Origin of the sequence: uncultured Microbulbifer sp. (assembly GCF_947498635.1) — a bacterium.
GTDB lineage: Bacteria > Pseudomonadota > Gammaproteobacteria > Pseudomonadales > Cellvibrionaceae > Microbulbifer > Microbulbifer echini.
The window spans coordinates 1-48,383 of the sequence record NZ_CANMKV010000033.1; the positions used below are offsets into that span (position 1 = coordinate 1).

42 protein-coding genes and 1 pseudogene are annotated in these 48,383 nt (G+C 52.0%); 16 read left to right on the forward strand and 27 right to left on the reverse strand.

Annotated elements, in window-relative coordinates; genetic code table 11:
* Nucleotides 1–226: 226 nt before the first annotated feature.
* The 3 genes from Q1A69_RS15355 to Q1A69_RS15365 form a co-directional block, all read right to left on the reverse strand.
* Nucleotides 227–895 carry a DNA-3-methyladenine glycosylase I gene (locus Q1A69_RS15355; protein ID WP_299587174.1) on the reverse strand — a complete coding sequence of 223 codons (669 nt, stop codon included), beginning with the start codon at nt 893–895 and terminating at the stop codon, nt 227–229.
* Nucleotides 896–1,282: 387 nt separating this feature from the next.
* A complete protein-coding gene (locus Q1A69_RS15360; RefSeq protein WP_299587176.1) occupies nt 1,283–1,558 on the reverse strand; it encodes a hypothetical protein in 276 nt (91 codons plus the stop codon).
* Between the two features lie 212 nt (nt 1,559–1,770).
* Entirely contained in the window at nt 1,771–3,147 is a 1,377-nt protein-coding gene (locus tag Q1A69_RS15365) for an SLC13 family permease (protein WP_299587178.1), read from the reverse strand.
* 362 nt (nt 3,148–3,509) lie between these two features.
* Between Q1A69_RS15365 and Q1A69_RS15370 the strand changes: the two genes are divergently transcribed.
* From Q1A69_RS15370 to Q1A69_RS15380, 3 genes are all read left to right on the forward strand, one after another.
* Complete coding sequence (locus Q1A69_RS15370) at nt 3,510–4,184, forward strand: outer membrane beta-barrel protein (protein WP_299587180.1); 675 nt, start codon at nt 3,510–3,512, stop codon at nt 4,182–4,184.
* A 183-nt stretch (nt 4,185–4,367) separates the two neighbouring features.
* Entirely contained in the window at nt 4,368–4,967 is a 600-nt protein-coding gene (locus Q1A69_RS15375) for an SLATT domain-containing protein (protein WP_299587183.1), read from the forward strand.
* Nucleotides 4,968–4,989: 22 nt separating this feature from the next.
* Complete coding sequence (locus Q1A69_RS15380) at nt 4,990–5,499, forward strand: TrmH family RNA methyltransferase (RefSeq protein ID WP_299587203.1); 510 nt, start codon at nt 4,990–4,992, stop codon at nt 5,497–5,499.
* Nucleotides 5,500–5,568: 69 nt separating this feature from the next.
* Here Q1A69_RS15380 and Q1A69_RS15385 read toward each other — a convergent pair whose 3' ends face one another.
* The 3 genes from Q1A69_RS15385 to purL all read right to left on the reverse strand — a co-directional run bounded on the left by Q1A69_RS15385 (nt 5,569) and on the right by purL (nt 11,269).
* The gene (locus tag Q1A69_RS15385) at nt 5,569–6,453 is read right to left on the reverse strand and encodes an aldo/keto reductase (RefSeq protein ID WP_299587205.1); all 885 of its coding nucleotides are present in this window, start codon (nt 6,451–6,453) and stop codon (nt 5,569–5,571) included.
* 204 nt (nt 6,454–6,657) lie between these two features.
* Nucleotides 6,658–6,981, reverse strand: a complete 324-nt coding sequence (locus tag Q1A69_RS15390; protein WP_299587208.1) for a TfoX/Sxy family protein — start codon at nt 6,979–6,981, stop codon at nt 6,658–6,660.
* 421 nt (nt 6,982–7,402) lie between these two features.
* The gene (gene purL, locus Q1A69_RS15395) at nt 7,403–11,269 is read right to left on the reverse strand and encodes a phosphoribosylformylglycinamidine synthase (RefSeq protein ID WP_299587211.1); all 3,867 of its coding nucleotides are present in this window, start codon (nt 11,267–11,269) and stop codon (nt 7,403–7,405) included.
* A gap of 411 nt (nt 11,270–11,680) precedes the next feature.
* Here purL and mltF point away from each other — a divergent pair, with 411 nt between their 5' ends.
* Entirely contained in the window at nt 11,681–13,156 is a 1,476-nt protein-coding gene (gene mltF / locus Q1A69_RS15400; RefSeq protein WP_299587214.1) for a membrane-bound lytic murein transglycosylase MltF, read from the forward strand.
* A 118-nt stretch (nt 13,157–13,274) separates the two neighbouring features.
* Nucleotides 13,275–13,703: a hypothetical protein gene (locus Q1A69_RS15405; RefSeq protein ID WP_299587216.1), complete on the forward strand. Its 429-nt coding sequence runs from the start codon at nt 13,275–13,277 to the stop codon at nt 13,701–13,703.
* 84 nt (nt 13,704–13,787) lie between these two features.
* Here Q1A69_RS15405 and Q1A69_RS15410 read toward each other — a convergent pair whose 3' ends face one another.
* The 6 genes from Q1A69_RS15410 to mtnP form a co-directional block, all read right to left on the reverse strand.
* Nucleotides 13,788–14,417 carry a TIGR04282 family arsenosugar biosynthesis glycosyltransferase gene (locus Q1A69_RS15410; RefSeq protein WP_299587219.1) on the reverse strand — a complete coding sequence of 210 codons (630 nt, stop codon included), beginning with the start codon at nt 14,415–14,417 and terminating at the stop codon, nt 13,788–13,790.
* Nucleotides 14,410–15,153, reverse strand: coding sequence for a TIGR04283 family arsenosugar biosynthesis glycosyltransferase (locus Q1A69_RS15415; RefSeq protein ID WP_299587222.1), 744 nt, complete (start codon nt 15,151–15,153; stop codon nt 14,410–14,412). The genes Q1A69_RS15410 and Q1A69_RS15415 overlap by 8 nt, the downstream gene beginning before the upstream one ends.
* Nucleotides 15,095–16,570 (reverse strand): FAD-dependent oxidoreductase, encoded by a 1,476-nt coding sequence (locus Q1A69_RS15420; RefSeq protein ID WP_299587225.1) that lies wholly within the window; start codon nt 16,568–16,570, stop codon nt 15,095–15,097. Before Q1A69_RS15420 ends, Q1A69_RS15415 begins: the two co-directional genes overlap by 59 nt.
* 9 nt (nt 16,571–16,579) lie before the next feature.
* Nucleotides 16,580–17,263: a TVP38/TMEM64 family protein gene (locus Q1A69_RS15425; protein ID WP_299587227.1), complete on the reverse strand. Its 684-nt coding sequence runs from the start codon at nt 17,261–17,263 to the stop codon at nt 16,580–16,582.
* Between the two features lie 78 nt (nt 17,264–17,341).
* Nucleotides 17,342–18,289: an arsenosugar biosynthesis radical SAM (seleno)protein ArsS gene (arsS, locus tag Q1A69_RS15430; RefSeq protein ID WP_299587229.1), complete on the reverse strand. Its 948-nt coding sequence runs from the start codon at nt 18,287–18,289 to the stop codon at nt 17,342–17,344.
* Between the two features lie 5 nt (nt 18,290–18,294).
* Nucleotides 18,295–19,194: an S-methyl-5'-thioadenosine phosphorylase gene (mtnP, locus tag Q1A69_RS15435; protein WP_299587232.1), complete on the reverse strand. Its 900-nt coding sequence runs from the start codon at nt 19,192–19,194 to the stop codon at nt 18,295–18,297.
* A gap of 233 nt (nt 19,195–19,427) precedes the next feature.
* Here mtnP and Q1A69_RS15440 point away from each other — a divergent pair, with 233 nt between their 5' ends.
* Both Q1A69_RS15440 and Q1A69_RS15445 read left to right on the forward strand, forming a co-directional pair.
* The gene (locus Q1A69_RS15440) at nt 19,428–20,000 is read left to right on the forward strand and encodes a DUF2239 family protein (RefSeq protein WP_299587235.1); all 573 of its coding nucleotides are present in this window, start codon (nt 19,428–19,430) and stop codon (nt 19,998–20,000) included.
* Between the two features lie 12 nt (nt 20,001–20,012).
* On the forward strand, nt 20,013–21,401 hold the full coding sequence (locus Q1A69_RS15445) for an MATE family efflux transporter (RefSeq protein WP_299587237.1): 1,389 nt from the start codon (nt 20,013–20,015) through the stop codon (nt 21,399–21,401).
* A 105-nt stretch (nt 21,402–21,506) separates the two neighbouring features.
* Here the strand turns inward: Q1A69_RS15445 and sucD are convergent, their stop codons facing one another.
* From sucD to sdhC, 9 genes are all read right to left on the reverse strand, one after another.
* The gene (gene sucD, locus Q1A69_RS15450) at nt 21,507–22,379 is read right to left on the reverse strand and encodes a succinate--CoA ligase subunit alpha (protein WP_299587239.1); all 873 of its coding nucleotides are present in this window, start codon (nt 22,377–22,379) and stop codon (nt 21,507–21,509) included.
* A gap of 2 nt (nt 22,380–22,381) precedes the next feature.
* Nucleotides 22,382–23,548, reverse strand: coding sequence for an ADP-forming succinate--CoA ligase subunit beta (sucC, locus tag Q1A69_RS15455; protein ID WP_299587241.1), 1,167 nt, complete (start codon nt 23,546–23,548; stop codon nt 22,382–22,384).
* Between the two features lie 163 nt (nt 23,549–23,711).
* Nucleotides 23,712–25,154, reverse strand: a complete 1,443-nt coding sequence (gene lpdA, locus Q1A69_RS15460; protein ID WP_299587243.1) for a dihydrolipoyl dehydrogenase — start codon at nt 25,152–25,154, stop codon at nt 23,712–23,714.
* 64 nt (nt 25,155–25,218) lie between these two features.
* Nucleotides 25,219–26,406, reverse strand: a complete 1,188-nt coding sequence (gene odhB / locus Q1A69_RS15465; protein WP_299587245.1) for a 2-oxoglutarate dehydrogenase complex dihydrolipoyllysine-residue succinyltransferase — start codon at nt 26,404–26,406, stop codon at nt 25,219–25,221.
* Between the two features lie 46 nt (nt 26,407–26,452).
* Nucleotides 26,453–29,287, reverse strand: a complete 2,835-nt coding sequence (locus tag Q1A69_RS15470; protein WP_299587247.1) for a 2-oxoglutarate dehydrogenase E1 component — start codon at nt 29,285–29,287, stop codon at nt 26,453–26,455.
* 180 nt (nt 29,288–29,467) lie between these two features.
* Entirely contained in the window at nt 29,468–30,172 is a 705-nt protein-coding gene (locus Q1A69_RS15475) for a succinate dehydrogenase iron-sulfur subunit (protein WP_299587249.1), read from the reverse strand.
* A gap of 19 nt (nt 30,173–30,191) precedes the next feature.
* On the reverse strand, nt 30,192–31,964 hold the full coding sequence (gene sdhA / locus Q1A69_RS15480; protein WP_299587253.1) for a succinate dehydrogenase flavoprotein subunit: 1,773 nt from the start codon (nt 31,962–31,964) through the stop codon (nt 30,192–30,194).
* A gap of 3 nt (nt 31,965–31,967) precedes the next feature.
* Nucleotides 31,968–32,336: a succinate dehydrogenase, hydrophobic membrane anchor protein gene (sdhD, locus tag Q1A69_RS15485; RefSeq protein ID WP_299587256.1), complete on the reverse strand. Its 369-nt coding sequence runs from the start codon at nt 32,334–32,336 to the stop codon at nt 31,968–31,970.
* Nucleotides 32,330–32,704: a succinate dehydrogenase, cytochrome b556 subunit gene (gene sdhC / locus Q1A69_RS15490; protein ID WP_252082932.1), complete on the reverse strand. Its 375-nt coding sequence runs from the start codon at nt 32,702–32,704 to the stop codon at nt 32,330–32,332. Before sdhC ends, sdhD begins: the two co-directional genes overlap by 7 nt.
* A gap of 440 nt (nt 32,705–33,144) precedes the next feature.
* Between sdhC and gltA the strand changes: the two genes are divergently transcribed.
* The 5 genes from gltA (at nt 33,145) to Q1A69_RS15515 (ending at nt 39,736) form a co-directional block, all read left to right on the forward strand.
* Nucleotides 33,145–34,434: a citrate synthase gene (gene gltA / locus Q1A69_RS15495; protein WP_299587259.1), complete on the forward strand. Its 1,290-nt coding sequence runs from the start codon at nt 33,145–33,147 to the stop codon at nt 34,432–34,434.
* A gap of 304 nt (nt 34,435–34,738) precedes the next feature.
* Nucleotides 34,739–35,275 (forward strand): hemerythrin domain-containing protein, encoded by a 537-nt coding sequence (locus Q1A69_RS15500; protein ID WP_299587262.1) that lies wholly within the window; start codon nt 34,739–34,741, stop codon nt 35,273–35,275.
* A gap of 516 nt (nt 35,276–35,791) precedes the next feature.
* Nucleotides 35,792–37,822 (forward strand): FAD-dependent oxidoreductase, encoded by a 2,031-nt coding sequence (locus Q1A69_RS15505; protein ID WP_299587265.1) that lies wholly within the window; start codon nt 35,792–35,794, stop codon nt 37,820–37,822.
* Nucleotides 37,823–39,175: an ammonia-forming cytochrome c nitrite reductase subunit c552 gene (locus Q1A69_RS15510; protein WP_299587268.1), complete on the forward strand. Its 1,353-nt coding sequence runs from the start codon at nt 37,823–37,825 to the stop codon at nt 39,173–39,175.
* Between the two features lie 12 nt (nt 39,176–39,187).
* Nucleotides 39,188–39,736, forward strand: a complete 549-nt coding sequence (locus Q1A69_RS15515) for a DUF3365 domain-containing protein (protein WP_299587270.1) — start codon at nt 39,188–39,190, stop codon at nt 39,734–39,736.
* A 649-nt stretch (nt 39,737–40,385) separates the two neighbouring features.
* Here Q1A69_RS15515 and Q1A69_RS15520 read toward each other — a convergent pair.
* Nucleotides 40,386–40,595, reverse strand: a complete 210-nt coding sequence (locus tag Q1A69_RS15520) for a DUF3820 family protein (protein WP_299587273.1) — start codon at nt 40,593–40,595, stop codon at nt 40,386–40,388.
* A gap of 158 nt (nt 40,596–40,753) precedes the next feature.
* Between Q1A69_RS15520 and Q1A69_RS15525 the strand changes: the two genes are divergently transcribed.
* The gene (locus Q1A69_RS15525; RefSeq protein WP_299587276.1) at nt 40,754–41,017 is read left to right on the forward strand and encodes a hypothetical protein; all 264 of its coding nucleotides are present in this window, start codon (nt 40,754–40,756) and stop codon (nt 41,015–41,017) included.
* A gap of 137 nt (nt 41,018–41,154) precedes the next feature.
* Here Q1A69_RS15525 and Q1A69_RS15530 read toward each other — a convergent pair whose 3' ends face one another.
* From Q1A69_RS15530 to dcd, 3 genes are read right to left on the reverse strand one after another with little or no spacing between them, the layout of a single operon-like run.
* A complete protein-coding gene (locus tag Q1A69_RS15530; RefSeq protein ID WP_299587279.1) occupies nt 41,155–41,340 on the reverse strand; it encodes a hypothetical protein in 186 nt (61 codons plus the stop codon).
* Between the two features lies 1 nt (nt 41,341).
* Entirely contained in the window at nt 41,342–42,550 is a 1,209-nt protein-coding gene (locus Q1A69_RS15535; RefSeq protein WP_299587282.1) for an NAD(P)/FAD-dependent oxidoreductase, read from the reverse strand.
* Between the two features lie 37 nt (nt 42,551–42,587).
* Complete coding sequence (dcd, locus tag Q1A69_RS15540; RefSeq protein ID WP_299587284.1) at nt 42,588–43,157, reverse strand: dCTP deaminase; 570 nt, start codon at nt 43,155–43,157, stop codon at nt 42,588–42,590.
* 206 nt (nt 43,158–43,363) lie between these two features.
* Here dcd and imuA point away from each other — a divergent pair, with 206 nt between their 5' ends.
* Together imuA and Q1A69_RS15550 are read left to right on the forward strand one after the other, a co-directional pair.
* On the forward strand, nt 43,364–44,071 hold the full coding sequence (gene imuA, locus Q1A69_RS15545) for a translesion DNA synthesis-associated protein ImuA (RefSeq protein ID WP_299587286.1): 708 nt from the start codon (nt 43,364–43,366) through the stop codon (nt 44,069–44,071).
* Nucleotides 44,072–44,092: 21 nt separating this feature from the next.
* A complete protein-coding gene (locus Q1A69_RS15550; RefSeq protein ID WP_299587288.1) occupies nt 44,093–45,274 on the forward strand; it encodes a DNA polymerase Y family protein in 1,182 nt (393 codons plus the stop codon).
* Nucleotides 45,275–45,614: 340 nt separating this feature from the next.
* On the opposite strand, the gene Q1A69_RS20430 is transcribed toward Q1A69_RS15550, so the two are convergent.
* Nucleotides 45,615–45,908: an IS30 family transposase gene (locus Q1A69_RS20430; RefSeq protein WP_366525594.1), complete on the reverse strand. Its 294-nt coding sequence runs from the start codon at nt 45,906–45,908 to the stop codon at nt 45,615–45,617.
* An 811-nt stretch (nt 45,909–46,719) separates the two neighbouring features.
* Here Q1A69_RS20430 and Q1A69_RS15555 point away from each other — a divergent pair.
* The gene (locus Q1A69_RS15555; RefSeq protein ID WP_299587290.1) at nt 46,720–47,424 is read left to right on the forward strand and encodes a class I SAM-dependent methyltransferase; all 705 of its coding nucleotides are present in this window, start codon (nt 46,720–46,722) and stop codon (nt 47,422–47,424) included.
* A gap of 224 nt (nt 47,425–47,648) precedes the next feature.
* On the opposite strand, the pseudogene Q1A69_RS15560 reads toward Q1A69_RS15555, so the two are convergent.
* Nucleotides 47,649–48,287: pseudogene (locus tag Q1A69_RS15560) on the reverse strand (IS5 family transposase); the annotation flags it as partial.
* Nucleotides 48,288–48,383: the final 96 nt, after the last annotated feature.

Below are 48,383 nucleotides of genomic sequence, written 5' to 3' on the forward strand. Positions count from 1 at the left end.
TGGAAGCTTACTAGCCTACAGCCAGCTGACCTCTCTCGCTATTGCCAAGTGTGTCGGTTGTTATGGGAATCTAGGATCAATCAAAACGCTGAAACCCAAATAAAAACAACGAAAAATATACTTATATTCAGCATGCACAAAAGGACTTAACAACAGCCCCAAGAGATGCGGCATCAAGCCTACTCATCGCTAAATGCATAAAAACTGAGGCAATAATCCTTAAACACTATCCGACCGAAAGGGAGAGTATCTGACTAATCTCATTCAGACTGCGGTTTGACTGCCCCTGCCAGATTTCAATGGCATTTTGCAATGCGAGCCAATCTTTCTTTGAAGAAGGAGATTTATTCACTACCCCCTCTCTAATCAAGGCTCGGATGGTATCACTGGCAAACACCAACGTATCCACCCCCATGCGGCGAAGGAATACTTGTGCTGTCTTTCCCCCTAATCGATCGCCGCCTTTCCGCAGGTATTTAAGGTTGTCCACATAATTTTCGGTATTCCAGCTGGAAAAATATTCGCCTAAACTCCTATATTCATCAGATAAACACCAAAAGAAATCTGCATTCCTTTGAATGGAGCGAGTTTTTGTCCAATGCTTGATCATCCCTTCCTGACGCATCAGATCATCGAGTGCTTCCTCTGATAAATACCTACAGAAGGAAAGGTCAAATCCGTAAAATATCTTCTCAATATCCGGCCATTTTTTCTCTACTACCTTCCAACTGAAACCTGCTTGGAAAACAGCGCGAGAAGCCGCTGATAGCCACAGGTTATCCGGTATGGTTAATACCTGATCAGATGGCAGCGGCTTTCTAAGTTTCGCTTGAAGCCCACTCATGCCACCGAAGCGGTCGATTACAGGTGCTTCTATCTCAAGAAAATTCCGCATACGAATTACCTATATTTCTTACAACTCTTAAATCTTGCCTGAATCATTCACCGATCACTTATTTACTGGAAAAATATACAAATCCGAACATATCACGGGCTTTAATCACACTAATTCGCCCACTTAGTGTAAAAAAACACTGAATTCTGAACACCCGTTTTCTGGCCCATAGGCTTATGAATGCCAACTATATATATCAGACCTTTGATGGAATGGGGTATTTATGTGCTCCCAATCAACCCGCAGCAGTATTGATAGGAAGAGAAGTAGGTAGGTTACGAACCATCTTCCTGCAGGCCCCTTAAGCTCTAAACAAGATTACCAATCCACCTTATGAAAATACCTCGATGTAAGGGGTATAACCCTTACATCGATAAAGATACGTTATCAAGTAAGCTCATCAATCAGGCGCATTGCATCCTGGGCACCGAGGGGCTGCTTCTTGGTGGACTCTTGCTCAGATAAACTTTGACTCTCAGTAGGAATACCGGATGTGGACTTGGGCATAGAAACTACCCTGGCCATAGCCTGATATGGATAACCAGCATTAAAGGCCAAGCCACCAATAGGCTTCCAGCCCTCATTCAACAATCTAGTCACTTCCTCTTCCAGACTAGAAAATCCAGATTTCCCAACGGCAACTTTATATTCTGCTTTTTTCACGAACACCCTCCATACCACACACAATGATCACCACTCTGCTCACATTGGAAAACAGGCGGTTACACCTCTAAAGCCAAAGGATGTGGATTCTAGGACAGTTACTCAGTAGCCAAAAGCCTTGAATCGCCAAAAAGATAGCCCTGACTAAGAAACAAGTTTGCGAACTTTGAATTCCCATTCATACGTACACTTTGTCAAACTAAGTAAAAGCATCAGACCAGTATCAACCAGCACATCCCAGCAATAATCAATGATGCCGTCACACTCAGTACTGCACCCTCCCGTACCATATCCTGCATGCGCACTTTACCCGTACCGTAAGCGATCGCGTTCGGTGCAGTGGCAACCGGCAACATAAAAGCACAGCTCGCGCTCATGGCTGCGGGAATCATCAACACCATGGGATCGAAACCTGCGGAGGTGGCGGCTACTGCGAGAATGGGCATCAGCAGGGTTGCCGTGGCCGTATTGCTGGTAATCTCCGTTAGGAAAGTAACTCCCAAGCATAAAATTATCAACATCAACCATAGGGGCATGGCGGTCAGGAATGATAGACCGTTCCCGAGCATGGCGCTCAATCCCGAGGCGGTAAAACCCTTGGCCAAGGCAATACCGCCAGCAAATAACAACAGCATACCCCAGGGGATGGTTTCCGCGGTCTGCCAGTCGAGCAGACGTCCTCCCCGGCCGTTAGGCACCAGGAACATTGCTACCACTGCAGCCAGAGCAACGGTACTGTCTCCTGCAGCTTCAATGTCCAACCAACCACTCCAGCCACCAAATGGGGCATTACGGGTTACCCAAAAGAAAATTGCTACACCGAAAACCAGCAGAGTCCGCTTCTCCTCGGCCCGCCACTCACCCACCTGTGGAGGCTCGATCTCATTCTGCAAATGGACATTACGCGTAAGCCACAGGGCCATAATTGGTAGGGTGACCAGGGCAACCGGTATCCCGATTTTCATCCATCCGAGAAAACTAAATTCACGGCCTGTCACCTCCTCGTAAATTCCCATAAAAATTACATTGGGTGGCGTCCCCAGCGGTGTACCCACTCCGCCCAGGCTGGCGCCATAGGCAATTCCAAGTATTAGAGCAACGGTGAGGCGTTGATTTTGAATTCGGGAAAGAATTGCCAGAGCAATAGGCAGCATCATCAGGGTTGTGGCCGTGTTGGAAATCCACATGCTGAGAAATCCAGCCGCGAGCATAAAACCAAGAACCAGGCGCCGGCCACTAGAGACGCCAAAGATACGCAGCATATATAGGGCTAGGCGCTCATGGGCACCGCTCTTCTCGAGTGCCTTCGATAGAATAAAAGCGCCCATCAGCAGCAGTATCACATGGCTGCCCAAGGATGCCGCTACCGTCTTGTGATCAGTCACTCCAAATAGGGGCAGAAGTACAAAAGGTACCAGTGAGGTAGCGGGAATAGGCAGCGCCTCTGTCACCCACCAGGTCACCGTGAGTAGAGTAATCCCGGCGGTGACTGCGGGTAGATATTGCATCCCCATCGCGGTTAAAAGGATATAAAACGCAACCGCTAGTAACGGTCCCAAAACTATAAATTGCTGCCGCATGACCGACATAACTTCTCCCAACCCCAAAAGAATTAACTTTTTTTATTCACTTACCCCCAAGAGATTGGCGAAGATCCAACAACCACTCCGCACCTACAGGGGTGTACAAAATACAAGAAAGCAAAAGGATTGCGCAGTACTTTATCTCGGGCAATCCATAGAGTCTGGCCAAATGTGGCTCACCTAAGAGTCGCCAAATGATGAATTTTCCATTTATCTTTTCGATGCCATAAAGCAAATACTCAAAGAGCGGCCGATAAACTTCCAGCCCTATAAGTACAAATGTACAATGCGCGCCAATCATGACTTTACGACCTTTAACACTCGGTTTTTAACTCTGTGTCTGCAGTCACTTTCTCTAGAGGTATCCCTTGAAAAAAATCGCTCTCTCCGCCCTGATAGCACTGGCCAGCACTAGCGTTTACGCTGGTGAACAGCCCTTTTATTTGAAAGCCTCTCTAGGGTATGTGCAATTTGACTCCGAAGACCACTTTGCGGTGAAGAAGGACCTCAACTCAACTGGCTACGCTTTTACTTTTGGCTACCGAGTCAATAACTACGTTGCTATCGAAGGCAGCATGGCCAATCTGGGCACTATCCACAGGGATTATGAATTCAGTATTCACACCCCTGAGATGTACTATGACTATGATGACATCGTGATAGAAAACTACGATTACAAAAGCACAAGCGAAACCAAACTCAAATCCTATAGCCTCGGGTTGGCATTCTCGACGCAAGTCCAACAGAACCTAAATGCCGGCTTCCGTTTAGGTGTTCATCAGTGGTGTGAAGAGACCAATGGCAGGAGTACATATTCCGGGACCCGCAGCAGGTATAGCGAAGCTAGAAGGCTCTATGAAGTAGAACCTTCCAATGGGTCCTATAAATGGGACAGCGACAAGGAAAGCGGCAGTAATCCCTACTACGGCGCTGAAGTGAATTGGTCCACCGGTGACTGGGGCATCACCCTAGAGCACACGATCTATGAAATCCAGGATGACAAGTCCAATCTCTCCGCTGTCGGTGTTACCTATAGCTTCTAGTCCAAATGCTAGGAACGTTACCTGTGCGGGTAGGCGCTCACTCACGGCCAGCACAAAGCCCTTGAAAATCTATGCCTATTAAATAGGCATTCAGCAACGCTCCAGTACTTCACCCTGTACATCTCAGCTATATCCGGCAAACTATCGCAGTCAAAAAGAGAGCGAAAGAGACGGAAAGGATTCATGAGTAAGATACCCAATACAGTGGCAGTACTGGATAAGCTGCGCTGGAATGCCCACCTGTGCAAGCACAGTCACTTCCGCGCCTCCATGAAAGGTCGCAACCTTCATGTGCTCTGCGGGGTGCCGGTTGTAGTGGTCAACCTGTTTCTCGGTTCTCTATTCTTTTCTTTGATCAATGCTGAACTTCCAGATTGGACCAAATGGAGTGGCGCTGCCCTGGCCCTGTTGGCCGCCCTACTGGGAGGCGTACAGACCTTTTTTAATTTCAAGAAAAACTACGAGGGACACCGCCAAGTCGGCAATGAATACCTGGCTATTGCCAGGGAATGTGAGCGACTTATTGCCCTTTACTTTGACCGCATCCTCGACCTGGAACACCTCTCCAACAAGATTTCAGAACTCAACACCCGCTATAGTGAAATCAACCAGCGGGCCGAGGAATTTATTGTTTCCCATAAGGTTTACCGCCAAGCCATCCAGGTGCAAAACCAAAAAGCCAACAGGGAACCCTCACTGGTAGAGCGGATGCGCAATAGCCAAGCCACCGCATCTCTAGAAAACCAACGGACCCGTGGAACGATAGAAAAAACAACGACCTGAATTACTCACCAACAGATTTACCATGCAGAAAGTGCACAGCGACCACTCACCGGAAAGCATCACCCATTCTCTCTGTTATCTGGCAACTGATATTCGCACGCCCAGTAATATCGGGGGCTTATTCCGTATTGCCGATGCCCTGGGGGTTGAGAACGTGTATCTTGCAGGCACCAGTCTGGTGCCACCAAACTCTAAGATACGCAAAATCTCTCGCGCGACAGAACAACATGTTCCCCATTTGTATGCCGAAAACGCCCTGAGCACAGCACTGCAATTACAGGCGCAAGGATATCGGATTGTCTGCCTGGAAATTACGGCCTGCAGCCTAGCGTTAAGTCAGGCCCCCATAGCCAAGGGAGACAGAGTCTGTCTGGTATTAGGTGCGGAAAAAGATGGGGTTGCCAAAGAGCTGCTGGAAATTGCCGATATGACTGTGCATATCCCTATGTACGGGGTTAACTCCTCAATGAATGTCACCTCGGCCTGCGCTATTGCAAGCTACGAGCTGATCCGGAAAATGGCTTCAAATTAATTTTGTCAATAAGAATCAAAATAAAGTTCTCAAGAAAATTTTATCTGCCCGCATTTCAAAAAGTGAATATTAGTCAGGCACTTTCATCATCATATTTCTTTTGCGAACAAAATCCGGGTCCCCACCAAAACGCTTGTTACAATTTAAGTTATTAATAGCTTGGATGTCAGCGTTACTTAAATTAAATTCGCTCAATAAGAAATTACTAAGGATATGATCCAGCACTTCAGATTTTGGCAAGACCACCCTATGCTGCTGAATATTCCAACGCAATATAACCTGAATGGCAGTGACTGAGTATCTCTCAGCTATTTGCACTATCACAGGGTCAACATCTGGCCTAGCCTCTTTTTCTACGGCCTTAAATATAGATCCTGCTCCCAGGGGAGACCTGCAACAGATCGCTATCTTATGAAATTGACAGTAATCGACCAGTGGTTGCTGAGTAAAATAGGGGTGTAACTCAATTTGATTACAAACAGGGGGCACCTCAGCAAAGCTAGCGATCTGCTCAATATCAGACTTACGAAAATTGGACAGCCCCAGGGCGCGCACTTTCCTCTGCTGGTATAAGGCCTCCATCGCCTCCCAGGTCTCCCGTGTATAAGCCGGTACCGGCCAGTGAACCAGGTAGAGATCCAGATATTCCAGCTGCAGACGCTCCAGGCTCCGGGCAAAGGCATCGTGTGTTTTCTTGCCGCCCTGCTCGGTATCCCAGACCTTACTCGTAATAAACAACTCTTCTCTAGGCAGACCAGACTCCTTAATGGCTCGCCCCAAGGCGCGCTCATTACCATACACAGAGGCCGTATCAAAGTGCCTATAGCCAATGGCCATCGCTTTCAGGACTACTTCTTTGACATACTCGTCATCCTGTTGCCAACTACCTACCGAAGCCATCCCCAGACCGATTTGGGGGATCTCCACACCGTTGTTAAACTCGAGAAAGTACATAATCGATACCTCCGCCAAAAACCGCAGCGTTTCTCAACACAATAACCAGCGATTTCTGCATTTACATCGCTCGACGCTGAGTTTAGGCGGCTTAAGTTTTTTCGTGAGAAAAACGAAAAAAACAGACAGATAAATAGGTGTCAAACACACGATAAAAATTTAGGGCGCTTTAAAACTCAATCCCCACGGCTACGCAAAATCAAGTTATTTGGGTGGCAGTGAACCAGCAAACTCCGCTCCTCGATTCACCCAATCGTCCAGAGCCTGCTCCACGGCATCTTCTTCCACATAAACCATGCCCTTCAAGGGGCGTCCGGTATAATCCATTGGCCTGGTGTAGCGTTCTGCCAGCGCATCCTGATAATTATCGGGGCCGACACGTACCATCAGCTCTTCACCGACTACCCCACAAGCCATATTGCCATTCAACATAAATGCAAGGCCACCAAACATCTGCTTTTCAGAGAGGCCTTGATTTCCCTGTAATAAATTGCGCACTTTTTCTACCAAAGTCTCGTTGTACGCCATGACAATCTCCTTAATCACTTTTGCTGGGTGGGAAAGAGTATTCCGGGTACTGCTGGGATCTACGCCAGTGAAAACGCGACAAGCGGAAGATCAAACGGTGGGAATTTGTGAGCACCTTGCCATGCCAATTCAATGCATGAAGGCGAAGTAAATACTGTGTAATCGATACAGATAACTGCACCATAGCCAGAGAAGTTATTTCGAATAATTCTTTAAGTGTAGCAGGAAATATCTGTGTTGCTTGCGAAAAAGGAAAGAAACGAAAAGGGAGAAGCCAATAGAGGACTAGAGTGTGATTAGCGCCAAGCTTGACTCTGCACTACACGAAAATTTTTGATGACGTATTAAAGTATTCCCCCGCTTATTTAGCGGGCCCATAAAAACTGGCACCCCGATATAATATCGAGGTGCCAGAAAGGCTTTAGTCAACAAAAACTCGAGCGTTGCGGAACAGGCGCATCCAGCCGGAGTCCTCTTTCCACTCATCCGGATGCCAGCTGTTGCTGACCGCGCGAGCTACGCGCTCGGGATGCGGCATCATGATAGTCACACGGCCATCTTCGGAACACAGGGAGGTAACACCATTGACCGAGCCGTTGGGGTTGGCTGGGTAGGTCTGGCTTATTTCACCTTGGTTATTGAGGTAGCGCATGGCGATGGTCCCGGAAGCCTCACACTTCTCCAGTGCCTGCTGGTCCGTAAATTCCACCCGGCCTTCGCCGTGGGCAACCGCTACGGGCATATAAGTGCCGGCCATTCCCTTAAAGAGCACTGAGGGGGAATCCTCAACGCCGACCAGGGCAAAGCGCGCCTCATACTGTTCCGACAGGTTGCGCACAAAGCGCGGCCAGTGGTCGGCTCCGGGAATCAGCTCTTTGATCACGGAGAACATCTGACAGCCGTTGCACACCCCCAAACCGAAAGTATCCTTGCGGTTGAAGAAGCCTTCAAACTGATCGCGGGCACGCTCGTTAAACAAAATAGTTTTGGCCCAACCTTCGCCGGCGCCGAGTACGTCACCGTAAGAGAAGCCACCACAACCTACCAGGCCCTTGAACTCATCCAAAGCTACACGGCCCGCCAGGATATCGCTCATATGCACGTCCACGGCATTAAAGCCGGCGCGGTGGAAGGCGTGCGCCATTTCCACCTGGCTGTTGACACCCTGCTCACGCAGTACGGCAACTTTCGGACGAATACCCTTGGCGATATAAGGCGCGCTGATATCTTCGTTGATATCGAAGGTGAGATTCACCGAAAGGCCCGGGTCTTCCTGGGTAATCGCGGCAAATTCCTGCTCGGCACAGTCGGCGTTATCGCGCAGAGACTGAATGCGGAAGCTGGTTTCCGACCAGATCTGCTGCAGCTCAGCGCGGGAGCGCTTGAAGATCTCCACACCATTATTGGTGATGCACAGGTGCTCATTGTTGTTCAGGTAACCGATCTGATGCGCGGGAACCCCAACAGCGGCAAAGCGCTGTACCAGCATCTCCGCTTCACACGCGGGGACCTGTAATACGGCACCCAGTTCTTCACTAAACAATGCGGCAATCGGGTCTTCACCCAGCTCGTAGATTTCCACATCAAGACCCAAACGACCGGCAAAGCCCATTTCCGCCAGGGTCGTAAAGAGGCCGCCATCCGCGCGATCGTGGTAAGCCATGATCAGGTCTTCGTTCAGCGCCTTCTGTACCACCTCGAAGAAGCCTTTTAGCTTCTTGGCGTCATCCAGGTCCGCGGGCGTATCGCCCAGCTCATTGTAGACCTGCGCCAGGCAGGAGCCGCCTAAACGGTTTTTGCCGGCACCCAGGTCGATCAACAATAGTTCGCTCTCACCTTTGTCGGTGCGCAGTTGCGGGGTAACGGTTTTACGGACATCGGTAACCGGGGTAAACGCGGTAATGACCAAAGATAGCGGTGCGGTAACCGCCTTCTGCTCGCCCTCTTCCTCCCAGGCTGTGCGCATAGACATAGAGTCCTTGCCCACCGGAATGGTGATATTCAGTTCCGGACACAGCTCCATGCCCACAGCTTCAACGGTGCGATAGAGTTTTTCCTCTTCGCCCGGGTGGCCTGCGGCACACATCCAGTTGGCAGAGAGTTTTATGTCGGAGAGCTGTTTGACCGGAGTACAGGCAATATTAGTGATCGCCTCACCTACCGCCAAACGACCAGAAGCCGGTGCATCCAACAGTGCCACCGGGGTGCGCTCCCCCATAGACATGGCTTCACCGGCATAGCTGTCGTAAGCAACGGTGGTCACCGCGCAGTCCGCCACCGGTACCTGCCAGGGGCCGACCATTTGATCACGCGATACCTGGCCAGTTACGGTGCGGTCGCCAATGGTAATCAGGAAGCTCTTGCTGGCTACCGTAGGCAGGCGCAGCACGCGCTCAGCCGCTTCATTGAGATCGATATCTGCAGTGGCAAATGCCTTGGTCTCAGCCCGACGCGTCTCTGCCTCGCGGTGCATGCGCGGCGGCTTGCCGAACAATACAGACATGGGCAGATCCACCGGCTTGGACTCAAACTTGGTGTCATTCAGCAGCAGATGCTTGTCTTCCGTGGCCTCACCGACAACGGCGTAAGGCGCGCGCTCGCGCTCACAAATTTGTTCGAAGCGTTCCAGGTCTTCCGGCATTACTGCCAGTACATAGCGCTCCTGGGATTCGTTACACCAGATTTCCAGCGGACTCATGCCGGGCTCATCACAGGGTACATTGCGCAACTCGAAATTACCGCCAGTGCCGCCATCCTTCACCAGTTCGGGGAAGGCATTGGACAGGCCACCCGCACCCACATCGTGGATAAAGGCAATGGGGTTAGTCTCACCCAGCTGCCAACACTGGTCGATCACTTCCTGGCAACGGCGCTCGATTTCGGGATTCTGACGCTGCACCGAGGCAAAATCCAGGTCCTCAGAGCTGGAACCGCTGGCCATACTGGAGGCGGCACCCCCACCGAGGCCGATCAACATAGCCGGGCCACCCAGTACCACTAGCTTCGCGCCAGGGGAAAACTCAGGCTTATCTACATGCTCTTCGCGGATATTGCCGTAACCACCGGCGAGCATAATCGGCTTGTGATAACCACGGCGCTCGCCGTCAAAATTCTCTTCAAAAGTCCGGAAGTAACCGCAGATATTCGGGCGACCAAACTCATTGTTAAAGGCGGCGCCACCAATGGGGCCCTCGATCATAATATCCAGGGCGGTAACGATACGCTCGGGTTTGCCGTAATTGGATTCCCAGGGCTGTTCCCAACCGGGAATTTGCAGGTTGGAAACGGTAAAGCCCGTCAGACCTACTTTCGGCTTGGAGCCTCGGCCCACCGCGCCTTCATCGCGAATCTCACCACCGGCACCGGTACCCGCACCAGAGAACGGTGCAATTGCGGTGGGGTGGTTGTGCGTTTCGACTTTCATCAGCAAATGAATCGCTTCACTGCTGAAGCCGTATTCTTTGCTATCCGGATCCGGATAAAAGCGCCCAGCCACATTGCCCACCACAACGGCGGCATTGTCCGCATAGGCAGACAGGACATTGTCGCCGCCTTTCTGGTAGGTGTTCTTAATCATGCCAAACAGGGAGTGCGGCATTTCTTCGCCGTCGATGGTCCAGGTGGCATTAAAGATTTTGTGGCGGCAGTGCTCGGAGTTCGCCTGGGCGAACATCATCAACTCTACATCGGTAGGATTGCGCTCCAACTCCTGAAAGCTGGTGAGTAGGTAATCGACCTCATCTTCAGCCAGGGCCAGCCCCAAAGTTACATTGGCCTCTTCCAGCGCTTCGCGGCCGCCTTCGAGAATGTCCACGCCGCGCAGTGGGCGCGGAGCCTCCTCTACAAACAACTGCTCCGCCTGTTCGAGATCGCTAAATACCATCTCAACCATGCGGTCGTGCAACAGCGAAGCCAATGCCTGGCGCTCAGCTTCATCGAACACCACACCGCTGAGGTAGTAAGCGACACCGCGCTCCAGGCGGTGGATCTGGGTGAGCCCCGCATTGTGGGCAATATCGGTGGCCTTGGAGGACCAAGGGGAGATAGTGCCCGGACGCGGTACCACCAGGATCAGCTCACCTTTCGGCGCGTGCTTCTCTTCAGTAGGACCGTACTGGAGCAATCGCTCGAGCAGTGCCATCTCCTTGTTATCCAGTGCGTCGCTATCTGCAAAGTGTACGAACTCGGCGTAGAGATCGTCGATGGTCGGTTGCAGCGCGCGCAATTGGTTGAGCAGTTTCTTATGGCGGAATTTCGACAGTGCGGGAGCACCACGCAGAACTAGCATTGCGGGAGGTTGCCTCTTATCTGAATGAGAAAAAATGCGCGAAAGAAGAATCGCACAAGGCCCCGGAAATTTGAGAGGCGCAATTGTACCCGAAGCATTGCAACACCAACACACCCGCCCTGCACTTCAGTACACATGAACCAATTACCAATCAAAATGTTCAAAAGGCGAACAAATTTGATAGTAAATACACGGTTATCGCTAGACGCCGAATAGCTCCTACAAAAGTCCCAACTTTTTTTCAAGCGCACAGGTCACAGTGACCAAAAGCCAAATTGGGCAGATTGTCATCAAATAAGGTAAAATTGGCGGACTGTGCCAGCACTGGCCAGGAAGCCCTGGTGGCAATAGCCCACCAGGCCTTAGGCATAACAGCGATATAAACAACGGACAAGCTACAGGGGACAGCCTATGATGATGAGAAGCCGAGTGCTGCGCTATGTCCGCCGCGTGTGCAAAGGGCTCGCCCTAACCTGCTGCGCTTCCCTGCTAGTCGCCAGTAAAGCGCCGAGTACCCTTGAGCGTATCAAAGCCTCCGGCGAGCTGGTTGTCCTCTCGCAAAACGGCCCCACCACTTATTACGAAGATGCCTCCGGCAACCCCACCGGTTTTGAGTACGGCATGCTGCACGCCTTTGCCGAAGAGCTCGGGGTTAAACTGGTTATCCGTGATGTGCACAGCCTGGACGATATGTTCGAGCGGCTACGCGACCCCGACGAGGGTGCCCACTTCGCCGCCGCCGGCCTCACTGTCACCCCCGAACGCCGTGAACAGGTGCGCTTTTCTCCCTCTTATTTCGAGGTCCGCCAACAAATTATCTACCGCGTAGGCGAGAAACGCCCGCGCAAAACCAGCGACCTAGAAGGAAAAACCGTCGCGGTGATCGCCGGCAGCGCCCACGCCGAGGAAATGAAAAAATTATCCCGGCGCTACCCGGGCTTGCACTGGGAGGAAATCTCCGATGTGGACGCCATGGAGTTAGTGGAGATGGTGCAGCAGGGGCAGTACAGCTATGCGGTGGTAGATTCCAACGCCTACGCGGTGCATCGCGGCCTCTACCCGAATACGGCTGTGGCTTTTAATCTCAGCCAGTTCCAACCGGTTTCCTGGGCCTTTCCCAAGAGTGATGACGACAGCCTGTACCAGAGTGCACGCCTGTTTATGTTGCGCGCCAATACCAATGGCATGATCGCGCAACTACGTGAAGAATTTTTTGGCCATGTCAGCGACCTAAATGTGGGCGGTGCCCAAGCATTTGCCAAACGCAGCCGCGAACGCCTGCCGAAGTGGCGTGGTGCAATGCAAAAGGTAGCCGACCAGTACGAACTGGATTGGCATCTATTGGCGGCACTCAGCTACCAGGAGTCCTACTGGAATCCTCGTGCGCGCTCACGCACCGGGGTACGCGGCCTTATGATGCTCACTTTAAATACCGCCAGAGACCTGGGAGTAAACCGCCTCAATCCCGAAGAGAGTATCGAGGGAGGCGCTCGCTATATTGTGCAGATTCGCAACAAACTGCCGGAGCGTATTCGCGAACCCGATCGGACCTGGATGGCGCTGGCCGCTTATAACGTGGGCTACGGCCACCTGGAAGATGCCCGTGTTCTCACCGAGCGCATGGGCAGCAACCCGGACCTGTGGCCCGATGTACGCGATCATCTGCCGTTACTGGCCAAGCGCCAATACTACAAATCCACCAAGCACGGCTACGCGCGCGGCTGGGAGCCAGTCACTTACGTTCAGAATATCCGCCATTACCAGGCCCTGCTGAGCTGGAGCAGTCGCATCGCAGAACAGCGCTTGGCAGCCAATGATGAAAACGGCGGCGTTCTCGCGGAAAACAGTGCCGTGGAAGCCGAGGCCAGTGCCGCCCCCGCACTCTAGGAGTTCCTAAAACTTTCTCCCGACAGAGTATCAAGCGGCTTTCTTCACGGCTCCAAGAGATTTCGCAAAATTATTCAGTGGTTTCTGTATTCATTCGGTCTACTTTTGAGGCGCTTGAGTGGTGGAAGAGAAAACCGCAGTAAAAGAAATCGAACAATTTATTGATTACCTTGTACAGGCGGGAGTCCACTGCAGAGTGGCCCAGCTGGAGAGTATCTATCATAGGGATATGCAGGCCTTCATACTGGATGACTCGGATCAGCTGACGATCGCGGACAAATCGGCATTTATCGATCTGTTTAAAGCGAAGCGTGACTCAGGTGAGTTACCGCTAAATGCCTGGAAAAAAATTCACCATGTCGAGGTGAAAAACAATAGCGCCCTGGTGATTTTTTCGCGAATAAACAATCTATCAGGCCAGGAAAGAAAGTTAAGGCTGGGTATCGATTTAATTCATGAGAATGGGAACTGGCAGGTTATACGGGAAATCATTTTTCTTGATCCAAACTCCACAACTCCTACTCCTACCCCTACTCTGCAAAGTTAATCGTAGAAATCACGCCCTCTCAAAAGCTGTTCGATTTCCGGTTCATGGGCTTAGCCAGGCACTTCAGAGAAGTCCTCCCCCTTTTTAAGATACCCTCCAGGCCGGGGGTAAATACCGCAAATCTTCGGGCTCATCAATATCGGCCAGTACTTCCAGCATCTGGCAGTGCATTGCACACTCCTGCAGGCGTTCCATGGTCTGCTGTGCCACCACCTCAGTGCTCCAGTCAATATCCTCAAACAATCTGGAATGCATCCGCTTGAGCCCCAACAGGGTATAGCCTCCATCTTTGGCCGGATGCATCACCGCATCGGTGTGCGTCAACATTGCGGCCGCCTCACGGATACGCTCCGCGTCGAGCGCCGGGCAATCAGTGCCCAGTAGGAGCAACCCCTGACTGACCGCGCAGGTATTCTTTACGGCCTGCCACAAGCGATGACCCAAATCACCCGTGGACTGGTCGTGCAAAGAAACCCCCAGGGGCATAGGCAAACTCTGCCAAAAGGGATGACGGGAGTCTGGAGCAACGTGCAACTCCACCGGGCCAATATCGGCCCTCACGGATTCTGCCAGCGTATGCTGTAATAACCGCTCTGCCAAAGATGCCGCACCTCGCTCCCCCAGGGCAGGGATCAGACGGGTTTTCGCGTAGCCCGGCAGCGGTGCCTTGGCCATCACCACCAAGCGCAGAGAGGGATTCGAATTATCACTCATAGCGCTTCGCCAGGGACTCCGCCGGTACCCCGCGCCAGTAATCGAAGCGCAGCCGCCACATTAACAAGATCGTGCGCAATATCCCGAACCTTTGCCAGCGACGCCCAGAGGTCATGGCTCTCTGCCGCAGACAATGCGGCCGGGTCGTTTTCAATAACTGCCTGCTCAACTCTATATCTTCCATCAACGGCTGTGGGGCAAAGCCTCCCACCTCCTTGAATAGCGAGCGCTGCACAAACATCACCTGATCGCCAGTGGCGATTCCGCTAAAGCGGGAGCGCCAATTGATCATGGTGGAAATCAAGGGGAACCAAGCACTGTCTCCGCAGATGCGAATATTAAACCGACCCCACTGCGCCCCCCGAACTGAAGCCGAAGCAATCGCGCTCAGAGCTCCTTTGGGCAGGCGGGTATCCGCATGTAAGAATAACAACCAATTCCCACGGGCAACGGACGCGCCGGCATTCATTTGCAACGCCCGGCCGCGTCGACTACGAATCACCCGCAGCCCAGCGGTGGTAGCCATCTCTACACTGCCGTCACTACTGCCGCCATCCACCAAGATGGTTTCACAACTGCTAAAAGCAACCAGGTCTTTTAATTGTGCCACCAGTTCCGGTAGCTGCTCTCGCTCATTTAATATCGGTACAATCACACTATATTGCACTATCCCCACCTCAGCCGCGCCGCCAGCGATGGTATTTTTCCAGCCATCTAAGCAACCCTTTCGGTGCATGAGCCCGCTTCCAATTTCCCGCAACAAATTTATTCGCTTCTGCCATGGTGGGGTAGATATGAATAGTAGACAAAATCTTGTTCAAGCCCATGCCCTGCTTCATGGCAAATACAAATTCGGCAATTAACTCCGCCGCATTTTCACCAACAATAGAAACTCCCAGAATTTTATCCCTGCCCGGGACCGTAAGTACTTTGATAAAACCAGTTGCGGCGCCATCGACAATCGCTCGGTCTAGATCATCAATACTATAGCGGGTCAGCTCATAAGCTACGCCTTGCTCAGTGGCCTGGTCCTCACTGAGACCGACACTGGCCACTTGCGGATCGATAAATATTGCGCTTGGTACCAAGCGGTAATCCACCGCAAATTTTTTAATACTTCCAAAAAGCCCATTTACAGCGGCGTACCAGGCTTGGTGCGCTGCCATATGGGTAAATTGGTAGGGGCCCGCAAGGTCCCCAGCAGCGAGAATATGGTGATAGCGAGTGCGCAGATAGCCATCCACTGGTAGTTTACCGTCCTGCACAATACCCAGCGCCTCCAGACCAAATCCTCCCGTTCTGGCGCGCCGACCAAGGGCCAGGATAATCTCATCAAATGTCACCTGTATTTCACCCTGGGAATTTCGCAGGATTAACGCGCCCCCCAGCCCATCTTTATTCCCGTCAAAAGAGATAGCCTCGTGCCCAGTGAGAAGCTGCACCCCCTCTGATTCCAGCGCCCGGGAAACGGCTGCGGAGACTTCATGATCCTCCAGGGGCAGCAGGCGCTCAGCCCGCTCAATTAAGGTGACCGTGGAACCCAGCCGCGCAAATGCCTGGGCCAGCTCGCAACCAATTGCCCCCCCCCCAAGCAACAGTAATTGAGAGGGGGCCTTATCCAGTTGCGCGAATCGATCCCAAAGCGTTTCACTAGTCAGATAGTTGACGGTATCCAATCCCGGAAGAGGTGGTACCGCCGGTTCAGCGCCAGTAGCGAGAATAATGGCACGGGCAGTCAGACGGTGCTCCTCGCTGCCCTCCTGAGTAATACTGACAGTCCAGGGATCAACAAGTCGCGCACGCCCGCGAACCACCTCCACCCCCAGATCGCTATAGCGCTCAACACTATCGTGAGGTTCTATCTCTTGAATAGACTTACGCACATGTGCCATCACCGCCGGGAAATTAATTTCCGGCTCCGGCACTTGTACACCAAAACGCTCTGCTGTGCGCGCCGAGTGGGCAACTCGTGCACACTGAATTAGCGCTTTGCTGGGCACACAGCCCGTATTCAGGCAGTCGCCCCCCATATTGCCCGACTCAATCAGTGTCACCTTGGCTTTTACCGCCGCAGAAATATAGGCGCCAACCAAACCGGCTGCACCAGCACCAATCACAATAATATTGCGGTCAAATTTTCTAGGCTTACCCATCGCAGTTAATTACCCGGCCGCGCGGCGGCGCTTCAGCCAATTTATAAAATATTTTGCCAACAGTGGAAATATCCCCAGAAGGGCAAAGGACAACAGCAATTCTGGAGAGGCAATATCTTTCAGGTTTTCTATCCGCACCAGTTGCGTACCCGCGTTGACATACACAATCGTTGCCGCCAGCATGCCTATCTGACTAACCCAGTAGAATGTCCAGGTTTTCAGGTGCGTGAGCCCCATTAAGATATTAATCAAAAAAAACGGGAAAATTGGTACCAGACGCAGAGCGAAGAGGTAAAAGGCACCCTCTCGCTCAACACCATCGTTCACCACTTTTAAGCGGGTCGAGAAACGCTCTTGCACATAGTCCCTAAATAAATAGCGGGCCATCAAGAAAGCAATGGTTGCACCAACACTGGATGCAAAGGACACGATTAAGGTCCCCCACAACAAACCGAAAATGGCTCCTGCGGCAATAGTGAGAATTGCAGCCCCGGGCAGCGATAGGCCGGTGACCAGAATATAAAAAATAAAAAACAGCACCCCCAGCAATACGGGGGAAGTCGATTGCCACTGCTGGAATTGCTCGCCACCACCTTTTAATTTATCCAGGCTCAACCACTGATTTAAATCAAATGCATAAAAAGCAAATACTAAGGCAAGGATAACCAGCAATAGTAGTATTCTCTTCCCCATAAGGCGCGTCCCTTTCTCTGCCCCAATGACCTTCCTAGGCAACCGGTTCGGTTGCCTCCCATCTAGGCTGCTTCTGTGCTAAAGAGCTCCACTACAACTGCTGCCCTGACCGGCAGTGCAACCATAGCAGTGGTCGGCCACACGAATACTTGAATCGGCAAGATCCCTCTCCAGTAAATCGCGCAAGTGCAACCGATTCGCGATAGGAATACTTAACTGTTGGTTGAAATCACAGTCGTATAAATCGCCCTGCCAGCCCACACTCACCTGGCTGCGACACATCACTCCGTCGAGGTTGGAAGCGCTGTAACTATCCCGCAGCAGGGTCATATATTCTTTAAATTGTCCTTTAGAAATCAACATGGAGCCAAATCGTTTAATCGGCATATTCGTCAAGGCGAATAAATGATTGAACTTAATATTAAAGTGTTCGGCCAACTCCCTACGATAATCGGCCTCTAGGGCCTTCTGCTGTGGAGGCAAAGAGGCCCCCTGGGGGTTATAGACCAAATTTAATGTAAGCGGCGAACCCTCCTGGCCGTAGCCGAGCGTATTGAGCTTTTGCAATCCGGCAATGCTCTTATCAAACACCCCTTTACCACGCTGCTTATCCACGTTATCCATAGAGTAGCAGGGTAGAGAAGCCACCACTTCTACAGTATTTTCGGCGAGGAATTCCGCAGTGGCCTCCTGCCCCGGCTCGAACAGCACGGTAAGGTTACAGCGGTCTATCACCTTTACACCCAGTGTTCGCACAGCACTCACCAGATCACGAAACCCCCAATGTAATTCCGGCGCACCGCCGGTGATATCCAGGGTGGGGATATTTCGCCTCGCGATCACCTCCACCAACAGTGCCAAATTTTCATCGGACATCATTTCGGTTCGGTTCGGTCCCGCATTCACATGGCAGTGCACACAGCTTTGGTTGCAACGGTAACCTATATTTACCTGCAGGGTTTCGATACGATCCCGGCGTATTGCTGGGAAGTCGGAAATTTCCAATAACGGCAGTGTTTCGTGCATAGGGTTCAGTGCTCCACTTCTTCATGCACTAATTTTGACGGTTCAAGCAGTGGTTTTATTACAGTGCGCTGAGCCTCAGATAGGCTGTCTATAGGGGTGACTAAGCCACTAGCCAGTGCCGTATGCGCAACAGACTCTGGCTGCTCTGCCCCCAACAAGCGAATCGCCTCAGCGGCCACCTGCTGGGCCCGTGTAGCATTTTGTTGCAAATTGGCAATCGCTACTTCCGCCGTCACAGCCTCTTCTCGGGGATGCCAACAATCGTAATCGGTGGCCATAGCCAGTGTGGCATAGGCAATCTGTGCCTCTCTTGCCAATTTAGCTTCCGGCATATTGGTCATACCAATGACGGAAGCCCCCATACTGCGATACCAGTGGGATTCCGCCCGCGTTGAAAACTGTGGACCCTCAATACAGAGGTAACTGCCACCCCGGTGTAATTTGGTCGACTGCTCCGCCTGAGTGAAGGCAAAAGCTCGCGCAAGGCAATCCGCCACTGCACCACACACCGGGTCCGCCATAGAAACATGGGCCACCGCACCCTCACCAAAAAAAGTGCTGTCGCGCCGACGGGTCATATCAATGAACTGATCGGGAACCAACATATCTAGAGGGCGCACCTCTTCGCGCAGGGAACCTACGGCAGAGAGAGAGAGGATATAGCGCACTCCCAATTGCCGCAGTGCGTGGATATTCGCCCTGTAAGGCACTTCAGAGGGAATCAATCGATGGCCGCGCCCATGGCGTGAGAGAAAGGCCACGGGTATACCGGACAACTTGCCACAAACGATACTATCGGAGGTCGCGCCAAACGGGGTATCAACTCGCAGCTCCTCCGCATCCGTCAATCCCGGCATTTCATAGAGACCACTCCCGCCGATTACTCCGATCAGTGCCTTAGCCATGTTCACTCCCTAACAGTTGGTTTTCCGCAGTATAGGAGTGGTGACAAGGCGTGTATATTGTTGGCCCCTCAACAAAAAAATGGGGGACGGGCAAGTACAGGCTACGACGCCTCAATCTGGCTCGACCTTATTCTTACTAGCATTTCGACCATAGAAAATCTCCTCTGTACAGAAACCGTTCAACTCCCTATATTTACCCTGGTGTTAATATTTTTACCCAGGAAATATTAATAATGGAAACAACGCCCTCAGACTATATAGCGATTGATCAGCAACAGCTTATTGCACGGGGAACACTCGAGGCCGTCATTCGCCGAGTGAAGTCTATGGACGCGTCTCTGGAGCCTCTTATCTTCGAGACAGACAGCTGTAAGCGACTTGATATCGATTGGCATGGAGATATTGAAACTGTACTGGCTAGGCTGGCCCCCCCAACAGCCAAGGGCTCAAAGCGAGGGCGTCCAAAACTGGGGGTTGTCTCCAAAGAGGTCACCCTGTTACCCCGGCACTGGGAATGGTTGAGCAAGCAACCCGGTGGCGCCTCTGTCACTCTTCGTAAGCTGGTGGAACAGGCACGAAAAAACGTTTCGCCTGAGGAGCGAATCACCATAAGTCAGCAACAACTCGATAGGTTTATGCTGTTAGTGGCGGGAGATACACTCGGTTTAGAAGAGGCGAGCCGATCTCTCTATAGAAACAGCAGAATCAGTTTTGAAAAAGCCATCTACTCATGGCCGGATGATTTCAAACAATTTGTGTTAAACAAGTTTAATGAAATCGCGGAGATGCACAGTGGTAATTTGTAAAATGGATTTACTATGACCCAACAACAAGACAATATATTTGTTAACGGCGCCTTACTACCAGTTTTCTTTAAGACGGCTGCGCCTATTATTCTGATAATGCTGGTAAACGGATCGTTTACCCTGTTGGATGCCTACTTTCTAGGGGAGTATGTAGGGGCTGAAGCATTAGCCGCAGTGACCTTAACATTCCCAATGTTTATGTTGCTGGTAGCACTTTCTTCATTGATTTCCAGTGGATATTCAAGCGTACAGGCCAGGCTACTCGGAGCAGGAGAGAAAGATAAGGCGAGACAAGCATTTTCCCAGGCAATTACACTGGCACTGGTGATTTGCGCTACGTTGATGTTGCTGTTTGTGGCTAGCGGAAAACAATTAACACTGCTAGTAGCCAATGGTTCAGAAGCTCTAGCGGAAATGGGGTTTACCTATTTAACGATATTAATCTTTTTATCCCCGACATTATTTATCGGTTCAGTTAACCTTGACACCTTGCGCTGCGAGGGACGACTATCCTTAATGGCTATAGTTTCCCTAACCTCCGTGCTACTCAATATTATTTTCAATTATATTTTTATTGCGCGCTTGGATATGGGGGTGGCCGGCTCTGCTTACGGCACCGCCCTAGCACAGGCAATCACCCTGGTAATCTTGGCGGGCTATCGCCAATACGGCCGCACAGTAATCGATACACAAGTCTTCCGCATCTCACGCAGACTGAATTTCTGGCCTAGCTATCTATCCCTGGGGCTACCATCCAGCTTGGGTTATATCGGTGTATCACTCACATCTATCACAATAATTTTCAGTATCCAGGCCTGGGGAGGTGGTAACTATGATGCGACAGTCGCCGCCTACGGTATTATTACGCGTATTATGACCTTTATCTTTCTGCCTCTACTCGGACTGAGCCAGGCCTTTCAGACTGTAGTGGGCAATAATGTCGGCGCTAAAGTCTGGTCTCGCGCTGATAGCAGTATCAATATCGCTTTGACAATAGCATTTGGTTACTGCCTCGCATTACAGTTGGGCGTAATTTTACTGAAAGGATCCTTAGGAGCCCTGTTTGTCAGTGACCAGAAAATTATTACAGAGGTGGCGCGTATACTACCTATGATGACGATGGTCTATTTCCTAGCTGGACCACTCATAATGATAAGTACTTTTTTTCAGGCTATCGGCGACGCCAAGCACGCAGCAATCCTTGGCCTGGCAAAGACTTATTTTTTTGTATTACCGTTAATTTTTGTTTTGCCACTGATAGCCGGGGAAGTGGGGATATGGTATGCAATGCCTATTGCAGAGATAATGCAGCTTATATTAACCGCTTTTGTCCTTTATCAACGGGGACGCAACCATGGGCACAAATATGGTTTATATGGTGCACAGCAGGCATCCGGCTGATTTTTTCAATCAAACCGAAAAACTTTCGCGTAACATTTTGATATGAAATAAAAAAGACCGCTTCGAAAGAAGCGGCCTTTTCGCAGACAGGAAATTACCCGGCTATTACCAACCAGTAACTTCCTTCAACGCGTCGCCGATCTGCGCCAGGGAGCGCACGGTTTTAACACCGGCATCTTCCAGGGCGGCAAACTTCTCATCAGCGGTACCAGTACCACCAGAGATAATTGCGCCCGCGTGGCCCATACGCTTACCGGGAGGAGCAGTTACACCAGCGATGTAGGAAACCACCGGCTTGGTGACATTTTCCTTGATGTAAGCAGCCGCTTCTTCTTCAGCAGTGCCGCCGATCTCACCGATCATAACGATCGCTTCGGTCTGCGGGTCATTCTGGAACATTTCCAGAATATCGATGAAGTTAGAACCCGGGATGGGGTCGCCGCCGATGCCCACACAGGTGGACTGGCCGAAGCCGTAGTCGGTAGTCTGCTTCACCGCTTCGTAGGTCAGGGTGCCGGAACGGGAAACGATGCCCACTTTGCCCGGCTTGTGGATGTGACCGGGCATAATGCCGATCTTGCACTCGCCTGGAGTGATCACACCCGGGCAGTTCGGACCGATCAGGCGCACGCCCAACTCGTCGCACTTTACTTTGGCGTCAAGCATATCCAGAGTCGGGATACCTTCGGTGATACAAACAATCAGTTTGATACCAGCGTTAGCCGCTTCCAAGATGGAGTCTTTACAGAAAGGCGCGGGTACATAGATGACGGAGGCTTCCGCACCGGTCTCTTCGACCGCTTCTTTCACGGTGTTGAAAACCGGCAGACCCAAATGCGTCTGGCCGCCTTTGCCCGGAGTTACGCCACCAACCATTTTGGTGCCGTAGGCAATCGCTTGCTCGGAGTGGAAAGTCCCCTGGGAGCCGGTGAAGCCCTGACAGATTACTTTAGTGTCTTTATTAATCAGTACTGACATGATTATTTACCCTCCGCAGCTTTAACCACTTGCTGAGCCGCATCGGTCAGGCTGGTGGCCGCGATAATGTTCAGGCCACTTTCGCTCAGAACCTTAGCGCCCAGGTCTGCGTTGTTACCTTCCAGGCGTACAACAACCGGTACTTTTACGCCAACTTCTTTCACTGCGCCCACAACGCCTTCGGCGATCATGTCACAGCGAACGATACCGCCGAAGATGTTAATCAGTACGGCTTTTACGTTCTCATCGGACAGGATGATCTTGAACGCTTCAACAACGCGCTCTTTGGTCGCACCGCCACCAACGTCGAGGAAGTTGGCCGGCTTGCCGCCGTGCAGGTTGACGATGTCCATGGTGCCCATGGCCAGGCCAGCACCATTTACCATGCAACCGATGCTGCCATCCAGGGCTACGTAGTTCAGTTCGAACTTGGCAGCGTGCGCTTCGCGTGGATCTTCCTGGGAAGGGTCGTGCATTTCGCGCAGGTCGGCATGGCGGTACAGCGCGTTGCTGTCGATTACAACCTTGGCATCCAGACAGTGCAGGTTGCCTTCGGTGGTGATTACCAGCGGGTTGATTTCCAGCAGAGCCAGATCTTTTTCCTGGAACATTTTTGCCAGGCCCAGGAAGATCTTGGTGAACTGCTTAACCTGAGTCGGGTTCAGGCCCAGTTTGAAAGCCAATTCGCGCGCCTGATAAGGCTGAGCGCCTACCAGAGGATCGATGGTGGCTTTGAGGATTTTTTCCGGAGTCTCTTCCGCTACTTTCTCGATCTCAACGCCACCTTCGGTGGAGGCCATGAAAACGATACGACGAGTGGAGCGGTCAACAACAGCACCGAGGTACAGCTCTTGATCAATGTCAGTGCAGCTTTCTACCAGAATGCGGGTTACCGGCTGGCCATTTTCATCTGTCTGGTAAGTTACCAGACGCTCACCCAGCCACTTCTTGGCAAACGCTTCAATTTCTGCCTTGGAATCTACCAGCTTTACACCGCCAGCCTTACCGCGGCCACCGGCGTGTACCTGGGCCTTTACTACCCACTTATCACCGCCAATTTCGTCAGCCGCTGCTACTGCCGCTGCCGGGGTTTCCGCTGCAATGCCTTTGGAAACCGGCAATCCGTATGCCGCAAACAGTTGTTTGCCCTGATACTCATGCAAGTTCATAGTCAATACCAATTCACATATAAAAATGTGTTTACTAATTGCAGATCGCTCTGCACCTGAAACACAGAACTCGAAATTCCCGTCGTTGCAAATTTCGAATTCTGCAAATGAAACCGGGGCGACCAATTAAAATAATTCGTCGCCCCGACATCGAAAAATACTTTTACTTACGCTTCTTGCGATTCATGGTGTGAATCGCATGGCCATTCACGCCCAACGCCGCTTCCTTCACCGCCTCGGACAGTGTCGGGTGTGCGAATACGGTCATACCGATGTCTTCCGCACTGGAGCCAAACTCCATCGCGATCGCCACCTGCTGAACCAGATCTGCAGCAGAAGGACCCACAATATGGGCACCCAATACACGATCAGTTTCTGCGTGAGCAATGATTTTTACAAAGCCCTGGGTATCGTTGGCGGCCATAGCGCGGCCGTTGATCGCAAACGGGAAGCTACCTACGTTGTAGGGCTCGCCGTCAGCTTTCACCTGTTCTTCGGTACGGCCAACCGCAGCGATTTCCGGATGGGTGTAGATCACGTTGGGGATCACGTCGTAGTTCATCATCGGTTTCTGCCCGGCGATGCGCTCGGCAACTACAACACCTTCCTCAGAAGCTTTGTGTGCCAGCATCGGACCGCGTACTACGTCGCCCACAGCCCATACGCCCGGTGCAGAGGTCATGCACAGGTCGTTGACATAAATAAATCCGCGCTCGTCCATTTTCACATCGGCGTCTTCGGACAACAGACCTTCGGTGTAAGGACGACGGCCAACACAGACAATCAGCTTGTCAAAAGTTTCCTGATGCTCTTTACCATCTTTGTCCTGGTAAGTGACAACCACTTCGTCGCCCTTCACTTCAGAACCGGTAACGCGGCAGGACAGGCGAATATCCAGACCCTGCTTTTTGAAGATTTTCTGGGATTCCTTGGCAACCTGCTGGTCCATGATTGCCAAGAACTTGTCCATGGCCTCCAGAACTACTACATCGGAACCCAGACGGTTCCATACAGAGCCCAGCTCCAGACCGATAACGCCAGCACCGATCACACCCAAACGCTTGGGTACTTCGGTAAATTCCAAGGCGCCGGTGGAATCGACAATAATTTTATCGTCTACCGGAGCGGGCGGAATATTGACCGGCACAGAACCCGAGGCCAGGATCACGTTTTCCGCTTCGTAGACTGTCGTGTTGCCTTCGTCGTCGGTCACTTCCACTTTCTTGTTGGCCAGCAGTTTGCCGGTACCGAAAATGGAGGTCACTTTATTGGCCGTGAATAGGCTCGCCACGCCACCGGTCAGCTTTTTGACGATCTCGCCCTTGCGCTCGATCATCTTGCTGACATCCATCTTGACCTTGCCGACTTCAATGCCGTGCACGTCGAGGGCGTCTTTGGCTTCGTGGTACTTCCACGAGCTGTCCAGCAGTGCCTTGGATGGGATGCAACCTACGTTGAGGCAGGTGCCGCCATTTGCGTATTTGCCATCCTTAGTTTTCCACTTCTCAATACAAGCGGTTTTCAGGCCCAGCTGAGCGGCACGGATGGCAGCGACATAACCACCAGGACCGGAGCCAATTACGATTACGTCAAATTTTTCCGACATGATCAGTTCCAGATAATTCTAATGCAGTGTGATCGAGGGGACCCACGGGCCCCAGGACCCATTTTTAAACTTCGAGCAGAATACGCGCCGGATCTTCGATCATTTCCTTGATCGCCACCAGGAAGCCAACCGCTTCTTTACCGTCGATCAGGCGGTGGTCGTAGGACAGCGCCAGGTACATCATCGGCAGGATTTCCACCTTGCCGTTTACCGCCATCGGGCGCTCCTGGATTTTGTGCATACCCAGAATTGCCGTTTGCGGTGGATTCAGGATCGGCGTGGACAACAGGGAGCCAAATACACCACCGTTGGTGATGGTAAAGGTACCGCCAGTCATCTCTTCGATAGACAGCTTGCCGTCGCGAGCGCGCACACCCAGATCACGGATATTATTTTCCATATCCGCCAGGCCCAGATTTTCAGCGTTGCGCAGAATCGGCACAACCAACCCTTTCGGAGAGGAAACCGCTACGCCGATATCCTGGTAGCCATGGTAAACAATATCGTTACCATCAATGGAGGCGTTCACCGCTGTGTAGCGTTTCAGCGCTTCAACCGCAGCCTTAACAAAGAAGCCCATGAACCCCAGGCGGGTGCCATTGTGGGTCTTCTCAAACAGATCCTTGTAGTTCTTACGCAGATCCATCACCGGCTTCATGTTCACCTCGTTAAAGGTGGTGAGCATGGCGGTGGACTGGGAAGCGTCGAGCAGGCGTTCAGCAATACGCTTACGCATACGGGTCATAGGAACGCGCTTCTCTACGCGCTCACCCGGAGCCACGGCCACTTCAGCGGCAGCCGCAGGTGCGCTGGACGCCGGTGCAGTACCCGCTTTCATTACATCTTCTTTGAGAACGCGACCGCCCTTGCCAGTGCCTTCAACACCGCCCAGATCCACGCCCTTCTCCGCGGCCATTTTTTTGGCGGACGGCATAGCAATTTTATCGCCGGCAGCAGGTGCTGCAGCGGCAGGTGCTTCGGCCTTTTCTTCTGCGGGAGCGGCTGCGGCGCCGGCGCCCTCTTCAAACTTGGCGATCACCTCATTGGAGAGAACGGTATCGCCCTCGCCCTTGATGATTTCGGAAAGCGCGCCGTCAGCCGGTGCAACCACTTCCAGTACCACTTTATCGGTTTCGATATCCACGATCAGTTCATCGCGGGACACGGCTTCGCCGGGTTGTTTGTGCCAGGTGGCGACAGTACCGTCCTGAACGGATTCCGGGAAAGTTGGCGCTTTAATCTCGATCGTCATTTTTCCTGTTTCCTGAGATTGACTCTGCTTAAATTACTGCCGTCTTTTATTTGACGGTCAGCGCCTCGTTGATGAACTTATTCTGTTCTTCCAAGTGCGTGGACATATAGCCCGCCGCAGGTGCCGCCGATGGCGCGCGGCCTACATAATCCAGGTGAAGCTTCGGATGGGTTTCCGACAGCACACGGCGCAAATGATGCTGGCTGGAGTACCAGGCGCCCTGGTTCATGGGTTCTTCCTGACACCAGGCGACACTCTTGATGTTCTTGAATGCGGAGACCGCTTCCACGAACTCTTCGTCCGGGAAGGGATACAGCTGTTCAATACGTACAAATGCAACATCTTCCTGTTCGCGCTCCATACGCGCCTCCAGCAGGTGGTAGTACACCTTGCCGGAACACAGGATCAGACGCTTGACCTTGGCCGGATCCACACCCTGATCCTGGATCACATTTTGGAAGCGGCCTTCGGCCAGCTCTTCCAGGCTGGAGGTAGCCAGCTTATGACGCAGAATCCATTTCGGGCTCATGATGACCAGAGGGCGACGCATAGGACGTACCGCCTGACGGCGCAGCAGGTGGAAGATCTGCGCCGGGGTGGTGGCGTTACACACCTGGATATTGTGCTCCGCACACAGCTGCATAAAGCGCTCCAGGCGCGCGGAGGAGTGCTCCGGGCCCTGGCCTTCATAACCGTGTGGCAGTAGCATCACCAGACCGCACATACGGCCCCATTTATGCTCACCAGAGGTGATGAACTGATCGATCACCACCTGGGCACCGTTGGCGAAGTCACCAAACTGGGCTTCCCAAACCACCAGGGATTTTGGCGTGGTAGTGGCGTAGCCGTATTCGAACGCCAACACCGCTTCCTCGGATAGAAGGGAGTCGTAGATGTAAAACGGCGGCTGATCTTCGAACATGTGCTGCAGGGGCACATAGCTCTGACCGTCCTTCTGACTGTGAACCACCGCATGGCGGTGGGAGAAGGTTCCGCGCCCCACATCCTCACCGGTGAAGCGAACCATAAAGCCCTCTTCCAGCAGGGTACCGTAGGCGAGTGTTTCCGCCATTCCCCAGTTCAGCGGTAGGGCACCACCGGCCATCTTGCGGCGGTCGTCATAGATCTTCGAGACCTGGCGTTGCATCACAATGCCGTCGGGGACATTGGTCATGCGTGTAGCGACATCCTGCAGCTTGGGCAGCGCATAGCCGGTATCCGCGGGCTCGTCCCAGTCGTGGCCCAAATAGGGGCTCCAGTCCACAAACATGGAGGAGTCGGGCTTCTTCACCAAACCGGTGGCCACGTCTTCGCCCGCATCCAATTTGTCGCGGTAGTCGTTGGCCAGCTTGTCGGCGGCAGGCTTGTCCAGGATCCCTTCACCCACCAGCTTCTCGGAGTAGAGCGTGCGGGTGGTCTTGTGTTTGCGAATGGTCTGGTACATCAGTGGCTGGGTACCGGACGGGTCATCGGTCTCGTTGTGACCGCGGCGGCGGTAGCACACCAGGTCGATCACGATGTCTTTCTTAAATTCGTAGCGGTAGTCCACCGCCAACAGCGCCGCCAGCACAACCATTTCTGGATCGTCGCCGTTTACGTGCAGCACCGGGGCATCGATCATTTTGGCGGGATCGGTGGAGTACTCGGTGGAGCGAGCGTCTTCGCGCTTGCTGGTGGTAAAGCCCACCTGGTTATTCAGCACGATGTGTACCGTACCGCCGGTGTAGTAACCGCGGGTCTGAGACATCTGCAGGGTTTCCTGCACAACACCCTGGCCGGCAAAGGCCGCGTCGCCGTGGATGTTGATCGGCATAACTTTCTCGCCGGTGGAGTCTTTGCGGCGATCCTGGCGGGCGCGCACAGAGCCAACCACGACCGGTGCACTGATTTCCAGGTGCGACGGGTTAAACGCCAGAGCCAAGTGCACTTCGCCACCGGGAGTCATCACATTGGAAGAGAAGCCCTGGTGGTATTTCACATCACCAGAAGTATCCAGGGTTTTCTTGCCCTCGAACTCTTCAAATAGGTCAGACGGGTTCTTACCGAGGATATTCACCAGGGTATTCAGGCGGCCGCGGTGGGCCATACCAATCACGATCTCTTTCACCCCGTAGGTGCCGGAGCGACGGATCAGGGCGTCCATCATCGGGATCAGGCTCTCGCCACCCTCAACACCAAAGCGTTTAGTGCCCGGGTATTTGGAGTCCAGGTGGCGCTCCAGGCCCTCTGCGGCGGAGAGTCGCTGCAGAATCTCAATCTGGATATCGGTGCCGAAATTGGCCTTGGACTGGCTGCGCTCCAGGCGCTGCTGGAACCACTGCTGCTCTTCCAGATTGGAGAGATGCATGATTTCCGAGCCCAGATTGCCGCAATAGGTCCGCTCCAAGCCCTCGACGATCTCACGCAGGGTGGCCTCTTCCCTACCCAGGAACAGACTACCGGTATTGAAGGTGGTATCGAAATCACCCTCGGTCAGACCGTGGTAGCTCAGTTGCAGATCGGGTACCTGTTCACGGGCCATCAGGCCGAGCGGGTCCAGGGTGGCTTTCTTGTGGCCGCGGTGGCGATAAGAATCGATCAGCTGCAGAACTTTAATCTGCTTGCGCTCGTGATCGATATTAACGGAGCCGGAGCCGGAGCCCGGAGCCGTTACCGGGCGGGCGCGGTGTTTGCTGAGCAGCTCAAAGTGCTGGCGCACTGCGGCGTGAGAAACATCACTGCTGCCACCAACACGGGGGAGGCTGTCAAAGTAATTGCGCCACTCCTCCGGTACACCGTTGGGGTCATGCAGATAGGTCTCGTAAAGCTCCTCCACATAGGCGGCATTGCCCCCGGAGATATGGGAGCTACGCCACAGCTGCTCCATGGTACTTTCGTGCATTTTGATGCCTACCTCGATTGCAGTGGGCTTTTGTCGCTCTAACCACTGCGCTTTCCTTCACTCACAAAAGGGGAGGCGCATAAAGCCACCTCCCCTTTTCAATTTAATTCCGGTGCAACCGGTTATATCACCTAGCGCCATACCTGGCACCGGGCCCGCCAGCGGCGTGCCCGGTATTCTCTATACGGCGCGCGTCAACAGCATATTGCGAATATGGCCGATGGCGCGGGTCGGATTCAAACCCTTGGGACATACGTTGACACAGTTTTGGATACCGTGACAACGGAACACACTGAATGGATCATCCAGATTGGAGAGACGTTCATCTGTGGCTAGATCGCGGCTATCCGCCAGGAAGCGGTAAGCCTGCAGCAGACCCGCCGGGCCGATAAACTTGTCCGGGTTCCACCAGAATGACGGACAGGCAGTGGAGCAACAGGCACACAAAATGCACTCGTACAGACCGTCGAGCTTCTCGCGATCCTCAGGGGATTGCAGACGCTCAATGGCCGGTGCCGGCGTATCATTTTGCAGGTACGGCTCAATTTTTCTGTACTGCTCGTAGAACTGCTCCATGTCCACAACCAGATCGCGGATCACCGGCAGGCCCGGCAGTGGGCGCAGTACCAACTTACCCTTCGGTGCAGCTTCAGACAGTGGCGTGGTACAGGCCAGGCCATTGCGTCCGGAGATATTCATACCATCGGAACCACAGACACCCTCGCGGCAGGAGCGGCGGAAGGACAGTGTTGCGTCCTCAGCCTTGAGCAACTCCAGCACGTCCAACACCATCAGGTCCTTGCCCTGGGTGTCGAGCTGGTAGTCCTGCATGTACGGCGCTTTGTCGGTTTCCGGGTTGTAACGGTAAATGCTTACTTTCAACATACTCTATTCCGCTCCCGAATCAGTAGGTCCGAGCTTTCGGTTCAAAGGCTTCCATGGTGCTCGGCGCGAAGTTTACCGCACGCTTGCCCACACGTTTTTCCCCAGGGAAGTACATGGAGTGACACAGCCAGTTTTCGTCATCGCGTTCCTGGAAGTCTTCGCGGGCGTGAGCGCCGCGGCTTTCCGTGCGAGTCTCAGCGGCAATCGCCGTGGCCTCGGCAACTTCTAGCAGGTTCTGCAACTCCAGGGCCTCAACGCGGGCCGTGTTAAAGGCGCGACTTCTGTCGTCCAGGCGTACATTCTCGATACGCTCGCGCAAGTCGGCCAGTTTCTTCACACCTTCGGCCATGTAGTCGCCGCGACGGAATACACCGAAGTGATTCTGCATCACGCCCTGCAATTCTTTGCGCAGGTCTGCAGCCTTTTCACCGGTCTCGTTTGTTTCGAGGCGATTCAGGCGCGCCATTGCTGCTTCGATATCAGACTCGGACGCTTCGCGGTGCTCGATACCCTCACGCAGGGCTTTTTCGATAAACAGGCCAGAGGCGCGGCCAAATACGACCAGGTCCAGCAGGGAGTTGCCGCCCAGGCGGTTGGCGCCATGTACGGATACACAGGCAACCTCGCCACAGGCGTAGAAACCGTCGATAACCTGATCATTGCCCGCCGCGTCCTGGGTCAAAGCCTGGCCGTGAACGTTGGTGGGGATACCGCCCATCATGTAGTGACAGGTGGGCACAACCGGGATAGGCACTTTAACTGGGTCGGCGTGCGCGAAGGTCTTGGAAAGCTCACAGATACCGGGCAGGCGACTGTTCAACAGTTCCTCACCCAAGTGGTCGAGCTTCAGGAATACGTGATCGCCTTCCGGGCCGCAGCCGCGACCGTCGAGGATCTCAAGCACCATGGAGCGGGCCACAACATCCCGTCCCGCGAGGTCCTTGGCGTTGGGCGCATAGCGCTCCATGAAACGCTCGCCGTCCTTATTGATGAGGTATCCACCCTCACCGCGACAGCCTTCAGTCACCAGTACGCCCGCACCGTAAATACCGGTGGGGTGGAACTGCCACATCTCGATATCCTGCACCGGCATGCCGGCGCGCAGGGCCATGCCCACACCGTCACCGGTGTTGATATGCGCGTTGGTGGTAGAGGCGAAGATACGACCCGCTCCACCAGTAGCAAATACCGTTGCCTTGGACTTAATGAAAACCACTTCGCCATCTTCGATGCACATGGCGATAACGCCTACTACGGCACCGTCCTGGTTCTTGACCAGATCAATGGCAAACCACTCGTTCAGAAACTCCGTTTTATGCTTCACGTTGTTCTGATAAAGGGTGTGCAGCAGGGCGTGGCCAGTACGGTCGGCCGCCGCACAGGTGCGCGCGGCTTGACCACCGCGGCCAAAATCCTTGGACTGACCGCCGAACGGGCGCTGATAGATGCGGCCTTCCTCGGTACGGGAGAAGGGCAATCCCATATGCTCCAGCTCAAAGACCGCTTCGGGCCCCACGGAACACATGTACTCGATCGCTTCCTGGTCTCCGATGTAATCAGAGCCCTTCACGGTGTCGTACATGTGCCAGCGCCAATCGTCATTGGGGTCTGCACTGGCGATCGCACAAGTGATACCACCCTGGGCGGATACTGTGTGTGAACGAGTCGGGAATACCTTGGTGATTACCGCAGTCTTGTAGCCAGACTGGGCCATCTGCAGGGCCGCACGCATACCTGCGCCGCCACCACCAATTACGATCCCGTCAAAAGAAATAGTACGCATGTTCGCCATTGCTTATACACCCCAAAGAATTTCAATGCCCCACACCGTGTAAAGCACGGCGACCGCAGCCAGGATCACTTCTACAAACAGGCGCAGAACTGTGGCCTTACCGCCCATCATCCGGTTGGTGATGTAATCGGTAACCACGGACCAGAGGCCAATCCAGGCGTGAATAATGGTGGACAGCAGGGCGACCAAACTGAATACACGCATCCAGCGCTGGGCGAACAACTCAGACCAGGCCTGGTAGCCAAAGTCTTTGGTAAAAAAGATAAAGCCCACTATAAAGAGGACATAAGCCAGCAGTATAACTGCGGTAACACGCTGATAAAGCCAGTCGAACGTACCGCTACGGCCAAAACTAGTTACTGTTCTTACCACAACCATACCCCCACCAGAAGAATAAGGATTACACTCACCACCAGCACGGCAATAGCGCTGCGGCGACCACCTTCGAGGCTCTCACCCATCCCCATATCCATAAACAGGTGACGAACACCGGCCAGTAGATGGTAGATAAGAGCTGCCAGGGAGGCCCACAGGATGAGCTTGGCTGGAATACTGTTAAATGCTGCCGCCATATCGGCGAAGCCCTGTTCGGATTCCAGGCTGGCATCGAGCATGCAGAGCAAAAGCGCCACAACGGCGAAGAGCACTACACCGGACACACGATGCAAAATGGAAACCAAAGCAGCAGCGGGAAGCTTGATTGTGGAAATGTCTAAATTGACAGGTCTGTTTTTGTTCACAGGAAAAACACCTTGTTGCCCTGAACGACCGGGCGCCCGTTAGCTTTTCAATTGGAGGGACGAGCGGCTTGCTGATCACTTTGCACTCGACCTGATGAAGCCTTGTACAAAGTAGCCGTACCATGGCGCAAGCCGCGCGGATTATAGGCATTCAATAGTCAAAACACAACGAACGCCTGGGAAAACGCCGTCTTCACGAACCCCAGTGGCAGATCATTTAACACTGCGGAATTTCCGCAGATTTTTACGCCTGCAATTAGGTAAAAGCTCTACAGGCCCACCCAGTTACCGGATATCCTGTTGCCGGCCGACTGGTCGTCCACGCCTTTTGGTTTGACAATTTGCGGCGCGGCACTTAAGTTTGGCCCCGCTCAAAAGGCCGCCAGCACCCGAAAACACCAGGAAAAGGCCGCCATAAGAACAGTTTTTAGGAGTCCGCAATGTCCGATAAAAAAGCGCAACTCACGGTCGACGGTATCGACGGCGCAATAGAAATGCCCGTTCGCTCCGGCACCCTCGGTCCCGATGTTGTCGATGTCGGCAACCTAACAGGCAAGGGCTTATTCACTTACGACCCGGGCTTCGTATCCACTGCCGCGTGTGAATCCAAGATCACCTTTATCGATGGCGCCAAAGGTCAGCTTCTGCACCGCGGCTACCCCATCGAACAGCTGGCAGAGAAGTCAGATTACCTCGAGACCTGCTACCTGCTGATGAACGGCGAACTGCCCAACGCCCAGCAGAAAAAAGAGTATGTGGACACCATCATGTCCCACACCATGGTGCACGAGTCCCTGGTGAACTTCTTTAAAGGTTTCCACTACGACGCCCACCCAATGGCGATGCTATGCGGCGTAGTTGGCGCCTTAGCCTCCTTCTACCACGACTCCCTGGACATCAACAATCCAGAGCACCGTGAGATCTCCGCACACCGCCTGATCGCCAAGATGCCGACCCTGGCCGCCATGTGCTACAAGCACTCCAAAGGCATGCCCTTCATGTACCCGGATAATAGCCTCAGCTATTCCGAAAACTTCCTGCACATGATGTTCGGCAACCCCTGCGAACCCAGCAAGATCGACCCGATTGTCGCCAAGGCAATGGATATCATCTTCCTGCTGCACGCAGACCACGAGCAAAACGCGTCCACCTCAACCGTTCGCTTGGCCGGCTCCTCCGGCGCCAACCCCTTCGCCTGCATCTCCTCTGGCATCGCCGCCCTGTGGGGGCCAGCGCACGGTGGCGCCAACGAAGCGGTACTGAATATGCTGCAGGAAATTGGTGATGAAAGCCGTATCGACGAATTCGTGAAGCGCGCCAAAGACAAAAACGACCCCTTCCGCCTAATGGGCTTCGGCCACCGCGTTTACAAAAACTTCGATCCGCGCTCCCGCGTGATGCAGGGTATTTGTGACGAAGTTCTGGGTGCCATGGGTGCCGAGAATGACCCTCTGCTGAAGATTGCCAAAAGACTGGAAAAAATCGCCCTCGAGGACGAGTACTTCGTCGAGAAGAAGCTCTACCCGAACGTAGATTTTTACTCCGGCATTATCATGAAGGCTATCGGCATCCCCACCGATATGTTTACCGTAATCTTCGCCACCGGCCGCACCTCCGGCTGGATTGCCCACTGGAATGAAATGATTTCCAATCCGCACAAAATTGGCCGTCCACGCCAGCTGTATACCGGCTATACCGAGCGTGACTACACATCGGTAGAGCAGCGCTAGCAAAACCCCAAATAAAAAACCCGGCATTGCCGGGTTTTTTATTACCCACAATTCACGAATGTTCGACAAATTTAAAATAACGCAACAAGCAGGCCCACCCCAGCTTGTGACAAGCTTCACACTTTAAGAATTTTTGCCCAGTTGCAACTCCCGCCACACAGTCAAACAACTGTCATGCGATGTAAAATCCGCGCCTTCCGGAGGGGGTACAAGCACGGCGCGATTGCGCACCGCCGTTACCGCCCCGCCGAGAAATTTCTTACCCGTACAATACACAAAAGCAAAACTATCAAAGGCACAGCATATGCTTAGCTTTATCTCCGGCATGTTCCGAAGCAGCAAGTCTTCAGACAGCGTCGACCTGGAAGAAAAATACACCCGAAGCTCTTATGCTAGCGCCAAGGGCAGCCGTACAATTTCCTACGACCCAACCCTAATCAAAGCCCTGGAAGACGACCACCGCCACCTGATCGGTATTTTTCAACGCATGTGGTCTGAGGGTTTTGAAAAACAGAACTACCGCCAGTTATCGCAATTGCTGACTCAATTCAAATCGGGCTTTCAAGCGCACCTAATCAAAGAAAATGTGCGCTTTTATGTGTACCTCGAGCAGGCCCTCGCCGGAGACGCACATACCCTGCAAGTTGTGAAAGACTTCCGCACCGACATGAACGAAATCGCCAATGCCGTTGTGCAGTTCTGCAAGCGCTACAACCATGAAGCCTTCACGCCGGAAATGGTTCGCGACTTCAAAGTAGACTATCAAAAAATCGGGGAAGCACTGACCCGCCGCACAGCACTGGAAGAAAAAGAACTCTACGTTCTCTATCAACCATCCTGAGCACTTGTCCAATATTGAATTTGTTACTCAATCTCTACAGGAATAAGGCGCAAGCCGATGAGTGAGCAACAACTTATTTTGTAAGTGCCACACAGAAACATCTGCGACCCACAGGGACGGGGCGCATATTTTTCACCCTACTCGCAATCCCTCCCCCAGCGCCCCAACCATTCTGCTCAAAAAATCTGCGGGAGCCAACTGCCGGAAAATATTTCCACTCCAGGTTCAACAGAAGCGCTCTGCTACATCTGTAAAATAATCCTGCTCCAACAAAGTGCATGACAACAACAACTGAACAAAACTTTCCGTTCAGACCTCCCTTAACTTCCTATCCCCTATCGTCATTTCTATTCAACACTAGACGTTTATTTAATTTTGTTTAAACATAGAGAAATTAGAATTCAAAAAAACTCACAACGGTGGGATATTGGTCTAAGAAGTTCTGAAAGCTTTATGGCTTAAAAACAAGAATGACAAGCAGGCCAGTAGTAAAAGCCGAGGGGAATCGGGGGAAATATGACTGAACTTAAAAGTTCAGCTGCTCGACAATATTCGCCAAATAGCGCTCAAGCCAGCGATAGCAGCTATCCAATTTATGTCATTGTAGGCACAGGACCGGTTGGGGTCCGGTGTGCACAAAAACTACTAGAATTCTGTGATGAAGCGCAAATTGTTATCTACGGTGCTGAAACAGAATCACCCTATAACCGGGTAAAATTATCCCAATACCTCTCCCGCCACGTAAATCGGGACGAGCTGGATAACCCTATTTTGGGCAAGAGCGACCACCGGCTCGCAGAATATATCGACCGGGAAATCATCTCCATCGACCGCGTCAAAAAAATAGTGACTGACGCAGCGGGAAATAGACAACCCTACACTAAGCTGATCCTGGCCACCGGCTCTAATCCGAGTATCCCCAGGATCCCCGGTGCAGAACTTCCCAGTGTTTATCCCTTTCGCAGCCTGCGTAACACCAATGACTTGATCGCCCTGCGAGAGCAGCATGCCGATATTTGCGTGATCGGTGCCGGCGCCCTCGGCCTGGAGGCGGCAACCGCGTTAAAAACACCCAAAAATACCGTCACCCTGCAATCCCGCGGAAAATTGCTGAGTGGTCTACTGGGCGAAGAAGGGGAAGAGTTTTTAAAGTCTTCGCTTGCAGCTTTGGGCGTGCAACTCAAGGTGGGATCAACGCTCCAATTGATCGAACAAGATGAAGATAAGTCCAGGCTGGTTTTCGAAGGCGATGAAACCCTTAGTGTCGATGCCATTGTCCTCTGTACCGGTATTCAACCGGAAGTCTCACTCGCACAGCAGTCTGGACTCAATATCGATAGGGGAGTGGTTGTCAACGAGTGGATGCAAACTTCCGACCCGGATATCTACGCGGTTGGCGAGTGCGCCGAGTTTGATCGCAAAGTTTACCAACTGGTACGCCCAGGTTACGAACAAGCGGAAAGCTGTTGTTCCCATATTCGCCGCGATCATGGAGGCGAGATTTTAGAGCGCCCCTACACCGGTAGCTATACAGATATCCAACTCAAAATTGCCCATATTCCCTGTGCCATTATGGGAGATGTTGCCTCGGAAAATCTTCAGCAGCATGAAGGGCTCGAGAGCCATGTTTTTCGCAACCGCTTCAAAGGAATTTACCGACGACTCTTTGTTAGGGAGGGTCGTATCCTAGGGGCTGTTTATATCGGCAGCTGGGATGAGGCAAACAGTCTGCGCCAAGCTGTAGCCCAAGAAGAAAAAGTGAGTGCGCACGCGCTTAAGCAGTTTTCCGATGAAGGCCGCCTTTTTGGCCAGCAGGCATCCAATAGCATCAAGAACTTCCCCGATAGCTATCTGGTATGCCAATGTAATTCTGTCAGTAAAGGAGAATTGTGCAAAGCGATCTCCGAGGGAAAGCGCACGCTCAACGAACTGCAACAAGCCACCACGGCAGGCTCTGTTTGCGGAAGCTGTCGCCCACTGATGGCCGAACTGCTCGATGCCCCGGTGCCCAACCTGGTTATGCGCCACGCGAAAGGTATCTTGGTTACTTCGGTCATATCTCTATTGTTAATCACTCTGTCATTCCTGATGCCCTCTCCCCCGGTTTCGGACACCGTGCAAACTGGCCAATTTTGGGAAAAACTCTGGTATGACAATTTCTGGAAACAGGTAACTGGCTACACCATCCTCGTACTATGCCTATTTACCGCCGCCCTGAGTGTGCGCAAACGCTGGAATAAACTCGCACTCGGGCATATGGATCACTGGCGCTACGCCCACAGTTTAATCGGGGTCGTTGCCGTGGCCACCCTGGCAGTACACACCGGTTTCCGCATGGGGCAAAACCTCAATCTCGCCCTTATGCTGGTTTTCCTTGGCGTTACTGCCACAGGCTCGCTGGTCGGCGTCTTTATGGCACGCAACCACCACTGGACCGATCTCAAGCTACGCGAACACCGCAAGTGGTGGTCACGTGTGCACTACGCCCTGCTTTGGGCACTGCCGGTACTCCTCGCTTATCATATTCTTGCGGTTTATTACTTCTAAATGAAATCTTATCAATTCAAATTTTGGCACTACGGCCTGCTGCTGACTTTGGTTGTGGGCGCCTATGCCGCCTATAACCTGACAGCAGATGACAAGTCCCTGTTTATCACCGGCGAACCCACCCACGGCCATCACCAGATCGAGCTCGCCTGCACCTCCTGTCACACCGATGGTTTTGCCGGAGAGGAATCCATCCAGCAATCCTGCTTGAATTGCCACGCAGAAGAACTGGAACTCGCCGACGATTCCCACCCACGCAAAAAATTCCTCGATCCTCGCAATGCACAATTGCTGGAAACCCTGGATGCACGCCAGTGCATCAGCTGTCATACGGAGCATAAACAGGAAATTACCCGCGAGATGGGGGTCAGTCTGGCCGGGGATTTCTGCTTTCACTGCCACAGTGAAATTGCCGAGGAACGCAGCAGCCATCAGAGCATGGGATTCGAGACCTGTGCCAGCGCCGGCTGCCATAACTACCACGACAATGGCACCCTCTATGAGGACTTCCTGATCGCCCACGTAGGACAACCGGACCTACTCGAAGAAGCCAAGTTACCAGCGCGCACGGCGATGCAGTTCTGGCTACAAGAACACCCTGACGCCAAACCACTGCAACAAAAGCAGGCGGATATTCAGGGCGAATCAACCTCTGCAGAAATCGCCGCACTCTGGTCGCAAAGTGCCCACGCACAAGTCGAGGTAAACTGCACCAATTGCCATGCCGACGGACAGATGCAATTCAGCAGTATCGAAGTAGTCGAACAATGCGCAAGTTGCCACAGCGCCCAGCAGGAGTCCTTTACCCAGGGTAAACACGGTATGCGACTGTCAGCCAAGTTGCCGCAGGAGTTTGTCCAGCAGGCTGGCGCCATGACGCCGCAGCAAGCCTGGATACCTATGCAGTCCGACGCCTCCGGTGAATTGAACTGTATTAGCTGTCATGGCCCACACGACGTCGACCTGCAATTTGCCGCAGTAGAGTCCTGCCTCAACTGCCACAGCGATGAACACAGCCTCGCCTACAAGGCCTCACCCCACTTTGACACCTGGCGAGCCAATCCGGAAAACGGCGTCAGCTGTGCCAGCTGCCACTTACCAAGGGAAACCCACGGTGAGCAGGTAGTGGCCAACCACAATCAAAACCACAATCTCCGCCCCAATGAAAAAATGTTACCCGTTTGCCTGAACTGCCATGGGGCGGAGTTTTCCCTGGCAGCGATGGCCGACAAAAAACTGATCTCACAGAACTTCAAGCATAAGCCCGCGGACAAGCACGAGACCTTCGACTTAATCCGCGATCGCATTGCGCGAATTTCCAATAGCAAAAAAAATCAAACCAAATCCCAATAGGAGGGGAACACTATGCGTATTGCCGCTTGTTTTATCGCTGGACTGGCACTACTCACTGGCTGTGAAAAAAACCAGGGAGTGGCACCCGAGCGAATGGCGGATGCCGTCTTTGCCGTGATTGAGGCAGACAGGGCCAACTACACCAATAAGGTGGTTAACCGTTTGCAAAATGAGGAAAAAGTCCTGGATGCTGACGAGCACTGGCAGGATAAAAAACTGCTGCCCTTGCCGGCACAAATGATGCGCATGGGAGCCGAACGCATCGCGGAAAAAGAGTCTGGCTTCAGCTACGCTCTGCTCTCACTCTGGCCAGTGAATAAGCAAAATAAACCGCGCACCGAAATGGAAAAGCAGGGCCTGCGGTATGTGATTGATAATCCCGGCCAAAACTTCTACGGTCGTGAGACACTGGGGGATACCGAATATTTCACCGCCGTTTACGCCGATGTCGGTGTTTCACCAGCCTGTGTCAGCTGCCACAATGATCACGCCGATAGCCCACGCGATAATTTTGAACTCGGCGAAACGATGGGCGGCGTGGTTATTCGTATACCGCTCTAAGCCTCTATTTTAAGTCTGCCTACTAACCCGGCAACCTGTTGCCGGGCTCCTTACAATAGCCTCCCCAGCCAATCCCACTCTGAAAAATAGACAATTTATCCGGCGACAAAAAATACGACTGCAGACCGAGAAGGTATGATTTTGTAGAGGGATAGATAAAAGTAGCTAGATAGAATTGGTAATGGGAGAAGATTGGAAATGAGTAAAAATTGAGAGGTCAAAATATAAATCTAGAAATCGGATCCCCAAAGAAGAATTAGCGGCCGAATTCATTTCGACCGCTCCCTCTTTAAGTGACTGGCTCTACTCCCGCTGCAACCTCGCTGAAATCATTCAGACCAGTGGTCACCCGCTGTGGGCCTATTTCCGGGTAAGTCCAGTCTCCATTGCGGCCCGCTTCTTCTTACCGCTTCGCTCCGCAAAGCTCACCTAGGCATTTATATAGTAAGATGGCTGTACAGAAGATCAAAGTAAAACGGTAGGCATAATGCCGACTCAAGAACAGTTTAGTTTACACAGAAGCTGCGCCTGAGCGTGACCTACCGACCACCAGTACCACCAGTCGGCGTAGGTTAATAAAGACACCCTCGGATACACATCAGTGCCACAGTAATCCGAAGGCATAATAAGAAAAATATAGAGTCACACGTTATTTCAACGGCGTAATCAGCCCCTCAAGCCCTTCAATCTTTACCTCCAAAGCCAGGGCCATGAGCTGCCCCAACTTGCCCGAGGGGAAGCCCTCTCTGGAAAACCAAAGTAAATACTCCTCTGGAAGGTCGATCAGTGGGCACCCCGCATATTTGCCAAACGGCATCGGTGTGCGCGCAATATCGATGAGCTGTTGTTTTTCAAACATCGCGAAATCCTTCAAAGTTCTTATTTTGTGCTACGCGTGACTCTGGACTGAGATATTTGTTGCGGCCACTGCCTCACCTTACACTGGCTCCGGAATTATTCGGTCGGATTTACCGAATCTCTCTACCTCAAGAATTACTGAAAGAGGTGCCTATGCGCATGAAAGCCATCAAATATCTCAGCCTAGCCGCGGTATTTGCCGTGGGACTCGGTAGCCAGGGCTGTGCCAATATGAGCGATACCGACCGCCGTATCGGAACCGGGATAGGTGTCGGGGCCGTTACCGGTGCCCTGATCAGCGGCGGGCGCCCCGGTGGTACTGCCGCAGGTGCGGTCATCGGCGCGGGGGCTGGCTATCTCTACGACAGAGACAGAAAACGCAGAGATTACTATCGCTATCGCGGCCGCTACTATCGCTATTAATGATGCACTGAGAATAGGGAGTTTTTCGTTTCTCGGAAACTCCCCCTAAGAAGAGCCCCGGTGTGGCACCAGCCAGACCGGGGCTCATCGGCTAGCACTAGCGCAAATGGGAGAATTACCTCTCTCGAAGCCCGCCTTTAAAGCAACTCGGTTTTGGTTTTAGCACAACGTTCGCAGCGATATTCCGTAACGAGCCTTCCCTGCTTCACGTCAAATTTACGCTCGGTAACGACTTTCCACTTGTGAAAACCCTCCCGGCACAAGGTGCTGCCCTTATGCTTTTGCCAGGCTGTCTTTCGCTTAAAAGGAATCACATCTCCCATATCAGGCCACCTCTCCTGCCGCATGCCCGGAAGCCCAGGCCCATTGAAAATTAAAGCCCCCCAGCCAACCGGTAACATCAAGTACCTCGCCGACGAAATACAGACCCGACTGGGTTTTACACTCCATAGTTCGGGAGGAAACCTGATCGGTATCCACACCACCGAGCGTCACTTCTGCCGTGCGGTAACCCTCGGTGCCGTCGGGCACCAGCTTCCAGGTTTGCAGCTTGGCCCCAAGTGCCTGCAGTTCCGCATCGGAAAACTGCTTGAGGGGACGGCTGGCAATATCGAGCCTTTGCAAGAAAAACTGTACCAGTTTTTTGCTCCAAAGCTCGGCTAACACGCTGTGTGAGTGACTTTCTGGGCTCTCCTGTCGACGATGCTGCAGCCAGTCAACCAGATCCCGGTCCGGCGCCAAGTCGAAGGTAACCGCCTGCCCCTCACGCCAATGACTGGATATTTGCAGAACCGCTGGGCCACTCAGCCCCCGGTGGGTAAACAGCATCTGTTCGTGGAAGCTGCCCTCACCACAGGAGGCCGTCACCGCCAGAGAGCTACCGGGCAAGCTATCCTGCCGCTGTAGCTGGCGCTTATGCTGGGTGAACGGCACCAGGGCTGCACGGGTGGGCACAATATCAAGACCGAACTGACGGGCGATATCGTAACCAAAACCCGTGGCACCCATAGTGGGAATCGACAAACCGCCAGTGGCCACCACCAGGGATTCACAGTGCACCAACCCCAGATTGGTCTCTACTAGGTAACCATTCTGCTCAAATTGGATGGTGGACACCGCACAGCGCGTGCGAATCTGCGTTTTAGCCGCACGACATTCAGCCAAGAGCAGATCGACAATATCCTTGGACTTGTTATCGCAAAATAGCTGGCCGAGCGCTTTCTCGTGATAAGCAATCCCGTATTTTTCCACCAGAGCAATAAAATCCCACTGGCTATAGCGTGCCAAGGCTGATTTACAGAAGTGGGGGTTACCACTGTAGAAATTTTCCGCACTGGTATAGAGGTTGGTGAAGTTACAGCGACCGCCGCCGGACATCAGGATTTTCTTACCGACTTTATTCGCATGGTCCAATACCAGCGCACTGCGACCGCGCTGGCCGGCAGTGGCCGCACACATCAACCCCGCCGCCCCGGCGCCGATAATTACTACATCGACACGCTCAGGCAACTGGTTATTGGATACATCGGTCATAGAAAGGTAGGTTGTGTCGCTGGATCGCCCTGGGCGATCAAGTGCGTGGCAGGGTTACGCCGCGCTGGCCTTGGTACTTGCCACCGCGATCCGCGTAAGACACATCGCAGACTTCATCGGACTCGAAAAACAGCATCTGTGCCACACCTTCGTTGGCATAGATCTTCGCCGGCAGGTTGGTGGTATTGGAAAACTCCAAAGTCACATGCCCTTCCCACTCCGGCTCCAGCGGCGTCACATTCACGATAATGCCGCAGCGTGCGTAGGTGGATTTCCCCAAACAAATCGTCAGTACCGAGCGGGGTATACGGAAATACTCCACGGTGCGCGCCAGCGCAAAGGAGTTCGGCGGGATAATGCAGTACTCACCCTCCACATCGACAAAACTGTTCTCGTCGAAGGTTTTCGGGTCCACGGTAGCGGAATGCACGTTGGTGAAGATCTTGAATTCGCGGGCACAGCGCACATCGTAACCGTAGCTGGAGGTGCCATAGGAGATGAGTCGTTCACCGTCATTGCCATGGCGCACCTGGCCCGGCTCAAAAGGCTCAATCATGCCGTGCTGCTCTGCCATACGGCGAATCCACTTATCGGACTTGATACTCACTCCGTCCCCCTGAAGACAAAAGATTGGTGCTCGATTAAAGAGGCCGAATCATAGCCGGTTTGCGCTGTGCAAAAAAGTGCCAATCGGCACCTTTGCCCCTTGTCACCAACAGGTAAACACTGTATAAATCAACAGACAACTGTATATACATACAGTTTTACTGCAAAGCACTGCCAAATACCGGGCCAGAAACAAATGGTGCCAGAGTGAATAAAGCTGAAAATCTTTTTAAAAACAATAAGTTAAACCACAAATCCAAACCCCTGCTCAGATTGCGGCGCTTTGTCGGGGTTGAGGCTAATCGGGCGGCCAATGGATGCGGGGAGCCTGGTATCGCTACGGGCTTCGCCAGCCTCGACACCCTACTCTGCGGCCGCGGATGGCCAAAGGGGGCCAGTGTAGAACTGCTTGCAAATCAAACTGGGATGAATGAATTATCCCTTCTGCTACCAACTCTGGCCGAGCTGACCCGCGCACAGAAGATGGTGGTATTGATCAAGCCGCCGTTTATCCCCAATGCTCAGTTACTCGCACAGTGCGGCGTCCAGCTGGAGCAATTGTTGTTGGTACACCCCCGAGGAAAGAGGGACTACCTCTGGGCGATAGAACAGTCACTACAATCCGGCGGCTGCGGCGCCCTTCTGAGCTGGCAAGGCTGCCAAGCAACCAGTTATCGAGAGCTGCAACGCCTACAGCAAGCCGCCGAAAAGGGCGGTTCTCTACACTTCCACTTCCGGCCTCAATCAGAATCCCCCTACCCCTCTCCCGCCAAACTCAGGCTTCAACTGAAAAATAAAGAGCGAGATCTCTCCCTCAGGCTACTCAAGCAAATCAATGGTCCCAGTGGGCAGCGCCTAGTGCTTAATATTCAACGGGCCACCCCTGCAGAACGAGTCCGCCAAGGCCTACATTGAGAAATATCTAGGAGGCATCGTATGCTCTGGCTCTGTATCCAGTTTCCCAAGCTTTCTCTCGAGACGCTCACACGCGCCCTAACCCCAAGTGAGAGGAGCCAAGCTCTGGCGATAGTGGAAAACCACATCTTAGTGCAGCCCAATAATGCCGCCGTAGAGTATGGTATCTCGCCCGGCTTAAGTACCAGTAGCGCTCGTATTCGGTGCCCGAACCTACAGATGCTACAGCGCCATAAAGAGAAGGAGCAACGGCAGCTGGGGGCGTTAGCGCAATGGGGGCACAGCTTTACACCCATGGTTTCTTTGAAAGCCGCGTCCCCTGAAGAAGGCAGCCATCCCCCACGACTCTACCTTGAACTCAGTGATTGTTTAAAAACCCACGGTGGACTTCGAACGCTGCTGAATCAACTGCAGCAAGAACTTAAAGAAATGGGCATCAGTTATGACCTGGGGCTTGGCCACAGCCCTAGCGCTGCGCTACTGCTCAGTCAACTAGCGGAACACCGCCAGTGGTTGCAACAAACCCATGTCCCCCCTACTGCCCAGCAGTGGAAACAATGGGGCAGCCAAGCCCCCTGCAAACTGCTGGAGTGCGATAAAAAAACCATAGAGAAGCTTTATGCCCTTGGATTTAACCGGGTAAGCCACTTACTGGCTGCTCCGCTTTCGGAAGTGGAGGGGCTCCTTGGCCGAATTTTTATCAATTACTTAGCCCGGCTTAGTGGTAGCCTCCGGGCGCCTATTTCTTACTATCCGCCAGAACCCCTTTTCGATAGAGAAATATTTTTTGCCACACCACTCAATGCACCTGAGCAACTACTATTACCCTGCAATCTCTTGCTTCAGGAATTATTTCACCAATTTAAAAACCGTAAAGCCTATACTGGGCAATTATACTTGCAATTACAAAGTGACAAAAAATCAATAAGCCACTTCCAACTGGAATCTTCTTTTTTTTCACAATCAGAAGTGCAGAAATTGTTTGCTCAAATCAAGGTTAAAATTGAAAAAAGCTCACTGGATCATCCCATTCATTCATTACGTTTGCACGGCTCTCAATCAATCCCAAAAACCCTCAAAAGGTTGAACGGCAGCCCCCTTGAAAGCCACGTGTTAAATATAGAAAATAAACGTCAAAAACTTATAGGGAAATTAAAAGTGCGCCTAGGAAAACAGGCATTATCAAGAATCATTTTGAAGTGATACGAGCAGTCAAGATTCCCTATCTATCTTCATTTCCAGCCAGTAGAAAATCGATTCCAACCACAACTCAATCGCTCTAGAAAAACCATCTGCCGTTAGCTAAAACAGGGCAGCCCTTACTACATCGAGAGCCCTCATCAACAGACACTGTAGCTACGGCACGAAAAATACAAATAGCCTAGACTGCTAACATAAGCGACACACGTTGTTCAACCAGAAGTTTCAGCGGACTCCAATAATTTAACATTTCCCTAATCTGGGCATTAATACGAAATATCGCATCACCAATCTGGCTTTTCAGCAATTTGCCAACTCCCATCTCTTTCGGGAAGAGACACCTCTACAGTCCATTAGTATTTTCACTCAACCCACGCTCCCATGAGAGATACGGCTTTGCAGAATATATACTGCGACCTAGTTTATGCGCGATCAGTCGTTGGCCCGAGAATTCGCCGCCGTTGTCGAAAGTTATGGTTTTACACACTGCCTGATACAGCTTCAACATACGCTTGACTGCCCGACTTATTGTCTCCTTATTTTTGTTCGGCACTCTACAAGCAAATAGCAGCTTGGGGGTTCGCTCTACCAATGTCATCAGGTACCCATCTTCCCGTATACTGTGTCGACCTCCCAATGCCCGAACCTGGTATTTTCATAGCAATTTTTTGGTGCTCGTCAATATCAATGCGCCCTGAAATAAGCTTTACACAGTCCTTAGGACCTTACACTTGCGGAAATGTTTGCCTTTTCGAGGCGGCCGGCCGATCCAGCGGTAAATAGTTGAACAGCTGGCTGTTTTATCGCAGTTCTCAAGCTGCATATATCCGGAAAATTGTGAGGATCTTGCGTTTTTCAGCTAATGGCCAACTTGCATTTTCATGAAGAAATCGAACTTGGTGTACTTACGCGCTCCATGCCGCTGCTGTAATTGTAATATCTGTCTTTGGGCACTGTAAGGGCTGCCGCGGTTTAGCTCGCGGGAAATGATTTTGTTGAAACGACTGGGGTGTTGCACAATGACTCGGGCTGAATAATTCAGTCCGATGGGGTCTTCGATCAAATATCGTCCTTCGAGGCCCTGCTGGCTGGTGTGTGTTCCCGTGGGATTCTTGGCTTGCTTGTATGGAAGCTAATCCGCCTATAGCCAGCTGTTCTCCTTCGTCATCACCAAGTGAGTAAGTTCTTGTGATAATCTAGGAAGTATTCTCATAAATATTTATAAGGATTTGACTCAAGTTACTTACAGCCTTGCATATCATTCAAAAACCAAAACAGGAACCGATGGAGTAATGAATATAAAAAGTGTAGAATATCAGAACAGAACAAGCCTATAGGTCCATCGTAGAACTATTAGCAATCACGCGAGAATATGCCTGCTTTATCCCTGATAGAATCACCGGTTAGAGTAAGCTCCCTTAATAACACGAGCAATGCGGCACCTTATTATGAAAAAACACAAAATAAAAGAACATATTGAAAAATTACCGCTCGTTCATTTCTTCGTCAAAAATGCCTACGGTATCTTTATTTCCCCGATAGGATCATTTCCTGGGTCCGATAAGTACTGGAAACAAAGATATAAAAAGGGTGGAAATTCTGGGGCAGGCTCATATCAAAACCTTGCACAGTTTAAAGCTGAAAAAATAAATGAATTTATAAGAGATAATAAAATAGAAAGTGTAATTGAACATGGATGCGGCGATGGAAATCAGCTTAAGTTATTTAACTTCCCCTCTTACATCGGCCTTGACATAAGTGTTGATGCCCTAAGAAAATGCAAAGAACTTTTTTCAAAAGATAATACAAAGAAATTTGGGTTAGCCGATGAAAACACAAGAGAAGTGGCTGACCTAACAATATCTCTAGATGTTATTTATCATCTCGTAGAGGACGACATATTTGATAACTACATGAAAAAACTATTTAACTCCTCTAAAAAATTTGTAATTATTTACTCATCAAATAAAGATAAAAACTCGATATTTCAAGCACCTCACGTTAAACATCGCAAGTTTTCCAAATGGATTGAAATAAACTGTTTAGATTGGAACTTAATAAAGCACATTCCTAACGAGCACCCTTACAATGGAAATAATGAGGAGAGTTCCTTCGCCGACTTTTACATTTACAAAAAAAACAGAACTATATAATATAGCCTCAATTAAACCTGAACAGCTATTCGAACCATAAATAAGCCCAAAAAGTTAAGCAGAGGGGAGCACCGATTGTCTAGAGTGAGCCCTAGGAAAGCTCTGAAAAATAGCTTTCTAACTCTTCATTAGGTATCGCACAATAAAAAATGACTGTTTTCTAGTCAAAAATTAGGTTTCCATACGTATTTATCCCCATTTTCATTCCCTGAAATCTGCGCTTTTCAGATTTCAGGCGCACTGGTCCTAGTGCAGCAGATATTTTTTCCAATTAATAAGTTGGTAAAGCCGACCAGCATACACAGACGCTGGGTGTTTTTCTTTAAACCTCGATAGCGGACTTTTCCATATCCAAAAATGTTTTTTATATAACGGAATGGGTGCTCTACTTTTGCCCTAATCTGCGCCTTAATCTTTTCCACCTTTCGTAACGCATTCTGGCCTGGACGATGTCTTAAGCGACTTGGCTTCTCTGCAATGTGCCATTCCACATCTTTAGACTTCAGTTCTTCGCGCTTTTCTGCCCCGGTGTAACCAGAATCACCCCAGACTCGCTTTTCTTCGCCATGCAGCAATTGACCTGTTGCAGTAATGTCATGCTCATTAGCGGCTGTTGTATCGATACTATGTATGAGCCCGAGAGTGTCATCTGTACCAATATGCATCTTCATTCCAAAATGCCACTGATTACCCTTCTTAGCCTGGTGCATTTCTGGATCACGCTCCTTCTTTTTATTCTTATTCTTATTCTTATTCTTATTCTTATTCGAGGATGGAGCCGAGATAATAGTGACACCTACAATGGTACCTTCACGCAAAACTATGCCATTCTCAGCAAGATACTTATTGATTTCCTCAAATAGAGCCTAGATTCCCATAACGACCGACACACTTGGCAATAGCGAGAGAGGTCAGCTGGCTGTAGGCTAGTAAGCTTCCACACAAACAAGCCAGGAACC

Bases quoted from the DNA above. Each gene is read 5' to 3' on its own strand.
- Q1A69_RS15525 (WP_299587276.1), top strand. From the start codon at position 40,754: ATGAAAGCCATCAAATATCTCAGCCTAGCCGCGGTATTTGCCGTGGGA.
- Q1A69_RS15470 (WP_299587247.1), bottom strand. From the start codon at position 29,287: ATGCACGAAAGTACCATGGAGCAGCTGTGGCGTAGCTCCCATATCTCC.
- sucC (WP_299587241.1), bottom strand. From the start codon at position 23,548: ATGAACTTGCATGAGTATCAGGGCAAACAACTGTTTGCGGCATACGGA.
- Q1A69_RS15520 (WP_299587273.1), bottom strand. From the start codon at position 40,595: ATGTTTGAAAAACAACAGCTCATCGATATTGCGCGCACACCGATGCCG.
- Q1A69_RS15375 (WP_299587183.1), top strand. From the start codon at position 4,368: ATGAGTAAGATACCCAATACAGTGGCAGTACTGGATAAGCTGCGCTGG.
- Q1A69_RS15530 (WP_299587279.1), bottom strand. From the start codon at position 41,340: ATGGGAGATGTGATTCCTTTTAAGCGAAAGACAGCCTGGCAAAAGCAT.
- sucD (WP_299587239.1), bottom strand. From the start codon at position 22,379: ATGTCAGTACTGATTAATAAAGACACTAAAGTAATCTGTCAGGGCTTC.
- Q1A69_RS15390 (WP_299587208.1), bottom strand. From the start codon at position 6,981: ATGGCGTACAACGAGACTTTGGTAGAAAAAGTGCGCAATTTATTACAG.
- purL (WP_299587211.1), bottom strand. From the start codon at position 11,269: ATGCTAGTTCTGCGTGGTGCTCCCGCACTGTCGAAATTCCGCCATAAG.
- Q1A69_RS15535 (WP_299587282.1), bottom strand. From the start codon at position 42,550: ATGACCGATGTATCCAATAACCAGTTGCCTGAGCGTGTCGATGTAGTA.
- Q1A69_RS15355 (WP_299587174.1), bottom strand. From the start codon at position 895: ATGCGGAATTTTCTTGAGATAGAAGCACCTGTAATCGACCGCTTCGGT.
- Q1A69_RS15505 (WP_299587265.1), top strand. From the start codon at position 35,792: ATGACTGAACTTAAAAGTTCAGCTGCTCGACAATATTCGCCAAATAGC.
- Q1A69_RS15445 (WP_299587237.1), top strand. From the start codon at position 20,013: ATGACCCAACAACAAGACAATATATTTGTTAACGGCGCCTTACTACCA.
- Q1A69_RS15500 (WP_299587262.1), top strand. From the start codon at position 34,739: ATGCTTAGCTTTATCTCCGGCATGTTCCGAAGCAGCAAGTCTTCAGAC.
- Q1A69_RS15415 (WP_299587222.1), bottom strand. From the start codon at position 15,153: ATGCACCGAAAGGGTTGCTTAGATGGCTGGAAAAATACCATCGCTGGC.
- lpdA (WP_299587243.1), bottom strand. From the start codon at position 25,154: ATGTCGGAAAAATTTGACGTAATCGTAATTGGCTCCGGTCCTGGTGGT.
- Q1A69_RS15425 (WP_299587227.1), bottom strand. From the start codon at position 17,263: ATGGGGAAGAGAATACTACTATTGCTGGTTATCCTTGCCTTAGTATTT.
- odhB (WP_299587245.1), bottom strand. From the start codon at position 26,406: ATGACGATCGAGATTAAAGCGCCAACTTTCCCGGAATCCGTTCAGGAC.
- arsS (WP_299587229.1), bottom strand. From the start codon at position 18,289: ATGCACGAAACACTGCCGTTATTGGAAATTTCCGACTTCCCAGCAATA.
- Q1A69_RS15440 (WP_299587235.1), top strand. From the start codon at position 19,428: ATGGAAACAACGCCCTCAGACTATATAGCGATTGATCAGCAACAGCTT.
- Q1A69_RS15380 (WP_299587203.1), top strand. From the start codon at position 4,990: ATGCAGAAAGTGCACAGCGACCACTCACCGGAAAGCATCACCCATTCT.
- Q1A69_RS15550 (WP_299587288.1), top strand. From the start codon at position 44,093: ATGCTCTGGCTCTGTATCCAGTTTCCCAAGCTTTCTCTCGAGACGCTC.
- Q1A69_RS15515 (WP_299587270.1), top strand. From the start codon at position 39,188: ATGCGTATTGCCGCTTGTTTTATCGCTGGACTGGCACTACTCACTGGC.
- gltA (WP_299587259.1), top strand. From the start codon at position 33,145: ATGTCCGATAAAAAAGCGCAACTCACGGTCGACGGTATCGACGGCGCA.
- sdhA (WP_299587253.1), bottom strand. From the start codon at position 31,964: ATGGCGAACATGCGTACTATTTCTTTTGACGGGATCGTAATTGGTGGT.
- Q1A69_RS15420 (WP_299587225.1), bottom strand. From the start codon at position 16,570: ATGGGTAAGCCTAGAAAATTTGACCGCAATATTATTGTGATTGGTGCT.
- Q1A69_RS15385 (WP_299587205.1), bottom strand. From the start codon at position 6,453: ATGTACTTTCTCGAGTTTAACAACGGTGTGGAGATCCCCCAAATCGGT.
- Q1A69_RS15365 (WP_299587178.1), bottom strand. From the start codon at position 3,147: ATGTCGGTCATGCGGCAGCAATTTATAGTTTTGGGACCGTTACTAGCG.
- Q1A69_RS15555 (WP_299587290.1), top strand. From the start codon at position 46,720: ATGAAAAAACACAAAATAAAAGAACATATTGAAAAATTACCGCTCGTT.
- Q1A69_RS15510 (WP_299587268.1), top strand. From the start codon at position 37,823: ATGAAATCTTATCAATTCAAATTTTGGCACTACGGCCTGCTGCTGACT.
- Q1A69_RS15475 (WP_299587249.1), bottom strand. From the start codon at position 30,172: ATGTTGAAAGTAAGCATTTACCGTTACAACCCGGAAACCGACAAAGCG.
- Q1A69_RS15410 (WP_299587219.1), bottom strand. From the start codon at position 14,417: ATGAGTGATAATTCGAATCCCTCTCTGCGCTTGGTGGTGATGGCCAAG.
- mltF (WP_299587214.1), top strand. From the start codon at position 11,681: ATGATGATGAGAAGCCGAGTGCTGCGCTATGTCCGCCGCGTGTGCAAA.
- mtnP (WP_299587232.1), bottom strand. From the start codon at position 19,194: ATGGCTAAGGCACTGATCGGAGTAATCGGCGGGAGTGGTCTCTATGAA.